Source organism: Bradyrhizobium sp. A11 (genome assembly GCF_042077125.1).
In the GTDB taxonomy this organism is placed as follows: Bacteria; Pseudomonadota; Alphaproteobacteria; order Rhizobiales; family Xanthobacteraceae; genus Bradyrhizobium; species Bradyrhizobium japonicum_B.
In genome coordinates this window covers 6737646-6793397 of the sequence record NZ_CP149509.1, presented here as the reverse complement: position 1 = coordinate 6793397, position 55752 = coordinate 6737646, and the positions used below count along the sequence as shown (strand labels likewise).

56 protein-coding genes (1 of these 56 cut by a window edge) are annotated in these 55752 nt (G+C 65.2%); 23 read left to right on the top strand and 33 right to left on the bottom strand.

All coding sequences use genetic code 11. The features are described from left to right. Positions 1 to 202 precede the first annotated feature (202 nt). The 6 genes from typA to WI560_RS31905 form a co-directional block, all read right to left on the bottom strand. Positions 203 to 2029 carry a translational GTPase TypA gene (typA, locus tag WI560_RS31930; RefSeq protein WP_257179208.1) on the bottom strand — a complete coding sequence of 609 codons (1827 nt, stop codon included), beginning with the start codon at positions 2027 to 2029 and terminating at the stop codon, positions 203 to 205. Between the two features lie 238 nt (positions 2030 to 2267). Beyond that, positions 2268 to 2549, bottom strand: a complete 282-nt coding sequence (locus tag WI560_RS31925) for a hypothetical protein (RefSeq protein ID WP_375306333.1) — start codon at positions 2547 to 2549, stop codon at positions 2268 to 2270. Continuing rightward, positions 2546 to 2707 (bottom strand): hypothetical protein, encoded by a 162-nt coding sequence (locus WI560_RS31920; RefSeq protein WP_375306332.1) that lies wholly within the window; start codon positions 2705 to 2707, stop codon positions 2546 to 2548. Before WI560_RS31920 ends, WI560_RS31925 begins: the two co-directional genes overlap by 4 nt. A gap of 56 nt (positions 2708 to 2763) precedes the next feature. Beyond that, the gene (locus WI560_RS31915; protein WP_375306331.1) at positions 2764 to 4209 is read right to left on the bottom strand and encodes a radical SAM protein; all 1446 of its coding nucleotides are present in this window, start codon (positions 4207 to 4209) and stop codon (positions 2764 to 2766) included. Continuing rightward, positions 4206 to 4922, bottom strand: a complete 717-nt coding sequence (locus WI560_RS31910) for a prolipoprotein diacylglyceryl transferase (protein ID WP_375306330.1) — start codon at positions 4920 to 4922, stop codon at positions 4206 to 4208. The genes WI560_RS31915 and WI560_RS31910 overlap by 4 nt, the downstream gene beginning before the upstream one ends. Positions 4923 to 4993: 71 nt before the next feature. Next, positions 4994 to 5758 carry a Crp/Fnr family transcriptional regulator gene (locus WI560_RS31905; RefSeq protein WP_375306329.1) on the bottom strand — a complete coding sequence of 255 codons (765 nt, stop codon included), beginning with the start codon at positions 5756 to 5758 and terminating at the stop codon, positions 4994 to 4996. 181 nt (positions 5759 to 5939) lie between these two features. Between WI560_RS31905 and WI560_RS31900 the strand changes: the two genes are divergently transcribed. Beyond that, positions 5940 to 6323, top strand: a complete 384-nt coding sequence (locus tag WI560_RS31900; protein ID WP_375308961.1) for a response regulator — start codon at positions 5940 to 5942, stop codon at positions 6321 to 6323. Between the two features lie 23 nt (positions 6324 to 6346). Here the strand turns inward: WI560_RS31900 and WI560_RS31895 are convergent, their stop codons facing one another. After that, positions 6347 to 7888 (bottom strand): alkaline phosphatase D family protein, encoded by a 1542-nt coding sequence (locus tag WI560_RS31895; protein WP_375306328.1) that lies wholly within the window; start codon positions 7886 to 7888, stop codon positions 6347 to 6349. 151 nt (positions 7889 to 8039) lie between these two features. Beyond that, entirely contained in the window at positions 8040 to 9485 is a 1446-nt protein-coding gene (locus WI560_RS31890) for a TAXI family TRAP transporter solute-binding subunit (protein WP_375306327.1), read from the bottom strand. Positions 9486 to 9638: 153 nt separating this feature from the next. On the opposite strand from WI560_RS31890, the gene WI560_RS31885 reads away from it, so the two are divergent. Then, a complete protein-coding gene (locus tag WI560_RS31885; RefSeq protein WP_375306326.1) occupies positions 9639 to 9929 on the top strand; it encodes a 4a-hydroxytetrahydrobiopterin dehydratase in 291 nt (96 codons plus the stop codon). Between the two features lie 101 nt (positions 9930 to 10030). After that, positions 10031 to 10414 carry a YkvA family protein gene (locus WI560_RS31880; protein WP_375306325.1) on the top strand — a complete coding sequence of 128 codons (384 nt, stop codon included), beginning with the start codon at positions 10031 to 10033 and terminating at the stop codon, positions 10412 to 10414. Between the two features lie 159 nt (positions 10415 to 10573). Here the strand turns inward: WI560_RS31880 and WI560_RS31875 are convergent, their stop codons facing one another. Beyond that, the gene (locus WI560_RS31875) at positions 10574 to 11548 is read right to left on the bottom strand and encodes an NADPH:quinone oxidoreductase family protein (RefSeq protein WP_157336083.1); all 975 of its coding nucleotides are present in this window, start codon (positions 11546 to 11548) and stop codon (positions 10574 to 10576) included. A 221-nt stretch (positions 11549 to 11769) separates the two neighbouring features. On the opposite strand from WI560_RS31875, the gene WI560_RS31870 reads away from it, so the two are divergent. The 7 genes from WI560_RS31870 to WI560_RS31840 all read left to right on the top strand — a co-directional run bounded on the left by WI560_RS31870 (position 11770) and on the right by WI560_RS31840 (position 19809). Then, positions 11770 to 12609 (top strand): SDR family oxidoreductase, encoded by an 840-nt coding sequence (locus WI560_RS31870; RefSeq protein WP_375306324.1) that lies wholly within the window; start codon positions 11770 to 11772, stop codon positions 12607 to 12609. A gap of 107 nt (positions 12610 to 12716) precedes the next feature. Further along, positions 12717 to 13382 carry an invasion associated locus B family protein gene (locus WI560_RS31865; protein ID WP_375306323.1) on the top strand — a complete coding sequence of 222 codons (666 nt, stop codon included), beginning with the start codon at positions 12717 to 12719 and terminating at the stop codon, positions 13380 to 13382. Between the two features lie 193 nt (positions 13383 to 13575). Next, complete coding sequence (gene rlmN / locus WI560_RS31860; protein ID WP_375306322.1) at positions 13576 to 14778, top strand: 23S rRNA (adenine(2503)-C(2))-methyltransferase RlmN; 1203 nt, start codon at positions 13576 to 13578, stop codon at positions 14776 to 14778. A gap of 127 nt (positions 14779 to 14905) precedes the next feature. After that, complete coding sequence (locus WI560_RS31855) at positions 14906 to 15400, top strand: hypothetical protein (protein ID WP_375306321.1); 495 nt, start codon at positions 14906 to 14908, stop codon at positions 15398 to 15400. A gap of 212 nt (positions 15401 to 15612) precedes the next feature. Further along, entirely contained in the window at positions 15613 to 16389 is a 777-nt protein-coding gene (locus WI560_RS31850) for a phosphatase PAP2 family protein (RefSeq protein WP_375306320.1), read from the top strand. 94 nt (positions 16390 to 16483) lie between these two features. Beyond that, positions 16484 to 17821 (top strand): argininosuccinate synthase, encoded by a 1338-nt coding sequence (gene argG / locus WI560_RS31845; RefSeq protein ID WP_135165784.1) that lies wholly within the window; start codon positions 16484 to 16486, stop codon positions 17819 to 17821. A gap of 230 nt (positions 17822 to 18051) precedes the next feature. Continuing rightward, positions 18052 to 19809 carry an alkaline phosphatase gene (locus WI560_RS31840; RefSeq protein WP_375306319.1) on the top strand — a complete coding sequence of 586 codons (1758 nt, stop codon included), beginning with the start codon at positions 18052 to 18054 and terminating at the stop codon, positions 19807 to 19809. Positions 19810 to 20105: 296 nt separating this feature from the next. Here the strand turns inward: WI560_RS31840 and WI560_RS31835 are convergent, their stop codons facing one another. The 11 genes from WI560_RS31835 to sdhC form a co-directional block, all read right to left on the bottom strand. Next, a complete protein-coding gene (locus tag WI560_RS31835) occupies positions 20106 to 22361 on the bottom strand; it encodes an OmpA family protein (protein WP_375306318.1) in 2256 nt (751 codons plus the stop codon). 185 nt (positions 22362 to 22546) lie between these two features. Beyond that, positions 22547 to 22789, bottom strand: a complete 243-nt coding sequence (locus WI560_RS31830) for a hypothetical protein (RefSeq protein ID WP_028133340.1) — start codon at positions 22787 to 22789, stop codon at positions 22547 to 22549. Next, on the bottom strand, positions 22789 to 23274 hold the full coding sequence (locus WI560_RS31825) for a pyridoxamine 5'-phosphate oxidase family protein (protein ID WP_375306317.1): 486 nt from the start codon (positions 23272 to 23274) through the stop codon (positions 22789 to 22791). Before WI560_RS31825 ends, WI560_RS31830 begins: the two co-directional genes overlap by 1 nt. Before the next feature lie 65 nt (positions 23275 to 23339). Then, positions 23340 to 23726: a VOC family protein gene (locus WI560_RS31820; protein WP_257179229.1), complete on the bottom strand. Its 387-nt coding sequence runs from the start codon at positions 23724 to 23726 to the stop codon at positions 23340 to 23342. Positions 23727 to 23751: 25 nt separating this feature from the next. Next, positions 23752 to 24576: an FkbM family methyltransferase gene (locus WI560_RS31815; protein ID WP_375306316.1), complete on the bottom strand. Its 825-nt coding sequence runs from the start codon at positions 24574 to 24576 to the stop codon at positions 23752 to 23754. A 261-nt stretch (positions 24577 to 24837) separates the two neighbouring features. After that, complete coding sequence (locus tag WI560_RS31810) at positions 24838 to 26790, bottom strand: ABC transporter ATP-binding protein/permease (protein ID WP_375306315.1); 1953 nt, start codon at positions 26788 to 26790, stop codon at positions 24838 to 24840. A 54-nt stretch (positions 26791 to 26844) separates the two neighbouring features. Then, on the bottom strand, positions 26845 to 29016 hold the full coding sequence (locus WI560_RS31805; RefSeq protein WP_375306314.1) for an ATP-binding protein: 2172 nt from the start codon (positions 29014 to 29016) through the stop codon (positions 26845 to 26847). A 188-nt stretch (positions 29017 to 29204) separates the two neighbouring features. Further along, positions 29205 to 29987 (bottom strand): succinate dehydrogenase iron-sulfur subunit, encoded by a 783-nt coding sequence (locus tag WI560_RS31800; protein WP_375306313.1) that lies wholly within the window; start codon positions 29985 to 29987, stop codon positions 29205 to 29207. 24 nt (positions 29988 to 30011) lie between these two features. Beyond that, complete coding sequence (sdhA, locus tag WI560_RS31795) at positions 30012 to 31847, bottom strand: succinate dehydrogenase flavoprotein subunit (protein ID WP_375157998.1); 1836 nt, start codon at positions 31845 to 31847, stop codon at positions 30012 to 30014. A gap of 4 nt (positions 31848 to 31851) precedes the next feature. Further along, the gene (sdhD, locus tag WI560_RS31790) at positions 31852 to 32268 is read right to left on the bottom strand and encodes a succinate dehydrogenase, hydrophobic membrane anchor protein (RefSeq protein ID WP_257179235.1); all 417 of its coding nucleotides are present in this window, start codon (positions 32266 to 32268) and stop codon (positions 31852 to 31854) included. After that, positions 32265 to 32663 (bottom strand): succinate dehydrogenase, cytochrome b556 subunit, encoded by a 399-nt coding sequence (gene sdhC / locus WI560_RS31785; RefSeq protein ID WP_375306312.1) that lies wholly within the window; start codon positions 32661 to 32663, stop codon positions 32265 to 32267. The genes sdhD and sdhC overlap by 4 nt, the downstream gene beginning before the upstream one ends. 477 nt (positions 32664 to 33140) lie before the next feature. On the opposite strand from sdhC, the gene WI560_RS31780 reads away from it, so the two are divergent. Beyond that, the gene (locus WI560_RS31780) at positions 33141 to 34001 is read left to right on the top strand and encodes a sulfite exporter TauE/SafE family protein (RefSeq protein WP_375306311.1); all 861 of its coding nucleotides are present in this window, start codon (positions 33141 to 33143) and stop codon (positions 33999 to 34001) included. 146 nt (positions 34002 to 34147) lie between these two features. On the opposite strand, the gene WI560_RS31775 is transcribed toward WI560_RS31780, so the two are convergent. Then, entirely contained in the window at positions 34148 to 35677 is a 1530-nt protein-coding gene (locus WI560_RS31775) for a malonyl-CoA synthase (RefSeq protein WP_375306310.1), read from the bottom strand. Positions 35678 to 35792: 115 nt separating this feature from the next. On the opposite strand from WI560_RS31775, the gene WI560_RS31770 reads away from it, so the two are divergent. The 5 genes from WI560_RS31770 (at position 35793) to WI560_RS31750 (ending at position 39050) form a co-directional block, all read left to right on the top strand. Next, the gene (locus WI560_RS31770; RefSeq protein ID WP_257197499.1) at positions 35793 to 36554 is read left to right on the top strand and encodes an SDR family oxidoreductase; all 762 of its coding nucleotides are present in this window, start codon (positions 35793 to 35795) and stop codon (positions 36552 to 36554) included. Positions 36555 to 36634: 80 nt separating this feature from the next. After that, complete coding sequence (locus WI560_RS31765; protein ID WP_375306309.1) at positions 36635 to 36778, top strand: hypothetical protein; 144 nt, start codon at positions 36635 to 36637, stop codon at positions 36776 to 36778. A 111-nt stretch (positions 36779 to 36889) separates the two neighbouring features. Further along, positions 36890 to 37444, top strand: a complete 555-nt coding sequence (locus tag WI560_RS31760) for a fasciclin domain-containing protein (protein WP_375157994.1) — start codon at positions 36890 to 36892, stop codon at positions 37442 to 37444. 183 nt (positions 37445 to 37627) lie between these two features. Then, on the top strand, positions 37628 to 38257 hold the full coding sequence (locus tag WI560_RS31755) for a cytochrome b/b6 domain-containing protein (RefSeq protein ID WP_257179240.1): 630 nt from the start codon (positions 37628 to 37630) through the stop codon (positions 38255 to 38257). A gap of 10 nt (positions 38258 to 38267) precedes the next feature. Beyond that, on the top strand, positions 38268 to 39050 hold the full coding sequence (locus WI560_RS31750; protein WP_375306308.1) for a molybdopterin-dependent oxidoreductase: 783 nt from the start codon (positions 38268 to 38270) through the stop codon (positions 39048 to 39050). A 96-nt stretch (positions 39051 to 39146) separates the two neighbouring features. On the opposite strand, the gene WI560_RS31745 is transcribed toward WI560_RS31750, so the two are convergent. Next, positions 39147 to 40343: a YbfB/YjiJ family MFS transporter gene (locus WI560_RS31745; RefSeq protein WP_375306307.1), complete on the bottom strand. Its 1197-nt coding sequence runs from the start codon at positions 40341 to 40343 to the stop codon at positions 39147 to 39149. Positions 40344 to 40574: 231 nt separating this feature from the next. On the opposite strand from WI560_RS31745, the gene leuB reads away from it, so the two are divergent. Next, a complete protein-coding gene (leuB, locus tag WI560_RS31740) occupies positions 40575 to 41687 on the top strand; it encodes a 3-isopropylmalate dehydrogenase (protein WP_375306306.1) in 1113 nt (370 codons plus the stop codon). A 179-nt stretch (positions 41688 to 41866) separates the two neighbouring features. Here leuB and WI560_RS31735 read toward each other — a convergent pair whose 3' ends face one another. Continuing rightward, entirely contained in the window at positions 41867 to 42256 is a 390-nt protein-coding gene (locus WI560_RS31735) for a hypothetical protein (RefSeq protein WP_375306305.1), read from the bottom strand. A gap of 169 nt (positions 42257 to 42425) precedes the next feature. Further along, a complete protein-coding gene (locus WI560_RS31730; RefSeq protein WP_375306304.1) occupies positions 42426 to 43211 on the bottom strand; it encodes a hypothetical protein in 786 nt (261 codons plus the stop codon). Positions 43212 to 43326: 115 nt separating this feature from the next. Here WI560_RS31730 and WI560_RS31725 point away from each other — a divergent pair, with 115 nt between their 5' ends. Continuing rightward, the gene (locus tag WI560_RS31725; protein ID WP_375306303.1) at positions 43327 to 44361 is read left to right on the top strand and encodes an aspartate-semialdehyde dehydrogenase; all 1035 of its coding nucleotides are present in this window, start codon (positions 43327 to 43329) and stop codon (positions 44359 to 44361) included. Between the two features lie 111 nt (positions 44362 to 44472). Here the strand turns inward: WI560_RS31725 and WI560_RS31720 are convergent, their stop codons facing one another. Beyond that, entirely contained in the window at positions 44473 to 45114 is a 642-nt protein-coding gene (locus WI560_RS31720; RefSeq protein ID WP_257179247.1) for a carbonic anhydrase, read from the bottom strand. A gap of 111 nt (positions 45115 to 45225) precedes the next feature. Here WI560_RS31720 and WI560_RS31715 point away from each other — a divergent pair, with 111 nt between their 5' ends. Continuing rightward, positions 45226 to 46107, top strand: coding sequence for a CoA ester lyase (locus WI560_RS31715; RefSeq protein ID WP_028133316.1), 882 nt, complete (start codon positions 45226 to 45228; stop codon positions 46105 to 46107). Between the two features lie 38 nt (positions 46108 to 46145). Here the strand turns inward: WI560_RS31715 and WI560_RS31710 are convergent, their stop codons facing one another. Continuing rightward, entirely contained in the window at positions 46146 to 47045 is a 900-nt protein-coding gene (locus WI560_RS31710; protein ID WP_375306302.1) for a helix-turn-helix domain-containing protein, read from the bottom strand. Between WI560_RS31710 and WI560_RS31705 the strand changes: the two genes are divergently transcribed. The 3 genes from WI560_RS31705 (at position 46986) to WI560_RS31695 (ending at position 50911) form a co-directional block, all read left to right on the top strand. Next, positions 46986 to 47132 (top strand): hypothetical protein, encoded by a 147-nt coding sequence (locus tag WI560_RS31705; RefSeq protein ID WP_375308978.1) that lies wholly within the window; start codon positions 46986 to 46988, stop codon positions 47130 to 47132. The genes WI560_RS31710 and WI560_RS31705 overlap by 60 nt on opposite strands. Positions 47133 to 47593: 461 nt before the next feature. Next, a complete protein-coding gene (locus WI560_RS31700) occupies positions 47594 to 49270 on the top strand; it encodes a PAS domain-containing protein (protein ID WP_375306301.1) in 1677 nt (558 codons plus the stop codon). Positions 49271 to 49429: 159 nt separating this feature from the next. Continuing rightward, complete coding sequence (locus WI560_RS31695) at positions 49430 to 50911, top strand: tetratricopeptide repeat protein (protein ID WP_375306300.1); 1482 nt, start codon at positions 49430 to 49432, stop codon at positions 50909 to 50911. Positions 50912 to 50929: 18 nt separating this feature from the next. On the opposite strand, the gene WI560_RS31690 is transcribed toward WI560_RS31695, so the two are convergent. From WI560_RS31690 to WI560_RS31675, 4 genes are all read right to left on the bottom strand, one after another. Then, positions 50930 to 51349, bottom strand: coding sequence for a hypothetical protein (locus WI560_RS31690; protein WP_375306299.1), 420 nt, complete (start codon positions 51347 to 51349; stop codon positions 50930 to 50932). A gap of 225 nt (positions 51350 to 51574) precedes the next feature. Next, entirely contained in the window at positions 51575 to 52360 is a 786-nt protein-coding gene (locus WI560_RS31685) for a hypothetical protein (protein ID WP_375306298.1), read from the bottom strand. 80 nt (positions 52361 to 52440) lie between these two features. Continuing rightward, a complete protein-coding gene (leuD, locus tag WI560_RS31680) occupies positions 52441 to 53046 on the bottom strand; it encodes a 3-isopropylmalate dehydratase small subunit (protein WP_027573022.1) in 606 nt (201 codons plus the stop codon). 169 nt (positions 53047 to 53215) lie between these two features. Further along, on the bottom strand, positions 53216 to 53614 hold the full coding sequence (locus tag WI560_RS31675) for a metallopeptidase family protein (RefSeq protein ID WP_375306297.1): 399 nt from the start codon (positions 53612 to 53614) through the stop codon (positions 53216 to 53218). 155 nt (positions 53615 to 53769) lie between these two features. On the opposite strand from WI560_RS31675, the gene WI560_RS31670 reads away from it, so the two are divergent. Further along, positions 53770 to 54051, top strand: a complete 282-nt coding sequence (locus WI560_RS31670; RefSeq protein ID WP_375306296.1) for a hypothetical protein — start codon at positions 53770 to 53772, stop codon at positions 54049 to 54051. Positions 54052 to 54344: 293 nt separating this feature from the next. Here the strand turns inward: WI560_RS31670 and WI560_RS31665 are convergent, their stop codons facing one another. The 3 genes from WI560_RS31665 to leuC all read right to left on the bottom strand — a co-directional run. Then, positions 54345 to 54638: a DUF1330 domain-containing protein gene (locus tag WI560_RS31665; RefSeq protein ID WP_375306295.1), complete on the bottom strand. Its 294-nt coding sequence runs from the start codon at positions 54636 to 54638 to the stop codon at positions 54345 to 54347. An 85-nt stretch (positions 54639 to 54723) separates the two neighbouring features. Then, the gene (locus tag WI560_RS31660) at positions 54724 to 54933 is read right to left on the bottom strand and encodes a hypothetical protein (protein WP_375306294.1); all 210 of its coding nucleotides are present in this window, start codon (positions 54931 to 54933) and stop codon (positions 54724 to 54726) included. A 95-nt stretch (positions 54934 to 55028) separates the two neighbouring features. Beyond that, positions 55029 to 55752 carry the 3' portion of a 3-isopropylmalate dehydratase large subunit gene (leuC, locus tag WI560_RS31655; RefSeq protein ID WP_257178901.1) on the bottom strand. The gene runs 683 nt beyond the window's last position, so only the last 724 of its 1407 coding nucleotides appear in the window; its start codon lies beyond the right edge, outside the window; it ends in the stop codon at positions 55029 to 55031.

The following is a 55752-nucleotide window of genomic DNA, read 5'->3' as shown; positions in this document are numbered from 1 at the left end:
GGGCGGGCTCTAGCACGTTCGGGAAGGGTGCTGAAGCCAGCCAAATACGCAGCTGTCGTGTCCCGGACGCGCTGCAGCGCTTGCGCTGCTGCGCAGAGCCGGGACCCAAGGTGATGCGCAGGTGGGTAGGAGTATCTGGGCCCCGGCCCAGCGGCGCATCACTGGCGTGCTGCGCTGCGTCCGGGGCACGAGAGCGGCAGTCTTACGCCACCGCTTCCTTGGCCTTCTCGGCGCGCTTGCGCTCGTTCGGGTCGAGATGCTTCTTGCGCAGGCGGATCGACTTCGGGGTGACCTCGACCAGCTCGTCGTCCTCGATATAGGCGAGCGCCTTCTCCAGCGTCATGCGGATCGGCGGGGTCAGGCGCACGGCTTCGTCCTTCGAGGTCGTGCGGATGTTGGTGAGTTGCTTGCCCTTGAGCACGTTGATCTCGAGATCGTTGTCCCGGGTGTGCTCGCCGACGATCATGCCCTTGTAGACCTTCCAGCCCGGCTCGATCATCATCGGGCCGCGATCTTCCAGCTTGAACATGGCGTAAGCCACCGCTTCGCCCTGGTCGTTGGAGATCAGCACGCCGTTGCGGCGGCCCTGGATTTCGCCTTTGTACGGCGCGTAGCCGTGGAACAGGCGGTTCATGATCGCGGTGCCGCGGGTATCGGTGAGCAATTCGCCCTGGTAGCCGATCAGGCCGCGGGTCGGCGCGTAGAACACCAGGCGCTGACGGTTGCCGCCCGACGGCTTCATCTCGATCAGCTCGGACTTGCGCTCGCTCATCTTCTGCACGACGACGCCCGAATGCTCCTCGTCGACGTCGATCACGACCTCCTCGATCGGCTCCAGGGTGGCGCCGGTGGCCTCGTCCTTCTGGAACACGACGCGCGGGCGCGACACCGAGAGCTCGAAGCCCTCGCGGCGCATGGTCTCGATCAGGATCGCGAGCTGCAATTCGCCGCGGCCCGAGACTTCCATCGCGTCCTTGTCCGCGGCTTCGACCACGCGCAGCGCGACGTTGCCTTCGGCCTCGCGCAGCAGGCGGTCGCGGATCATGCGGCTCGTCACCTTGTCGCCTTCGGTGCCGGCGAGCGGGGAGTTGTTGACGATGAAGGACATCGACACGGTCGGCGGATCGATCGGCTGCGCCGGCAGCGGCACCTCGACGGTCGGATCGCAGAAAGTGTCGGCGACGGTGCCCTTGGTCAGGCCGGCAATGGCGACGATATCGCCGGCTTCGGCTTCATCGAGCGGCGTGCGCTCGAGGCCGCGGAAGGCCAGGATCTTGGTGATGCGCCCGGACTCGACCAGCTTGCCGTCGGCGTTCAGCACCTTGACCTGCTGGTTCGGCTTGAGCACGCCGGAAGAGATGCGGCCGGTGATGATGCGGCCGAGATAGGGATTGGCCTCCAGGATGGTGCCGATCATCTTGAACGGACCTTCCTCGACCTTGGGCGGCGCGACGTGGCGCAGGATCAGGTCGAACAGTGGCTCCATGCCCTTGTCCTTCGGACCCTCCGGGCTGTCGGCCATCCAGCCCTGCTTAGCCGACCCGTAGAGGATCGGGAAGTCGAGCTGCTCCTCGCTGGCATCGAGCGCCGCAAACAGGTCGAACACCTCGTTGATGACTTCCGTCGGGCGCGCGTCGGGGCGGTCGACCTTGTTGATGACGACGATCGGCTTCAGGCCGACCTTGAGCGCCTTGGAGACCACGAACTTGGTCTGCGGCAGCGGGCCTTCGGCGGCGTCGACTAGCACCAGGGCGCCGTCCACCATGTTGAGGATGCGCTCGACCTCGCCGCCGAAATCGGCGTGGCCGGGGGTATCGACGATATTGATCCGGGTGTCCTTCCACTGCACCGAGGCGGCCTTGGCCAGGATGGTGATGCCGCGCTCGCGCTCCAGATCGTTGGAATCCATGGCGCGATCCGTCACCTTCTGGTTCTCGCGGAACGTGCCGGACTGCTGGAGGAGTTTGTCGACCAGGGTCGTCTTGCCGTGGTCGACGTGGGCGATGATGGCAACGTTACGAAGATTCATGAGTGAGCTTCTTTGCGGTCGAACAATGGGTTAAGCGCGATCTCGCCGGTCAGACCGGGACCTCTTCTCGAAACAACGCTGGAAGACTGGAAACGGGGCGCTTTCCGCCCAAAAAGGAAGCCCGGCCATCTTGACCGGGCGCCCTGCGCGTTGCGGCGCAATATATGCAAAAACCGTCAAAAAACAATGCGTTCTTTGGGCCTTGGTTGACTGAATTTTGTCCGGGAATCTCCGGGGCTTAGCGATCGTTGCGGGCCGGCGGGGCCTTTCGCCCCATGATGGCCGCCCAGATCAGGACGACGCCGCCAATGCCGATGACCAGCCCCAAGAACACCAGCGACGCCATGTCGGAGGGGATCCGGCCACCGTCGACCACCGCCATTCCGCCGAACAGGAGCGCGCACAGCCCCGGCAACAGCATGAAGATCCCGGCGATCGCCATCAACGCGGTCAGGCAGCCACTGCGCGGTTGCTGGATCTGTGGAGGCACTGCCGGTGGGGTGGGGCTGGAATCGCTCATGATCTCTTTCTCGCTGCCCTGATCAGCATCACGCCGGCAAAGGCCGCCAGCAGTGCAAGGACGAGGATGGGGATGACACGGCTATCGAGATGGGACGGCGAGTCGACGACGAAAATCAAGGCGCAGATGCCGGGCAGCAGCAGGATCACCCCGAACATGACCATGAACGCGGTGACGCATCCGCTCCGCGAGGATGGAGGTGAAGGTGTCTCGCTCAACGAGGCATTTCCTCACGCTGCCCGGCTTCCCGATAGGTTTCGCCGCCCAGCGCCGCGCGGATGCCGTCGATCTTGCCGTTGCGATAAAACAGATTGTAGGTGTCGAACGGGATGATCGCGCCCTGCTCCGTCACGAAATGGATGCAGCTGCGCTTGACGTTGCCGACGCAGAAATTGAATCGATCGAGAAACTGCACGATGGTGACGCGGAAGACGTTCTCGTAGGAGAGCCCGTCCGGCACCTGAAAGCTCGGCAGGCAGCACAGGAGTTCGCAGACGCGCTCGCTCGTGTTCAAAGGCCCCGACGACAGCGAGAACAGATCGACGAATTTTTCCCGCAGCACCGGATATTTCTCCGGGCTGATGGTGTTGGGCATCACGGCGACCAGCTGTTCCTGCGGGATCAGCGAAGTCAGCGGCAGCACCTTCTCGCCGTTGCGCAGGCCATAGCCGATCGAGATGCTCTCGGGATTGCAGGGCAGCGGGATCATGTCCTTGTCGCCGAACACGCCGGTCTCGATCACGCGCTTACGGATCTCCGACAGCATGATGCGGTCGGTCTTGCCATCGAAATTGTCGTTGCGCCCGGCGTCCTGCACCGGCTGCAGCGTGACGCCGCGCACGCATTTCCAGGTGAGGGCGTGGCGGACGATGTCGCCGATCTCGGCATCGTTGACGCCGCGCTTGATGGTCGCGACCAGCGTGGTCGACACGCCGTAATGCTCGAGATTCTCCAGCGCCTGCTGACGAATCCTGCGCAAATCCGCGCCGCGCAGATCGACCAGCGCGTCGCGCTGCAGCGAATCGAACTGGAGATAGACCTCCAGCCCGCGCTTGTTCTCGGCCAGCCGCGCCACGAAATCCTTGTCGCGCGCGATGCGCAGGCCGTTGGTGTTGATCATGACGTGGCGGATCGGGCGGGCGCGCACCGCGTCCAGGATCTCGAAGAAGTGAGGATGCAGCGTCGGCTCGCCGCCGGAGATCTGCACGAGATCGGGCTCGCCCTCGCTTGCGACCAGCGCGTCCAGCATCTTCTCCACGGTTGCGAGCGGGGTGAATTTGGTTCGTGCCGGCGAGGATTCCGCGAAGCAGACCGGGCAGGTCAGGTTGCAGTGCTCGGTGATCTCGATCAGCGCCAGGCAGGAATGCTGCTCGTGGTCGGAACAGAGCCCGCAATCGTAGGGACAGCCGAATTCGGTGCGCTGCTGGAATTGCAGCGGCCGGTCGCCGGGCTTGATGAAATCCTTGCACAAGCGCCAATAGGCGGCATCGGTCGACACCAGCGTGGACTGGACGCCGTGCTCCCTGCAGCGCTTTTCGTACCAGACCTCGTTGTCCAGAATCTGGATCTTGGCCGGCACCAGCTTCAGGCAGGTTTCGCAGAGAGATTGGGTCTGGCCCCAGAAAATATAGGGACGCGACTTACGCAACGGCGCGTTCATGCAAGTAACTCACTTTGCAAGCGTCTCGCTTTGGACGCCGTCGCCAGCATGACGCCGGCGTAGAGCAGGATGGACAGCGACAGCAGGTGAAACAGGGTGAAGGGGCCGATCAGCGTGCCGTAGGGCTTGAGGAATTCCCACAGGAAGCGCTGCCCTCCATAATAGGCGAGCGCCAGGTAGAAACCATTGGTGATCGTGAACGCGTTCCGGTTCAAGACCGCCAGCACATAGACGAGCGCGAACACGGCCATGGCGGCGCTCTCGTAGAGCTGGACGGGATGGCGCAGAACGCCGTCGCCGAAATCATGGCCGAAAGGCAGCGTGGTCGGCGTGCCATAGGTGAAGTCGTCGAGGCCTGCGAAATAGCAGCCGAGCCGGCCGATCGCGATGCCGACGGCCAGCGGCAGCGCGAACCGCGCGCCGGTGCGCAAGGTGATGCCGGCGGTCCATTTGTAGAGCTCGATCGCCACGATGCCGCCGGCCAGCGCGCCCTCGACCGAGCGCGCAATGCCGCTCTGACCCGACAGCCACAGATTGGCGGAGCCGAACAGATAGGCGCCGAGGCCCGCGCCGAACACCAGAGCGGCGATGTAGGGCAGCGCCGAGGATTGCGCCGGAAACCGCAAACCCCGTCGCGCCAGCCCGTAGGCGGCCGCGGCCGCCCCCAGCCACGCCAAGACGTCGAAGATGGTGTGAAGCAAAGCCCCGCTCATGCCGGGGATACTAGCCAGGTTCCGGCCGCGCGGGATAGTGCGCCCGCGCGTCTGTGCCGGGGAAGAACTCGCTATCCCGCCTCCCGCTCCTCGGTCGGGTAGACGCCGCGCAGCACCTCTTCGAAGTGCATCTTCACCGCGTCGTTGCAGAGGCAGGCGCGAAGCTTCAGGCCGTCGCGGCTGCGAACCAGGATCGATCCGCGCCGCGTGTCGAGAATCCGTTCTGCCTTGAACGACTGAAGCACGCGGCTGGCATAGGAGCGGCCGACGCCGAGCAGCGTCGCGAGCTGCTCGTGGGTCAGCGGCACGCTGCTCTCGTCGCCGGTCCGCTCCATCGCCGCCAGGATCCATTTGGCGGTCCGCTGCTCGATCGAATGGATCGCGTTGCAGGCGGTCGACTGGAAGATCTGAGCCAGCATGCAATCGGCATAGCGGGCAAAGATGTTGCGCAGCGACGCCGAGCGCAGCTTGGCCGCTTCCAGCTTGGCGACATGAACGCGCGCGAACGGCCCGCCGAATTTCACGCAGATCCGGGTATAGGCCGGCAGGTAGCCCTCGCTGACGATACCGCCCACCGCGCCTTCGCGGCCGACCAGAATGGTTTCGACGTCGCGGCCGTCCTCGTTCGGAACGAGAAAGGTCGCGAGCGACGGTCCGCAGGGAAAGTGGACGACCTGGACGTCATCGCCGGGATTGTAGAGCAGCTCGCTTGCCGCGCAGTCCTCGACGGAGATGTGAGGTGCGAGCAGAGCGTAGTCGGCTTGGCTCAAACGCCGCAGCAGATTGTTGGCCGGCCGGCTTTCGACCTCGATCGTCTTGTTGATGCGCGCGTCCATCGTGAACCCCCTTCTCCTCCCAATCTTAGCGAGTTCCGTCGCGTTCCTGCGTGCACAAGTGAACAGACTGGAGAACGGCGATGTGGTGGGTTTCGTTCCGGGAACCCACCGATGCGCTACAGGCAGGCATCGTGTCGCGGCAGTCCTGATCCAAAACCCCCTCCACCTCCAAGATCTGATCATGGCACTCCTAGTTCCCGATGGCACAGGCCGGCCGGCCGACGTCCTGATTGTCGAAGACGACCCCATCATCGCGATCGATTTCGAGGATCGGCTGCTTGGATTTGGCGTCGCCGTTGTGCGGACCGTCGGGTCGGTGGCTCAGGCGCTGGGCGCCATTGTCGAGCGTGCGCCCGACTTCGCGCTGCTCGATGTCGAGCTGATCCGCGAGACCAGCTTTGCGGTCGCCGAACGGCTTCTCGCCCTGAATATCCCGTTCGTGTTCGTCACCGGCTATGGCGCCGAGGCGCGCATTCCGCCGGAATTCTCCGGTCAGCCACGGTTGCAGAAACCGTGTTCGAGCGATGCGCTGGAGGCGGCGTTGCGCACGCGCGACGCCGATTAGACCCGTTTTGAGGGCTCTAGCCGTCAGCTCTGCTTCGGATCGAGCGTCGTCGACCACAGCGCGACATCGGTGCGGTCGCGCAACGTCACAATCATCTGGCCGGAGGTCCCGTCGATCTTGACGTGACCGAAGAACTGCATGCCCGCCGAGGGCGGCAGGTTCTGGCTGTCCTTGCCCGGCGCCTTGACGAAGCGCACCTCGGGTCCAAAGGTGTTGTCGAGCGCGTTCGGACCGAACGTGCCGGCATGTAGCGGCCCCGACACGAATTCCCAGAACGGCTCGAAATCCTGGAACTGCGCCTTGTTCGGATCGTAATAATGCGCGGCGGCGTAGTGCACGTCGGCGGTCAGCCACACCGTGTTGCTGATCGGCGCCATCTTGATGAAGCGCAGGATGTCGGCGATCTCGAGCTCGCGGCCACGCACCGGACCGTCGCCTTGCGCGACGGCTTCCGAGCCGCCCTTCGAGGTGTCCGATACGATCAGGCCCAGCGGCATGTCGGAGGCGATCACCTTCCAGGTCGCGCGCGAATTGAGCAGGCCGCGCTTGAGCCAGGCGATCTGGTCCGGGCCGAGGAAATAGCTGGCGGGGCCGTAAGCGGTTTCGAGATTGGGGCCGTTCGCGCCGCGATAGCTGCGCTCGTCGAGCATGAACACGTCGAGATGCGGGCCGTAGGAGATCTGGCGATAGACCCGGCCGGGCTCATGGATGCTTTCGCGCAGCGGATACATCTCGTGGAAGGCGCGCGCCCCGCGCGCGGCGAGCAGCGCGATGTCGCGCTCCTTGTAGACCGCCGGCAGCTCTTTCGAGGGCGACCAATTGTTGGTCACTTCGTGATCGTCCCACTGCACGAAGATCGGCACCTCGGCATTGAAGGCGCGCAGATTGTCGTCGGTGAAATTGTATTTGTGCGCGGCGCGGTACTCGTCCAGCGTCTCGGCGACCTTGGCCTTCTCGGGGATGGTGACGTTCTTCCAGATCTTGCCGTCGGCCAGCTTCACCTCGGATGCAATCGGGCCGTCGGCGTAGATTGTGTCGCCGGAATGCAGGAAGAAGTCCGGCCGGTGCTTGCGCATCGTCGCGAAGGTAACCATGCCACCGTCGTCGGGGTTGATGCCCCAGCCCTGGCCGGCGACGTCTCCGCCCCAGACGAAGCTGACGTCGCGGCGGTCGGCCGGCGCGGTGCGGAAGCGGCCGACGACCGTCTCGCCCTCGACCGCGCTGTGCGCGAGATCGCGGAAGCGGACGCGGTAAAAGATGTCCTGGCCGCCCGGCAGGTTCTCGATCAGCATCTTTGCGGTGAAGTCGCTTTCGGGGAGCGCCGCGATCGGCGGCAGCGCGCGGGCATCCCTGAATGTGTCAGTCGTCGCCACCTCGACCAGCATCTGCGCCGGCCGGTCGGTGCGCGCCCACACCACGCCGCCATCGACCGTGACGTCGCCTGACTGTACGCCGTGAGTGACCAGCGGCCGGTCGGCCGCGCGCGACAGGTAAGGCATCGCGATGGTGCCGAGCGCACCCGCGCCGGTGGCGAGGAAGCGGCGACGGGAGAATTTGATGTTCATGGCTGGCTCGCGGATCTCTCGCTGTCATTCCGGAGCGCGCGAAGCGCGAATCCGGAATCTCGTCATTCCGGGTCTGGTCCTTCGGACCATCCCGGAATGACGGCAAACCAATATCGAGGCAATGTGACGCAGCAACTACGCGCGCCGGAGCTCAGGCGTTGCCTGCGGCCCGGAACTGCGTGCCCGCGCGCTGCAGGTTCGGCGGCAGGCTGAACAGCACCGCCTTGCGGTCCGCGACGGCGGAGTGGAACTGATCCAGCGCGATGTTGAAGGCGGTAAGCGAGCCCTCCTCGATCGCGCCGTGATCGAAGCAGCGCAGCGTGTCGCGCAGAATCTCGTCGGCCTCGGCCTGCATCCGGTCGAGCTCTTCGGTCGTCTCGCATTTGCGCGCGGTCGCGATCATGTCGAGCAGTCGTTCGCGCAGATGGCTGTTGTTGTCGCGCTCGTCCTTCTTCAGATAGCCGGCGAACCAGGCGCCGATCGAGCCCATGGCGGACAACGCCATCAGGCTCCACCAGATGTAATCGCTGTATTTGTCGAGGAAGGTCTTTTCCTCGCCGTCGACGAAGGCGGCGGCGCCGGGATGCACCGGGATCACCGCATCCTTGTCGGTATCGGGTGTTTCGATCTTCGCCGCGAGCGGGAATTCGGTCACCAATTGCTGGCGCACGGCGAACAGCTGGCGCGTGAACGCCGCGATGGTGGTTTCGGACACGCCTTTGCGCGCCACGATGTGATGCGAGAAGCTGATGGTCTTGACCTCGTCCTCCGGGCGGGCAGGCGAGCCGCCATAGGTGCCGGCGGGGATGTCGGACGCTTCGTAGATCGGGTGGTTCTGTGCGATCGCATCCGCTGAATCGATCGCGATGAAGCTGGGCGCGCCGAAATCCTTGGTGGAGGCTGCGATCGCATCCGCCGTGATCTTGCTGTTGACGGGGCCCGCCGCGAGATAGACATCGGCCTTCTGAGCCTTGATCGCCTCGGCCACCTCGTTGGCGGGGAATTGCACGATCTCGACCTTGGCGGGATCGACGCCGTATTGCTGCAGGATCACCTTGAGCAGATTGACGTTGGCCTGGGTGCGGCCGACCACGCCAACGCGATGGCCGGCGAGCTGCGAGATCTTGGTGATCTTCGCGCCCCGCTTCTTGCCTTTGCCCGGGACGGACCACAGCACCACGACGTTCTTGCGCAGGGTGGCGACCGCTTGCGCGTTCTTGGGCACATCGAGCTCGCCGCGCACGATGGCGAGATCGACCTTGCCTTCCGCGAGCGCATGGGCGCTGGCGGTGGCGCCGTCGGTCTGGATCGGCCGCAGCCGCACCTGGCCCTTGCTCTGACTGAAGGCCTGCGTCAGCGTCTGCACGACCTTGACGTCATCGCTGTTGGCGGGGCCGACCGCGATCTTCAGCGTCACCGGCCGCATCGCAAAGTAATAGCCACCGGCGAGCGCGCCGACGATCGCAAGCACGAATGCGAGAGACACCAGGGCCGTCTTCCGCGCCGCGGATCGCGGCGAAGGCGGAGGGGACGCTTCGGCCAGGTCCAATCCCCCGGTCATCGATCTCCCAAACAGGCGCTTGAGGCTCAGTTTCATCTTGGCCGGCGATCTACGCCCGCCATTGTAGCAAATTTCTTGTCCGGCGGGGTTACATCTCCGTCATGGTTAGCGGATGGCCGAAATCCCCGTATGAACCCGGGCCTTACGCAAGGTGTTAGGGTAAAGTTCCCCTGAAGGACGGAGATGACCATGGCAGAACGGCTCTCGGCGGAGGCGCGCAAGCAGGCGCTCGACGGACTTCCGGGCTGGACCGAGGTTCAGGGTCGGGATGCCATCGGGAAGACCTTTATCTTCAAGGATTTCAACGAGGCGTTCGGTTTCATGACCCGCGCCGCGCTGGTCGCCGAGAAGATGGATCACCACCCCGAATGGCACAACGTCTACAAGACGGTGGAGGTGGTGCTGTCGACCCACGACGCCGGCGGCGTCACGGCGCTCGACGTCGCGTTGGCCAAGGCGATGAATGCGATCGCGGGCTGAGACCTTGCCGACGTCTTGCAGGGACAGCCGACATCCCCATCTTGTGATCAGCCAGGATGCGGCGGTCCGCCGCCTTGGGCTGAACGGGGAGTTTGTCGAACATGGCTGCCGAACACAGCGTCGGTTTCGAGCCGGCCGATCGGCTCGCGGAAGATCGCGAAGGCGTGCGCCGCCGCTTCTGGCGCAAGCTGAAGCGTGTCGCCGCGCATCTGCCCTTCGCCGAAGACCTGCTTGCGGCTTATTACTGCGCGTTCGACCGGCAGACCCCGCGCCACGTCCAGGCCTCGCTGCTCGGTGCGATCGCCTATTTCGTCCTGCCGTTCGACTTCGTCGCCGACGTGATGCCGATCCTCGGCTTCGCCGATGACGCCGCCGTGCTCGCCACCGCCATCCGCATGGTCGCTGGCCATATCACGAATGAGCATCGCGAAGCCGCCCGTGCCGCGCTGAAGCGTGGGGTGAGTGAGGCGGGGGAAGTCGCGTAATAGCTTGCGCTACAAGCACACTGTCATGCCCCGGCTTGACCGGGGCATCCAGTACGCTGCGGCCTGTCAATTCAATCGCAACTGTCTGTGGAATACTGGGTCGCCCGGTCAAAGCCGGGCGACGACAGTGAGCGTATGGCGAGTGCGCTCCTCGCATCCTCACGGATGCAGGATCACCTTGCCCATGGCCTGGCGTCCCGCCAGCACCTTCAGCGCGTCCGCGGTCTGGGCCAGCGGGAAGGTGCGATCGACATGCGATGAAATCTTTCCTTCCGCCGTCCACTTCACGAGCTTTTCGAGGTTGGCGCGGTTCTTGGCCGGGTTGAGCCGGGTCCAGGCGCCCCAGAACACGCCGCGGATGTCGCAGCCCTTCAGCAGCGCGAGATTCAGCGGCATCTTCGGGATGTCGCCGGCGGCAAAGCCGATGACGAGGAAGCGGCCTTCCCAAGCGATCGAGCGCAGCGCCTGCTCGGCATAAGCGCCGCCCACGGGATCGAAGATGATGTCGACGCCCTTGCCGCCGGTGAGCTTGCGCAGGCCTTCCTTCAGATCCTCCTTGGCGTAGTTCAGCGTCAGCTCGGCGCCATGCGCCTTGGCGAATTCCAGCTTCTCGTCCGACGAGGCGCAGGCGATCACTTTCAATCCCATCAGCTTGCCGAGCTCGCAGGCGGCTAGGCCGGTGCCGCCGGCCGCACCCAGCACCGCGAGCGTCTCGCCCGGCTTCGGGCTGGCGCGATCCTCCAGCGCATGCAGCGCGGTGCCGTAGATGATGATGATGCCGGCCGCGCGGTCGTAGTCGAGATTGTCCGGGATCTTCACGATGGATGCCGCCGGCAGCGCGATCTTCTCGCGCGCGCCGTTGTGGCCGCAGGAGGCGACGACGCGATCGCCGACTTTCAGATCGGTGACGCCAGGACCGATGCTCTCGATCACGCCCGCGACTTCCGCGGCCGGCGAGAACGGGAACGGCGGCTTGATCTGGTACTTGCCCTGAATCATCAGGATGTCGAAGAAGTTCAGCGCCGCGGCCTTGATCGCGATCACCGCTTCGCCGGGGCCCGCCACCGGATCCGGCACCTCGGCGAGCACGAGGTCGTCGGGCTGGCAATATTGCGAGCAGAGGATGGCTTTCATGGCGGCACCTGGGGGCGTTTCGAGTGGAATTATAGTTGGGCCGTTTCTGCCGGATTTAGACACGGGGGACAATCCGGATTCTTTGTCTGAGGCGCCGCCTCGGCCTATCCTCGTGATTGCGAGCAAAGCGCAGCAATCCAGGCAATTTCCGCGGCGCGGACTCTGGATTGCTCGCTGCGTTCGCAATGACGGCGTATGTGGACACAGCGAGGATTCAAACGATGTTTGAAACAGGCCTGCTCAGGGACAAGCGCATCCTCGTCACCGGCGGCGGCTCGGGTCTTGGCGCCGCGATGGGACGCCGATTTCTGACGCTCGGCGCCGAGCTCGTCATTTGCGGCCGCAAGCTTGACCGGCTGGAAGCGACGGCCGCGGAGATGCGCGCGCAGAGCGGTGGCAAGGTCACGACGATCGCCTGCGATATCCGCGACGGTGTCGCGGTCGACGCCATGATGGACCGGATCTGGCGCGATGCGCCGCTCGATATCCTCGTCAACAACGCTGCCGCGACGTTCATCGCACAGAGCGAGCATCTCTCGTTCCGGGCGGCCGATGCGATCCTGGCGCCGACGCTGCATGGCGCGATGTACTGCACGCTCGCGGCCGGCAGGCGCTGGATCGAGGACAAGCATCGCGGCGTCGTGCTCTCGATTCTCTCGACCTCGACCGTCACCGGCCGCGCCTTCACGGTACCGTCGGCGATGGCGAAATCGGCGCTGCTGGCGATGACCAGGAGCCTTGCGGTGGAATGGGGGCCGAAAGGCATCCGCACCGTCGCCATTGCGCCGGGTCCGTTCCCGACCGCGGGTGCCTCTGGGCAGCTCCGCCCCGAAGGCCGAGACGAAGGCTGGACCTCGCGCAATCCGCTGGGCCGCACCGGAGAGCATGGCGAGCTTGCCGATCTCGCCAGTTTCCTGGTCTCGGATCGTGCCGCCTACATCAACGGCGAGATGGTCGTCATCGACGGTGGCGCGCATTTGCGCAGTTCCGGCGCCGAGGATTTGCTTCTCTGGACCGAGGCGCAATGGGCCGCCCAGCGCGCCGCGCGATCCAAAGGCTGATACTGCTAACTGCCTTCCCAAATTGGGCTTTCCCGGCTATCCCTGCCACGGGGACAAAGCGCGGCCGGGCCATCTTCCAGTCACAATATTGAGGGAACCACTCCAGCATGTGGCGGGTGCTGATTTTAGCTTTGATGACTGGCGTGGCGGCCGGGGGAATCGCTGTCTCCGCGCAGGCGCAGACGGCGCAACCGACGCCGAAATCCGCGCCAAACCCAAGAGAAGCACCGAAACCGGCGGCGCCGGCGGCCCCGACCAATGCGAAGTCGGCCGCAAAGCCGGAGAGCAAACCGGCGGCCCCGCCCGCTTCGGTTGCAGGGGGCGCGGAGCCGACCCTGATCGGTCAGTTCGGCACCTGGGGGGCCTATTCGGCGACGCCCAACGGCAAGAAGGTGTGCTTCGCGCTGGCCAAGCCGTCCTCGTCGAAGACCAATCCGCCGAATCGGCCGCGCGATCCCGCCTATGCCTTCGTCTCGACCCGGCCGGCCGAGAAGGTGAACAACGAAGTCTCGGTGATGATCGGCTACGCGTTGAAGCCGGGCTCGGAATCGACCGTCGAGGTCGGCGGCGCCGCTTTCGCCATGTACACGCAGGGCGACGGCCTCTGGATCAAGAACGCGGCCGAGGAGGAGCGGATGGTCGAAGCCATGCGCAAATCCGCCGAGCTCGTGGTCAAGGGTGTCTCGGCCAAGGGCACCGAGACGACCGATACGTTCTCGCTGAAGGGTCTCGCCCAGGCGCTCGACAAGATCGCGCAGGATTGCAAGCGGTAAGAGCGCAGGCGTTAAGGCTGCGGGCGAGAAGGTCGCAATCGGACGGTCCGGTTGCTATATAGAGCCGGTTCCACAATTTCAGTCGTCATGGCCGGGCTTGTCCCGGCCATCCACGTGCTAACTCAGGCGACAAGAACGTGGATGCCCGGGACAAGCCCGGGCATGACGAGACAGCAACTACTTTGGGCAACCGATGCAACCGACGACCGAGCCGCACAACGCAATCCCAGTGGAGAAGACGCCACTCGAAACCTATGTGCCGCCGGCAAAGCCGTCGCTGATCGGCCTGTCGCGCACCGAGCTTGCCGATCGGCTCGGCGAGATCGGGGTCGCGCCTGCGCAGCGCAAGATGCGGGTGCAGCAGCTGTGGCACTGGCTCTATTTCCGCGGCGCCCAGAGCTTCGACGACATGACCTCGATCTCCAAGGGCATCCGCGCCGAGCTCGCGCAGCATTTCACGGTCGACCGTCCCGAGGTCGTGGCCGAGCAGATCTCCAACGACGGCACCCGCAAATGGCTGTTGCGGCTGCCGAGCGGCGACAACCTCCAGAAGGCGCATGAAGTCGAGTGCGTCTACATCCCCGAGACCGATCGCGGCACGCTTTGCGTCTCCTCGCAGGTCGGCTGCACGCTGAATTGCTCGTTCTGCCACACCGGCACGCAGCGGCTGGTGCGCAATCTCACCGCCGGCGAGATCGTCGGACAGGTCATGGTCGCGCGCGACCGCCTCAACGATTGGGCCGATCGCGAGGACGGCACGCGCCGCGTCACCAACATCGTGATGATGGGCATGGGCGAGCCGCTCTACAATTTCGACGCGGTGCGCGATGCACTTCTGATCGTCGGCGACAATGAAGGCATCGGCATCTCGCGCCGCCGTATCACGCTGTCGACCTCGGGCGTGGTGCCGAACATCGTGCGTGCCGGCGAGGAGATCGGAGTCATGCTCGCGATCTCGCTGCATGCGGTGCGCGACGAGCTGCGCAACGAGCTGGTGCCGCTCAACCGCAAGTACCCGATCAAGGAGCTCTTGCAGGCCTGCCGCGACTATCCCGGTGCCTCCAACGCCCGCCGCATCACCTTCGAATATGTGATGCTCAAGGGCGTCAACGATTCGCTCGACGACGCGAAATTGCTGGTGAAGCTGCTCAAGGGCATCCCCGCCAAGATCAACCTGATCCCGTTCAATCCCTGGCCCGGTACCGCCTATGAGTGCTCGGACTGGGACCAGATCGAAAAGTTCTCCGAATACATCTTCAACGCCGGCTATTCCTCGCCGGTGCGCACCCCGCGCGGCCGCGACATCCTTGCCGCCTGCGGCCAGCTGAAGTCGGAGACCGAGAAGCTCAGCGCGCGCGAACGCCAGGCGCTCCGCGCCATGGCGATGACGGATTGAGGATGCGTGCCCGCGCTCCCGCATCCCCGTCATTGCGAGCGAAGCGAAGCAATCCAGAGCCTTTCCGCCGCGGCAGTCTGGATTGCTTCGTCGCTACGCTCCTCGCAATGACGGTGAGGGTGGCGCAATGTCCCTGATCGGCCGCCTCATCGTCATCTTCATCGGCTTTCTCGCCGCCTGCTTCGTCGGCGGCATGATCGTGGTCGTCGCGCTGCTGTTTCCGGAGTTCGCCGATCTCGGCGCCGGTCCCGTCGACCAGGGCACGATCGACATCCTGCTCGGCTTCGGCTTCGTCTTCGTCTCGGGCTTTGCGCTGGTGCCGGCGGCGGTGATCGTCGCCATCACCGAGGCGCTCTATATCCGCAGCGCGCTGGCCTACGCCGTCGGCGGCGGCCTCGTCGGGCTCGCCTGCTATCTCGGCCTCGTCCCGTTCCACCCCGACACGTTCCAGTTCGAGGGCATCGTGCGGCGTCACCTGGAGATCATGACCGGTGCAGGCATCGTCGCCGGCATGGTCTACTGGCTGATCGCCGGCCGCAACGCCGGCGCCTGGCGCAACCCGCCGCCCGCCCGCATGCCGCCACCGCCGCTGCCGTCGCAATCGCGGCCGGATGCGCGGTGAGTTCTTACCCTCCCCTGGAGGGGGAGGGTCGATCGCGCATAGCGCGAGCGGGGTGGGGTGACAGACTATCCGCGATAGCGGTGCGCGTGGCTTCACCCCACCTCGGCTCGCATTGCGCTTCGCTACATGCGAACCGATCCTACCCCTCCAGGGGAGGATGGGTACTTTCTCCGGGGTTTTCATCTCCTCCCCACTCCGCTAAACCGCGCGCCATGAACCGTACCGGACTCTTCATCGGCCTCGCGCTGTGGCTCGTGATCGGCGTCGTTTTCGGGCTCTATCCCGAGCTCGATCTCAAGCTCGCGTCGCTGTTCTTCGATCCCGCGACCAAGACGTTTCCGCTCAAGCTGAACGGCTGGGCCAGCTTCGCGCGTGACGCTGCGATGTGGGTCGCGTGGGCCTTCGTGCTGCCGTCCATCGTGGCGCTCGTGGTCAAGATGATCCGGCCGGACCGGCCGCTGATGGTGCGGGGGCGCACGATCATCTTCCTGCTGGTGACGATGACGATGTCCGCCGGCATTCTCACCAACCTCACCTTCAAGACCTATTGGGGCCGGCCGCGCCCGGTGGTGGTGACGGAGTTCGCGGGCGACCAGCAATTCGTGCCGTGGTGGGATCCGCGCGGCGGCTGCGCCCGCAATTGCTCGTTCTTCTCGGGCGAAGGCGCGACCGCGTTCTGGACGCTGGCGCCGGCCGCGCTGGCGCCGCCGCCGTGGCGGCCGCTCGCCTATGCCGCCGCCGTAATGTTCGGCGCCTTGACGAGCGGGCTGCGCATGGCCTTCGGTGGCCACTTCTTCACCGACGTGGCCATCGCCGGCCTCGTCACCTTCGTCGTGATCTGGTTCGCCTACGCGCTGATTTACCGCTGGCCGCGGACGCGGTTTTCCGACGAGGCGGTCGATGCCGCCCTGACCCGGCTCAACATGCCGGCCTACCGGCTCCGCCAGCGCCTGTTCGGCCGCAAGACCGGCCCCGAACCGTCGCTTTGACCCATTAAATGCGTGCCGATCCCTGCGAAATTTGATATTCGCGCGGTCAAGTTCGAACCCTCCATCCGCCCTTTGAGACCCGATTGGAAGCCCCATGACCACGATCCTGAAAAGCCTGCCCAAGGGTGAGAAAGTCGGCATCGCTTTTTCGGGTGGCCTCGACACCTCCGCGGCGCTGCTCTGGATGAAACAGAAGGGCGCGCGCTGCTACGCCTACACCGCCAATCTCGGCCAGCCGGATGAAGCCGATTACAACGAGATCCCGCGCAAGGCGATGGAGTTCGGCGCCGAGAAGGCGCGCCTCGTCGACTGCCGCACGCAGCTCGTCCACGAGGGCATCGCCGCGATCCAGTCCGGCGCCTTCCACATCTCGACCGGCGGCATCACCTATTTCAACACCACGCCGCTGGGGCGCGCGGTGACCGGCACCATGCTGGTCGCGGCGATGAAGGAAGACGGCGTCAACATCTGGGGCGACGGCTCGACCTTCAAGGGCAACGACATCGAGCGCTTCTACCGCTACGGCCTGCTCACCAATCCCGGCCTGAAGATCTACAAGCCCTGGCTCGACCAGCAGTTCATCGACGAGCTCGGCGGCCGCGCCGAGATGTCGGCGTTCATGACCGCGCAGGGTTTTGCCTACAAGATGAGCGCCGAGAAGGCGTATTCCACCGACAGCAATCTGCTCGGCGCCACGCACGAGGCCAAGGATCTCGAAAGCCTCGACAGCGGCATCAAGATCGTCAACCCGATCATGGGCGTGCCGTTCTGGCGCGACGATTGCGCCGTGAAGGCGGAGACGGTCGTGGTGCGTTTCGAGGAAGGCCAGCCCACGGCGCTGAACGGCCAGACCTTCGCCGATCCCGTCGCGCTGTTCCTGGAAGCCAACGCCATCGGCGGCCGTCACGGTCTCGGTATGAGCGACCAGATCGAGAACCGCATCATCGAAGCCAAGAGCCGCGGCATCTACGAGGCGCCGGGCATGGCGCTGCTGCACATCGCCTATGAGCGCCTCGTCACCGGCATCCACAACGAGGACACCATCGAGCAATACCGCATCAGCGGCATGCGCCTGGGCCGCCTGCTCTATCAGGGCCGCTGGTTCGACTCCCAGGCATTGATGCTGCGCGAGACCGCGCAGCGCTGGGTCGCGCGCGCCGTCACCGGCGAGGTCACGCTCGAATTGCGCCGCGGCAACGACTATTCGATCCTCAACACCGAGAGCCCGAACCTCACCTATGCGCCTGAAAGGCTCAGCATGGAGAAGGTCGAGGATGCCGCGTTCACGCCCGCCGACCGCATCGGCCAGCTCACCATGCGCAACCTCGACATCGCCGACACCCGCACCAAGCTCGGCCTCTATTCGAAGACCGGCCTGCTCTCCGGCAGCGAAGGCTCGCAGATCTTCCGGCTCGAGAGCGACAAGGGTTGAGACTCTCACTGTCGTAGGCGGGCAAAGTCGCAGGGTAGGCAAAGTCGTAGGGTGGGCAAAGGCGCGCCAGCGCCGTGCCCACCATCTCTCTCGGTCGAAAAAATACGTGGGCACGCTCCGCTTTGCCCACCTTACGATTGCTCGCAGCTCGGATGGAGCCAACGAGCTTAATGAGGGTGTCACTCTCGATCGTTACGCTTCCTATCGAAACGGATTGCGGAGCATTGCGCATGGTCAGGACATCGGTACTCGCTTCTCTCATCGTGCTCTGTTGGACATCGTCACTGTCGGCACAGACGATCTATCCGATCGATCGCGCCGAGGTTCTGGCCGGAGCGCGATTCGACTTCAAGGTCGAATTCCCCGGACTGGTTGATCCGGCCAAGTTGAAGATCACGGTGAACGGTGCGGATTATGCGACCGCGTTCGGCCGCGTCGGCACCTTCATCGACCGCGAGGACGGCAAGGATCAGTCGGCCCTGGTCCTGCGCGACGTGACGCTGCCCAAGCCGGGCAGCGTCACCGTGGACGTGAGCGACGGCACGCGCCAGCGCAGCGTCACATGGACGGTCTACGACACCGGTCCGCGCAAGGCGAAGAACGTCATCCTGTTCATCGGCGATGGCATGTCGCCGGCGCATCGTGTTGCGGCGCGAATCCTGTCCAAGGGAATTTCGGAGGGCAAGAGCCGCGGCAAGCTCGCCATCGACGACATGCCCCATATGGCGCTGGTGGCGACCGCAGGCTCGGATTCGATCATCACCGATTCCGCGAACTCGGCCAGCGCCTATGCGACCGGGCACAAGAGCGCCGTCAACGCCATGGGTGTCTATGCGGATCGCAGTGCAAGCCCGTTCGACGATCCCCGGGTCGAGACCATCACCAGCCTCGCCAAACGGCGGCTCGGCATGGCGATCGGTGTCGTCACCAACACCGAGGTCGAAGACGCGACGCCGGCGGCGATGGTCGCGCATACGCGCCGGCGCGCCGCCTATGACGAGATCGTCGAGCAGTTCTTCGCGGCGAAACCGGATGTGCTGATGGGCGGAGGTAGTGCGAACTTCATGCCGAAGTCGGCCGCAGGCTCGAAACGCAAGGACGAGACCGATTACATCGCGAAGTTCCGCGATGCAGGTTATCAGGTGGCGACCACCGCGGGTGAACTCGGTGCTCTCTCGGCAAAGCCGGAGACCGGCAAGCTGCTCGGCCTGTTCGCCACGGGAAACATGGACGGTGCGCTGGACCGCAAGTTCCTGAAGGGCGGCGGCGTCAGGAAATTCCCCGAGCAGCCCGACCTGACCGAGCAGGTGCAGGCCGCGCTCAAGCTGTTGTCGCGGAACGAGGCCGGTTTCTTCCTGATGGTCGAATCCGGCATGATCGACAAATACGCGCATCTGCTCGACATGGAGCGGGCCGTCTACGACACGATCATGCTCGACAACGCGGTACGCCAGACGCGCGAATGGGCGCAGGCGCGCGGCGACGACACCCTCATCCTGGTGGCGGCTGACCACAATCATCCCAACAGTCTCGTCGGCACGGTGAATGACGACATGGGCACGACGCCCAACGTGGCGCTACGCGAGCGCGTCGGCGTCTACGATAAAGCCGGATTTCCCAACTATCCGGCTCCTGATGCGGAAGGTTATCCGGCGCGCGTCGACGTGAGCCGGCGGCTCGCCATCTTCTCGGCCAGCCTGCCGGATCACTACGAGACGTTCCGCCCGAAGCTCGACAATCCCAATGAGCCGACCGTCAAGGCCGGCGGTGACGGGACCTTCAAGGCCAACGACAAATATAGGGACGTCCCAGGCGCCGTGCTCCGGCCCGGCAATCTGTCGGCGATGATCGGCGCCAGCGTGCACTCGGGCGAGGACGTTATCCTGACAGCGACCGGTCCAGGCAGTGAGCGCGTGCACGGCTCGATGGACAACACCGAGGTCTTTCGTGTCATGGTCGACGCGCTGGGATTGGCTGCGGGGCAATGATGATGAGGTCGTAGGGTCGGCAAAAGGCGCGCTAGCGCCGTGCCCACCTTTCCGCCGTGACGAATCAAGGTCGTGGGCACGCTGTGCTCACTCTACGAGGTCATTGAGATTCCCGTGTCCCGGACGCGAAGCGGTGCGTCGCAGAGCCGGGACCCGGATCTCAAATCAATTGCACCGGCAGTTCATGGGCCCCGGACGCAGCGCATCACTGCGTGCTGTGCTGCGTCCGGGGCACCAGAGCCCTCAAACAAGAATGGCCGGGATCGCTCCCGGCCATTTTGCATTTGTGTTTGCCGTTACCGCGGCGGCGCGGTGCCGGGCGGAGGCGGCGGCAGCGAGGCCTGGCCGCCGTTGAGCAGCGGCGTGATGTTGCGGATCGTGACGCGACGGTTGATCGCGCTCGGCCCCTGCGTCTGCTCCTTCAGGTACTGCTCGCCGTAGCCTTGCGACGTCAGGTTCTCGGCGGGCACACCGAACTGCTGCGTCAGCAGCTCGGCCGCGGCTTGCGCACGACGGTCCGACAGCGACAGATTGTCGACCTCGTTGCCGACCGCGTCGGTGTGTCCCTCGATCAGGAAGACCTCGCGCGGATTGCGCTGGATCGCCTGGTTGAGGCCGTCGGCGATCACCTGCAGCCGGGCCGCCTGGTCCGGCGGGATGGTCCACGATCCCGTCTCGAAGATGATCGTGTTGACGTCGATGCTCGGCATCTGCATGCGAACATTCGGGCTGTAGCGGATCTCGTCGAGCGAATAACGCCGATCGATCCGCTGCACCGGCGGCGCCACCATGGTCTGGTAGATGACATCAGGTGACGCTTCCTGGGCGTCGACGATGTAGCGATCGTAGGGAATGTTCACGACCGGCGGAGGCACGTCGACATAGAAGCCGCCGACCGCCCGCGGATCGCGGTAGGTGTTGTCGATGATGATGAGCTCGTGTCCGCGGGGATCCCTGCGGATGCGCCGCATCAGCCGGCCATCGGCGCCGACGATGGTGATGATCTCGCTGCCGTCAGGACGAATCACGACCGTGCGGGTTTCCCCGCCGACCGTGTCGGTGCGGATGTCGCGAGCGCCATAGCGGAAGCGATAGAGATCGTTGCCGCGGACATAGGCCTGGCCGCCCGGATCGCGGATGATGATGCGGTCCGGCTCGGTGTAGACGGTGCGGCCGCCTTCGATGGTCTCGCGTCGCTGGTTGTGGAGGTCGGCGATGGTGGCGCCGATCACGGCGCCGGCCACCACGCCTGCACCGATCGCGAGCGGCGTCAGGTCACGCTGCGGCGGACGCGGCGCCGGCGGCAAGGGCGCTGAGACCGTCGGCGCAGCCCGGAAGGCCGGTGCAACCGTCGGCGGCCTGTATTGTGCCCTGTCCGGCGGCGGCGCTGCGGCCGCCGAACCGGGGACGACCGATGGCGCTGCGACGCCGGCGGGAGGTGCCGGCGGCCGCGGCGGGGCGCCAGCCTGTGGTGCGGCGGGCGGAGTTCCGGCAGCCGGCGCACCAGCAGGAGGCGTTGCGCCTTGTTGGCCGGGGGTCGGCGTTGCAGTCGGCGCCGGGGTCGCGCCGGGCGCGGGTGTCGATGCTGCACCCGGGCGCCCGGGCGGGGGCGTCGGCGTAGCACCTGGAGAAGGCGTCGCTGTCGGCGTGGGCGTGGCACCGGGAACTGGTGATCCTGCCGGCGGAGGCGCGCCGGGACGACCGGGCGGCGGCGTGCCGGGGCGGCCAGCCGGCGCCGCGCCAGGCGTGCTGCCCGGAGCCGGCGTCGCGGTCGGCGCCGGTGTTGTCGTCGGCGCGGGTGTTGTGGTCGGAGCAGGAGTGGCAGCCGGGGCTGGCGCTCCCGGTCGTGCGGCCGGCGCTGCCGGCGCGGGGGAAGGTGTCGCCGTCGGTGCCGGCGCAGGACGGCCCTGAGGAGCTGCTGCGGGAGGCGGAGCCGGGGGAGTCGGAGCGGGGCGCGCGCCGGACGGTGCCGGAGGCGGCGGCGTGGGCGCCGCAGCCGGGGGCGGCGATGGCTGTTTCGGTGCGGCAGCAGGCGGCGGTGGCGGCGGGGGAGCCGGGCGTGCCGCAGGCGGCGGTGTCGGGGCATGCTGCTGCGGAGCCGCGGCCGGGGGTGGCGACGGCTGTTTCGGTGCGGCAGCAGGCGGTGGCGGCGGAGGTGGAGCCGGGCGAGCTGCAGGCGGCGGGGCAGGTGGCGGCGGCGGAGCCGGGCGTGCCGCAGGCGGCGGAGGTGGCGGCGGCGGGGCCGGACGGGCCGCAGGTGGCGGGGGAGGCGGTGGTGGCGCGGCCGGGCGCGGCGGTGCGGCCGCGGGCGGCGGTGGAGCGGGCGGAGGTGCAGCCGCGGGCGGTGCGGCGGGCCGCGGGGGCGCGGCAGGCGGTGCCGCTGCTGGCGGTCCCTTCGGCGGCTGCTTCGGTTTTCCGTCAGGGCCCGTGTCTTGCGGCTGGGCCTGCGCGAGCAGGAGCGGCGGCGCACTTTGCGCCTGCGATGCAGAGCTTGCGAATTGCATCGCGGTCAGAGCCGTCGTCGCAAGCAGCACGAAACGAAGATTGGTCATGGTGGCGAACTTCCCCGGAAGGTTCTTTGACGAAGTGTGTTTGATGAACGGCTACGCGTTAGGCCGGATTGTGGCGGGCGAAGCGGTCGCGGCCCGATTTATTTCTGCACGGAAATCGACTCATTATGATGACGTTCATTGCGCATTCAGACGCAGGTTGCAATCGCCACACATGCGATGCCGCCTCATGCGCGATCCTGCGGTGAACTTGCATCCGTCGCAGGATTGGGCGTGAGCGGGCCGTTCGGCCCGCGCGATGGAATCTCTTCAGGCATGCGGCCGGGCAATTCGTCGGGCCGCGGGGATTCGCCGGGCTCGCGCACCGGCGGCGCGATTTCGGGCTCCGGATTGCCGGGCGGAATTCCCGGCGGCGGCTCGGTCGGCGTGCCCGGTGTCGAGGGTGGAATCTCGGGCGGCTCGATCGGCATCACATCGTGACCTTGCGGTTCTCTCCGACGTCGGGCCGCGTGTTCGTCACCGCCGCCGCAGCCATCTTCACATAGGAGATCACAGTGCCCGGCGAATCCCAGAACTCGGCGTCGTCGGGCGTCACCTTGAGCACGCGGATGTTGGGGTCCTCGGCACTGTCCCACCATGCTTTCGCCGGCGTCGAGAACAGCTCCTTGATCTTCGCACGATCGTTGGAGACGACGGCCGTACCGGTCAGCGAGACATATTTCTGACTGCCGGCATCCGCGAACGACAGGTTGATCGAGGGATTGCGTGCGATCTCCTCGTCCTTGTGGCGACGTGCGTCGGTGAGGAAGAAAATCGTGTTCGCCTCGCGGTCGAGATAAGCGCTCATCGGCCGCGCGCGCAACTTGTCGCCGTCGCGCGTCACCAGCATCGCAAACCCGATCTTTTTCATCAGATCCCAGGCGCGATCGACGTCGCGGTCATTGTCGTTGGCCATGTCGTGCTCCTTGTTGCAAGCAACGATAACGGCTCGCGAGATACGAGGTTCCGGCAGGAACCTGGCTATTCCGGCGCGTGGCAGACCGCCTCGATGTTGTGCCCGTCGGGATCGAGCACGAAGGCGCCATAATAGCTCGGATGGTAATGCGGGCGGATGCCGGGCGGGCCATTGTCGCGTCCGCCGGCTGCGATCGCCGCCTTGTAGAACGCGTCGACCGTGGCGCGGTCGTCAGCACGAATGGCGATATGCACGGGCTTGTTCATGGCGCCTTCCGCGCCGAACCAGAAGTCCGGCTTGCCGTCGGCGCCGAAGCCCGCGGCCGCAGCGTGCCCGGTCTGCTCGGCCGTCACTTCCATGATCAGGCCGTAGCCGAGCGGCGCCAGCGCCTTGGTGTAGAACGCCTTCGCGCGCTCGTAGTCGGAGACGGAAAAACCCAAATGGTCGATCATCGCTAGCTCCGTTGTTCGTTTCTCGTCAGCGCGACAGGAACGTATTGCTTCGTGTCTTGCGCACGATCGCAAAGCCGCGCGCGACCATGTCGGCGATACAATCCTGCTGCCATTCGTCTTGCGACAGGTGCTCGATCACCACCGCGCGCGGCCACAGCGACGGCGGCGCGTCGCGGAAGAAGCCGATCAGCACGCGGTCTTCAAAGCCCTCGACGTCGATCTTGAGCGAATCGATCCGGGTGACGCCGGCCTCGTCGAGGATGCGCGTCAGCCGCAGCGACGGCACCTTGATCGCGTCGGCGCCGGCGGTGCCGGTGACGACATGGGTGGCGCCGAGATTGCCGCCGCCGCTCTCGATCATCAACTCGCCGTCGCTGTCGCCGGCCGCCGCCTGCACCAGGCGCACCTGCGCAGCCTTCGATGCGGCCTGGTTAAAGGAGAGCCGTCCAAACGTCAGCGGATGCGGCTCGATCGCGATCACCTTGCCCGTGCTGCCGACCTGTCGCGCCATCACCAATGCAAACGTGCCGACATTGGCGCCGACGTCGACGAAGGTGCCGCCCGAAGGGGTGTGCTGGCGCAGGAAATCGAGCTCGTCGAGATTGTAGTCGGGATTGAACAAGGCGCCGCGTTCGGTCGCGCTGCCCTGGTGATAGAGCCGGAACGAGGCGCCCTGATATTGCACGTCGACGGGGCCGCTCCGCAGCAGGTTGACCAGCCGCGACATCCACGGGCGGAATGCACCGCGCTTCAGGCCTGACTGCGTCGCGAGGCGGATGATCGCGGCCTGCGCCGCGTTCGGCGCAAACGCGCCGAACGGCGCGGACGAAGGAATGTTGTCGGGCGTCAAGCAGCAGATCCTCATTGCAGGCGGCGCATGCATAGCCGGTTTTGAGGAGGACTCCAACGCTCGATGCGAGGTGTCGTCCCGAGGCGCAAAGCGCGCCACAAACTCGGTGTCGTCCTCGCGAAGGCGGGGACCCATAACCCCAGGAAACAGTTTGACGCGAGACGCCCCACTCCGAGTCTTCGCCAAATTTCTCGCTGTGGGTATGGGTCCCGGATCGGCGCGCGATTCGGGCGCGCTTGTCCGGGACGACGAGAGAGAGCACTACGCCGCCTTCTTCGGCGCCTTGCGCTGCCGCAGGAATCGGCCGAGCAGCCGGCGCTTGCCCTTGCGCGGGATCAGGGCGATGTCGCTGACGAGCTTGGCGCCGCCCTTGCGCCGCTCCAGCACGATCTTGCGGCTGTGGAAGGCTTCCAGCTCGGCGCGATGCGCGACGCTGACGATGGTCGCCTTCGGCAGCTCGTCGGTGACCATCTTCATCATCTTGTCCTGGCTCTTTTCGTCGAGCGCCGAGGTCGCCTCGTCGAGCACGACGATGTCGGGGTTGTGCAGCAGGAGCCGCGCGAAGGCGAGGCGCTGCTTCTCGCCGCCCGACAGCGTCTGGTCCCAGGGACCTTCCTCCTCGATCTTCTCCTTGAGATGATCGAGCCCGACCTTGTGCAGGGCGTCGCCGATCTCGTCCACGGTCCAGTGGTCGGCGGCGCCGGGATAGGCGACCGCGCGGCGCAGCGATCCCGAGGGCACGTAAGGCCGCTGCGGCAGCATGAACAGCCGCCGGTCGGGATGGAAATTCACGCTGCCGCCGCCCCAGGGCCAGAGGCCGGCGATGGCACGCACCAGCGTGCTCTTGCCGGTGCCGGATTCGCCGGCCACCAGTAGCCGCTCGCCGGGCTCGATCACCACTTCGGTCTCGCCGACCACCGCGGTGCCGTCATCGAGCGTAACCGAGAGATCCTTCATCTCCAGCATGGCGTCGTTGCGCGTCTCGCCGCGCTTGATGCGGCCGAGCCCATCGCCCTGCTCGGCGCGCTCGAGGCCGTCGAGCGACATCATCAGCGAGGCGATGCGGCGCGCGCAGGCATTCCAGTCGGCGAGGCGCGGATAATTGTCGACCAGCCAGCCGAACGCGCTCTGCACGATGGTGAAGGCCGAGGCCGCCTGCATCACCTGCCCCAGTGTCATGCTGCCGTCGAGGAATTTCGGCGCGCAGAGCAGGAGAGGGACCACGGGCGCAACGAGGCTCGAGCCCTGCGACACCAGCGTGGTGCGCATATGCTGGCCCGCGAGCCGCGCCCATTGCCGGATCACGCTGGTGAAGTTGCGGTCGATGCCGTCGCGCTCCTCCTCCTCGCCGCCGAGCAGCGCGATGCTTTCGCCGTTCTCGCGCACGCGCGTCAGCGTGTAGCGGAAATCGGCTTCGGCCTGGTTCTTGTCCTCGGACACTTGCACGAAGCGGCGGCCGATCACCAGGATCGAGCTCGAGGCGATTGCGGCATAGAGCATCGCGGCGATCACGAGGAAGCCTGGGATGGTGATGCTCGTGCCGCCGAGCGTGACGGTGAGCGCGCCGCCGATGGTCCAGAGCACGACGATGAAGGTCGCCGCCGACAGCAGCGCCGAGGTGACGCCGGCGAGGAAATCGACCGGGGAGTCGGTGGCGATGCGCAGATCTTCCGCGATCCGGTATTCGGGGTTTTGGTGATCGCCGCCGACCAGGTTGAGCTGGTAGTAGCGTCCGTTGGCGAGCCACCGCGTCAGCACGCTCGCCGTCAGCCAGGCCCGCCAGCGCCGCTGGATGCCCATCCGCGCGAACACCTGCGCGACGCCGAGCACGATGCTGCCGATCGCGAGCGGAAAGAACACCGCGGTGAGATGGAAGACGGATCCCGCATCGCGCTTCTCGATCGCATCGAAGATCGCGCGGTTCCAGACATTAATGCCGTACTGAAAGCCGACGGTGAGAACGATCAAGAGGCCGAGGCCGATCGAGAACGGCCAAGCGAGGCGATCGCCGCTGCGTCCCCAGAAGCCGCGCGCACTGATCCAGAACCGCGTCAGCAGATAATCCTTGCGGGCCTGCTCGGCCTCCTCGGGGGAGAGCTCCGGATCGGGCTCGAGCAGCTCCGGCGGCGGCGGTTCGACCTCGTCGCCGTTCTCGCCCTTGATTCCGACGATCGGCGGCTTGTGCTGTTCGCGCTTGGCGGCCGGCTTGTTCATGCGCGGACAACGCGAGACAAATCAACCGGTTCCCTCAGGTTCCCCGTGGGCGGTCTATTCAGCGGCGCCGTCCCTTACGCGCCGGATCCGGGCCGCACGATGCAGAACGCGCGACAATTCCTCGATCGAATAGGGCTTCTGCACCAGATCGAAGCCGGCCGCGCCCTCTTGCGACAGAGCCTGGCTGTAGCCCGTGGTCAGCACGACCGGCACGTCGATGCCGCGGTCGCAGATGGCCTGCGCCAGATCGAGCCCGGTCATTCCGGGCATCACCACGTCCGAGAACACGACGTCGAAACGGTCCGCATCCAGGACGAGCTCCGCGAGTGCATCGGTTGCATTGTCGACCAGCGTGATGCTGTAGCCGAGCTCGGTGAGGCCATCGGCGGCAAAATTGGCCAGCTCGATATTGTCCTCGACCACCAGCACCGACATGCCGCTGCCGGCCACCGCCGGCGCCGTGTTGGGCGCCTGCCGCTGCGGCAGCAGCTCGGGTGGCACCCGCGGCAGATAGAGCGAGAAGGTGCTGCCGTGTCCCACCTCGCTCGTGACCGTCACCTCGCCGCCGGATTGCCGGGCGAAGCCGAACACCTGGGACAGGCCAAGGCCGGTGCCGTGACCGACCTGCTTGGTGGTGAAGAACGGCTCGAAGATGCGCCCCAATCGGGCGGCGGGAATGCCGATGCCTGTGTCGCTGACGGTCACGCTGACGAAGCCATGGTTGGCCGAGCTCTGGCTGCCCAAATTCTGGCCGCCCAGGTTCTGGCCGGTCAGCGTGTCCGGAATGGCGGTCGTCGGCTCGACCTTGAAGGTGATCCTGCCCTTGCCCTGCATGGCGTCGCGCGCGTTGGTCGCCATGTTGATCAGCGCCGTCTCGAACTGGCCGGCATCGGCACGGACGAGACAGGGCTCGGCGGGCAGGCGCATGGCGATCTCGATGGCCGGTCCCAGCAGAGGCGCCAGCATGTCGCGCAGCGACTGCATCCGTTCGCCGACGTCGAACACCTCCGGCTTCAGGGTCTGACGCCGCGCAAAGGCGAGCAGCTGCGAGGTCAGCTTGGCCGCGCGGGCCACCGCATCCGCAATGGCCGTGATGTAGCGCTGGCGCCGCTCCTCCGTCAGCTGCGGCCGGTTCAGCAGGTCGACGGAGGCGCGGATCACCGTCAGCAGATTGTTGAAATCGTGCGCGACGCCGCCGGTGAGCTGTCCGAGCGCCTCCAGGCGCTGGCTGTGCTTGAGCGCCTCCTCGGCCTCGCGCCGCTTGGCGGCTTCGGCCTGAATTTGCTGGGTGCGCCGCAAGGCCAGCGCCAGCAGCAAAAACAGCAGCGCGGTGGCGGGAAGGCCGAACACCAGATGCTGGCCGATCGTGGCCAGCCAGCGCGCGCGGATCGCCGAGGTCTCGAGCCCGGCGCTGACATAGATCGGGTATTCCGCGACGCGCCGGTAGCCTATCCGACGCTCGATTCCGTCGGACGGCCAAGCGATGGTGATCAGGCCGTGCTCGGGGCGCGCCGCGATCTCCCGGCCGACCGGTCCGCTCGGATCGAGCCTGACGTCGCGGTCGAGCCGCGGGACATGCGTGAGCATCGCGCCGTCGGTGCGGCCCATCGCGAAGAAGCTGCCGGGATCCGATCCGATGCGGGCGTAGAAGCTCTCGAAATATTCCGGCAGGACCGAGGCCTGGATCACCCCGATGAAACGGCCGTCGTCGGAATCGCGGCGGCGGCTCACCCCGAAGAAGCGCGCGCCCTGATAGGGCGGACGCGGCGTCAGCGCCACGCCGATGAACGTGCCGATGGCCTGGTCGACATGAGCGTAGAAATAGTCGCGGTCTGCAAAGCTCAGCTCCGGCGGCGGCGAGACGAGGCTGTTGACCAGCGCCTTTCCGTCCGCGTCGAAGATCCAGGCCGATTTCAGCTGCGGCAGCGCGTCGGTCAGCCGCTTCAGGCGGCGGTGCAGCGCCGGCTCGCGCGCGCGGATGGTGTCGTCGGACAGGCCGCGAACCACCTCGTCGAGCTCGGCCAGGCTGCGATCGATGGTCTCGAACACCTTGAGCGCGTGCTCATGCGCGACGTCGAGCGTGCGCTCGATCTCCCGGTCGGCGATGTCCCTGGTCGAGCTGTAGGAGATGCTGGCCGCGATCACGAACAGCGCAACCGGCAGCGCCAGGGATGCCGCCATCATCCACTGCAACAGCCTCAGCGAGTTGCGTTGCGCCCTCTGCACAGTCGCTCCGTCCCTGACGGCAGCTTAACTGAATCTCGCGCGAGGAAGGAAGCAGCGAATGCGGGAACCGGTGGTTGTGGTCCCAAAAATCTGCACGCGCGGCGGATTGGAGAAGATTCTCCTCGAATTGACCGCGATCTCGGAACGTCCCGGCCGTTCGGCCGGAACGCGAAGCATGAACGTCGTTTTCAGACCTGGCGCTCGACCATCTTGAGCTTGAGCTCGGCGATGGCTTCGGCGGGGTTGAGGCCTTTCGGGCAGGCCTTGGCGCAGTTCATGATGGTGTGGCAGCGGTAGAGCCGGAACGGATCCTCGAGATTGTCGAGCCGCTCGCCGGTCGCCTCGTCCCGCGAATCGGACACCCAGCGGTTGGCCTGGAGCAGCGCGGCGGGGCCGAGATAGCGTTCGCTGTTCCACCAATAGCTCGGGCACGAGGTCGAGCAGCAGGCGCAGAGGATGCATTCGTAGAGGCCGTCGAGCTTCTCGCGGTCCTCGTGGCTCTGGCGCCATTCCTTCTGCGGCGTCGGCGAGGTCGTCTTCAGCCACGGCTCGACCGAGGCGTATTGCGCGTAGAAATTGGTGAGGTCGGGGACGAGGTCCTTCACCACCGGCTGGTGCGGCAGCGGATTGACCTTCACCGCGCCGTCCTTGACGTCGTGCATCGAGCGGGTGCAGGCCAGCGTGTTCTGGCCGTCGATGTTCATGGCGCAGGAGCCGCAGACGCCTTCGCGGCAGGAGCGGCGGAAGGTCAGTGACGGGTCGATGTGGTTCTTGATCCAGATCAGGCCGTCCAGCACCATCGGACCGCAATCGTTGGTGTCGACGTAATAGGTGTCGACGCTCGGATTCTTGCCGTCGTCCGGATTCCAGCGATAGACACGAAATTCGCGAAGCTCGGTCGCGCCCGGGGGCTTCGGCCAGGTCTTGCCGCCGGTGATCTTGGAGTTCTTCGGAAGTGCGAATTCAACCATTTCGATAAGGCCTTCGCTGTTCGCTCAGTACACACGCGCCTTCGGCGGGATGTACTGCACGTCGTTGGTCATGGTGTAGTCGTGAACCGGACGGTAGTCGATCTTGACCTTGCCGGCATCGTCGAGCCAGGCCAGCGTGTGCTTCATCCAGTTCTTGTCGTCGCGCTCGGAGAAGTCCTCGCGGGCATGCGCGCCGCGGCTCTCGGTGCGGTTGGCGGCCGAGTTCATCGTCACCACCGCCTGCGCGATCAGGTTGTCGAACTCCAGCGTCTCGACGAGGTCGGAATTCCACACCAGCGAGCGATCGGACACCGCGATGTCGGTGATGCCGCTGTGGACCTTCGCGATCAGGTTCTGGCCTTCGCTCAGCACTTCGCCGGTGCGGAACACCGCGCAATTGTTCTGCATCACGTGCTGCATGCCTTCGCGCAGCTTCGCGGTCGGGGTGCCGCCGGAGGCGTAGCGGTAATGATCGAGACGGCTGAGCGCCTTCTCCGCCGAGTTCGCCGGCAGTTCCGGTTGCTCGGCGTTGGGCGTCAGCTTCGCGGCGCAGCGCAGCGCCGCGGCGCGGCCGAACACGACGAGGTCGATCAGCGAGTTGGAGCCGAGCCGGTTGGCGCCGTGCACGGAGACGCAGGCGGCTTCGCCCAGCGCCATCAGGCCGGGAACCACGGCATTGTCGTCGCCGTCCCGCTTGGTCAGCACTTCGCCGTGGTAGTTGGTGGGAATGCCGCCCATGTTGTAGTGCGTGGTCGGCACGATCGGGATCGGCTCGCGCGTCACGTCGACATTGGCGAAGATCTTTGCGGACTCGGAGATGCCGGGCAGCCGCTCGGCCAGCACGGCGGGATCGAGATGGTCGAGATGCAGGAAGATGTGGTCCTTCTTCTTGCCGACGCCGCGTCCCTCGCGGATCTCGATGGTCATCGCGCGCGAGACGACATCGCGCGAGGCGAGGTCCTTGGCCGACGGCGCGTAGCGCTCCATGAAGCGCTCGCCCTCGGAATTGACGAGGTAGCCGCCTTCGCCGCGCGCGCCCTCGGTGACGAGGCAGCCGGCGCCGTAGATGCCGGTCGGGTGGAACTGGACGAACTCCATGTCCTGGAGCGGCAGGCCGGCACGCAGCACCATGCCGCCACCGTCGCCGGTGCAGGTATGGGCCGAGGTGCAGGAGGCGTAGACGCGGCCATAGCCGCCGGTGGCCAGGATCGTGGTCTGGGCGCGGAAGCGATGCAGCGTGCCGTCGTCGAGCTTGAGCGCGATCACGCCGCGGCAGGCGCCCTGGTCGTCCATGATCAGGTCGATGGCGAAGAACTCGATGAAGAACTCGGCCGCATGGCGCAGCGACTGGCCGTACATCGTGTGCAGCATGGCGTGGCCGGTACGGTCGGCGGCGGCGCAGGTGCGCTGCGCCTGGCCCTTGCCGAAGTCCATGGTCATGCCGCCGAACGGACGCTGATAGATCTTGCCGTCCTCGGTGCGCGAGAACGGCACGCCCCAATGCTCGAGCTCGTAGACCGCCGCGGGCGCGTTGCGCACCATGTATTCGATCGCGTCCTGGTCCCCCAGCCAGTCCGACCCCTTCACGGTGTCGTACATGTGCCAGCGCCAGTCGTCCTTGTGCATGTTGCCGAGCGAGGCGGAGATGCCGCCTTGCGCCGCGACGGTGTGCGAGCGGGTCGGAAACACCTTGGTGATGCAGGCCGTGCGCAGGCCGGCCTCGCTGCAGCCGACGACGGCGCGCAGGCCCGCGCCGCCGGCGCCGACCACGACGACGTCGTAGGTGTGGTCTTCGATCGGATAGGCTTTGCCGTTGGTGGCGGGAGCGCCGTTGCCCGAGCCATTCGTTGTATTGGCCATGGGTTTACACTCCGGAGGAAAGTTTCAGGATCGCGTAGGTCGAGGCGAGCGCCACGGCGACCGAGAAGAAGTTGTTGAGCATGATCGAGATGAGCTTCAGCTTCTCGTTATGAACGTAGTCCTCGATCACCACCTGCATGCCGATCTTCATGTGCCAGGTGCTGGCGAAGATGAACAGCAGCAGGATCACCGCGACGGGAATCGAGCTGAGGATCTGCGCCGCGCCGACCTGGTTGCGGCCGAGCAGCATCATGATGATCACCAGCACCGGGATCATCAGCAGCGTCATGGCGACGCCGGTGATGCGCTGGCGCCAGAAATCGGAGGTGCCGGAATGCGCAGCGCCGAGATTGCGGACGCGGCCGAGCGGGGTCCGCATCGAGGGCCGCTTCGGAGAGCCGTGGGATTCGTCGAAGCTCATCGTCCGCCTCCGATCGCATAGGCGATGATCCAGACCAGCACGGTCAGCGCGATGCCGCCGATCAGCGCGCCCCAGGTCAGCGCCTCCCGCTCATTGGCCTTGAAGCCGTAGCCGAGGTCCCAGACGAAATGCCTGATGCCGCTGAGCATGTGGTGCATCAGCGCCCAAGTGTAGCCGAACACGATCAGCCGGCCGATGATGCTGCCGGCGAAGGCCTGGACATGGGCATAGGCGGCCGGGCCGGAGGCCGCCGCGACCAGCCACCAGACCAGCAGCAGCGTTCCGACGTAAAGGGCGATGCCGGTGGCGCGATGGACGATGGACAGGGCCATCGTCAGCGTCCATCGGTAGGTTTGGATGTGGGGCGAGAGCGGTCGTTCGATCCGTGCGGTCATGGGCTTTGATGTTGTATTGCGGCCCAACAGGGGGCGCGCGGGGATCGGAAAGGTCGGCTCTATTTACGGAGTCGATCTGGCCCGCGCAATCACCAAATCGCCATAAATCGAACCTTCGTTCAGCTCTAGAGCCTTGATGATGCAGGGCCAATCAGGGCCTTGGTATACCAGCGCATGCGTCCGCCAACGAAATAATGAATATAAATCCACTTGTTGTGGGCGGTGCGAGGTTCGTTGAAATTGCTATTGGAACGCATCTAATCGGCCCTGCCGTTCAAACCCGGGCGGCCCGGGCGCTGCCCGCAGGCGCATGCCATTCTGCGTCCTCCGCGCGATCGGTTCTTGGATATGCGCGCCCTGCATTCCACCCCAGCCGGCAAGCCCGGCGTGTCGACCGCGGGAATCAGATCGCCTAATGCTCCCGGATGCAGCCTCTGAACCGAGCCGCTGCGACCAGGTCGCCGGGGCAGGTCAGGAGTGACTGCAGGTCTCGATATCAAGGAGCTTGGCGAGCTCGCGGTGTTGCTGGTCGCAACCGGCGCGCTTTCGGGATTCCTGGCCGGCGTGTTCGGCATCGGCGGCGGCGCGATCCTGGTGCCGGTGTTCTACGAATGCTTCCGCATCGCCGGCGTGCCGCTCGAGGTGCGCATGCCGCTCTGCGTCGGCACCTCGCTCGCGGTAATCATCCCGACCTCGATCCGTTCGTTCCAGGCGCATTACAGGCGCGGCGCCGTCGACATGACGATCCTGCGCAGGTGGTGGCTGCCGATCGTGATCGGCGTCGTCGCCGGCGCCGTGATCGCGCGCTCCGCGCCGGAGCGCCTGTTCAAGATCGTTTTCGTTGCCGTCGCCTATTCCGCGGCGGCGCGCCTCATCTTTGCGCGCGAAGGCTGGAGGTTCGGCGAGGATCTGCCGGAGGGGCCGTTGATGCGTGCCTATGGCTTTTGCGTCGGCATTCTCTCGACGCTGATGGGCATCGGCGGCGGGCTGTTCTCGAACCTGCTGATGACGTTTTACGGCCGCCCGATCCATCAGGCGGTTGCGACCTCATCGGCGCTCGCGGTGCTGATCTCGATTCCCGGCGCGATCGGCTACATCTATGCGGGCTGGCCGGCGGCCGCGACCTATCCGGCCGTCGCAGCCCTGCAAGTTCCTTTCGCGCTCGGTTACGTCTCGCTGATCGGCGCCGTCTTGGTGATGCCGATGAGCCTCGTCACCGCGCCGCTGGGCGTGAGGGCGGCGCATGCGATGTCGAAGCGCAGGCTGGAAGTGGCGTTCGGATGCTATCTGCTCATCGTCGGCAGCCGGTTCGTGCTGAGCTTGTTGGGCGGACAGTAGCCGCCACAACCCCCGTCATTGCGAGCGAAGCGAAGCAATCCAGAATCCTTCCGCGGAGGCAATCTGGATTGCTTCGTCGCACCAGCGCAAAATTGCTTCGCAATTTTGTCGCGGGCTCCTCGCAATGACGGCGAGAGAGCGTGCCCTCATTTCTTCGCGTAGATATCCTTGTAGGTCTCGCGCAAGATGTTCTTCTGCACCTTACCCATGGTGTTGCGCGGCAGCTCGTCGACGACGAAGACGCGCTTGGGCATCTTGAACTTGGCGAGGCGTCCGTCCAGTCCCTTCAGGACCGCGGCTTCGTCGATGCTGGCGCCGGGCTGGCGCACCAGGACCGCGGTGACGCCCTCGCCGAAATCGGCATGCGGCACGCCGATCACGGCGGACTCGATCACGCCGGGCATGGCGTCGATCTCGCTCTCGATCTCCTTTGGGTAGACGTTGAAGCCGCCGGAGATGACGAGATCCTTGCCGCGGCCGAGAATGTGGACGTAGCCCTTGGCGTCGATCTTGCCGAGATCGCCGGTGATGAAGAAGCCGTCGGGGCGGAATTCGGCCTTGGTCTTCTCCGGCATGCGCCAATAACCCTTGAAGACGTTCGGTCCCTTCACCTCGATCATGCCGATCTCGTCATGCGGCAATTCCTTCCCCGTTTCGGGGTCGGTGACGCGCACCGAGACGCCCGGCAAAGGAAAGCCGACCGCGCCGGGCACCCGCTCGCCGTCATAGGGGTTCGACGTGTTCATGTTGGTCTCGGTCATGCCATAGCGCTCGAGCACCGCGTGCCCGGTGCGCGCCGACCATTCGCGATGGGTCTCGGCCAGCAGCGGCGCCGAGCCCGAGATGAACAGCCGCATGTGCTTGGTGGTCTCGTGCGACAGCGCCGGATTTTGCAGCAACCGCGTGTAGAAGGTCGGCACGCCCATCAGCACCGTGGCGCGCGCCATCAGCTTGATGATGAGGTCCGGATCAAGCTTCGGCAGGAAGATCATCGACGCCCGCGCGAACAGCGTCACGTTGGTCGCCACGAACAGCCCATGGGTGTGATAGATCGGCAGCGCGTGGATCAAGACGTCCTTGTCGGTGAAGCGCCAATAGTCGACGAGCGAGAGCGAGTTCGAGGCGAGATTGTCGTGGCTCAGCATCGCGCCCTTGGAGCGGCCGGTCGTGCCCGAGGTGTAGAGGATCGCGGCGAGGTCGTCGTTCGCCCGCGGCACCGTGGTGAAGTCGCTGCCGGCCTTGTCGGCAGCCTCGGTCAGCGAGCCCTTGCCATCGGGCCCGAGCGTCTCGACCCCAGCGTTCACCTTGGCGGCGATCGGGGCGAGGCCTTCGGCCTTGGCGGGATCGCACACCACCAGCGACGGTTCGGCATCGCCGATGAAATAGTCGAGCTCGTTCAGCGTATAGGCGGTGTTGAGCGGCAGATAGACCGCGCCGGCCCGCACCGTGCCGAGATACAGCACGATGTTGGCGACGGATTTTTCGACCTGCACCGCGACGCGGTCCCCCGGCTTCACCCCGCGCGCGACCAGCACGTTCGCCATCTGCCCCGCCCGCGCGATCAGTTCGCCATAGCTGATGTGGCCCCCGTCATGCGTCTCGATCGCGAGGCGCTTGGGATCGTCGAGGCCGTCGAACAGGCGGGAAAACAGGTTGGCGTTAGCTGCTGGGTTCATGCAAGATTTCCTCGACCGCAGGGACTTGTACGACAAGGCTTGTTGGACAAGGCCGGTCAAAACCGAGGGCTGGATTAGCAAAAACCGCCCCGCAGAAGCAACGGAGACAGTTTGCATGACCAGAGTTGGGAAACGCGTGGCCTGGGTCACGGGCGGTGGCAGCGGGATCGGAGAGGCCGGCGCGGCGGCGCTGGCTGCCGACGGCTGGATAGTGGTGGTCTCGGGCCGCCGGCAGTCGGCCCTGGATGCCGTGGTGGCCAAGATCATCGAGGCGGGTGGAGCCGCGGAGGCCATTGCACTCGATGTCTCCGACGCGGCCGAAGCCCAGAAGGCGGCCGACCGGATCGTCGCCAGGCACGGCCGCATCGACCTGCTCGTCAACAATGCCGGCATCAATGTTCCCAAGCGCAGCTGGAAGGACATGGAGCTGGAGGGCTGGGACAAGCTGGTCCAGGTCAACCTCAACGGCGTGCTCTATTGCATGCGCGCCGTGCTGCCGACGATGCGCAAGCAGCAGGACGGCGCGATCATCAACGTCTCGTCCTGGGCCGGACGTCACGTCTCGAAGATGCCGGGCCCGGCCTACACCACCACCAAGCACGCGGTGCTGGCACTGACCCATTCCTTCAACATGGACGAATGCGTCAACGGCCTGCGCGCCTGCTGCCTGATGCCGGGCGAGGTCGCGACCCCGATCCTCGAGCTGCGCCCGGTGGTGCCGAGCAAGGAGGAGCAGGCGAAGATGCTGCAACCGGAAGACCTCGGCCGCACCATCGCATTCATCGCGAGCATGCCGGCGCGCGTTTGCATCAACGAAGTGCTGATCAGCCCGACGCACAATCGCGGCTTCATCCAGACGCCGAACAACCGGGATTGAGGCGGGTACTGTCTCAACGGGCGCACTGTCGTAGGGTGGGCAAAGCGAAGCGTGCCCACCACTCGTAATTTCGGAGAGAGATGGTGGGCACGGCGCTCGGCGCCTTTGCCCCCTACGGCATCGTCTGCTTGGCGTATGTCGCGCGCCGCACGAACATTCCTGCCGATAGTTTCACGCATCACAAAGAATTTTTCCCCGAAACCGCGACCCAAACCCTCCCGTAGTTCGGTGCAACGACGGCGCTGCTGCATCACCCCTCGACTGTCGCAGCTTCCGTTGTTGCCCCAACTCGAACGCCGGCCATCGCCGGCACCAATTCAATCGGGAGACTCTCCATGTCGAAGCGCATTGCCTATCTCGCTGCCGCCGCCTTCAGCGCCCTGGCCATCACCGCGACCGTCGTCGCGCCCGTGAGCGCCGAGGAGAAGACCGTCATGGTCGGCGGCGCCGCGATGTTCCCCTCGAAGAACATCGTCCAGAACGCGGTCAACTCGAAGGATCACACCACGCTGGTGGCGGCGGTGAAGGCCGCGGGCCTGGTGCCGACGCTGGAAGGCAAGGGCCCGTTCACGGTGTTCGCGCCGACCAACGCCGCCTTCAGCAAGCTGCCGGCCGGCACCGTCGACAACCTTGTCAAGCCCGAGAACAAGGCGACGCTGACCAAGATCCTCACCTATCACGTCGTGCCGGGCAAGCTCGCGGCCGCCGACCTCTCTGACGGCAAGAAGCTGAAGACTGCAGAGGGCGAGGAGCTGACGGTCAAGAAGATGGACGGCAAGGTCTGGATCGTCGATGCCAAGGGCGGCACCTCGATGGTGACGATCTCCAACGTCAACCAGTCGAACGGCGTCATCCATGTGGTCGACACCGTGCTGATGCCGGCGACGTAACACCAGACGATCCTGTTTCATCCCTGAACAGGATGGTTTCAGACCGCGAGCCGGGGATATCCGGCTCGCTTTTTTGTGACCACAATAGCCCGGCGGCATCGATTCGATGGCCGGCAGGGCGTAACGAAAAGCGAAATACCGGCGTATAATTGCTGTCGCACGGACGTTCAGGACGGAACCATCATGGCGAGCCTCACAGTCACCGACGAGCAGGTCGGAGCCACCCCGGCCAAAGTGATCCAGCCGGCCTGGGTCCGGGTCATGCATTGGATCAACGCCCTTGCCATGATCCTGATGATCCTGTCGGGCTGGCAGATCTACAACGCCTCGCCGCTGTTCGACTTCCGCTTCCCGCGCGAATACACGCTCGGCGGCTGGCTCGGCGGCGGCCTGCTCTGGCATTTCGCGGCGATGTGGCTGCTGATGATCAACGGCCTCGCCTACCTCGTCACCGGCTTCGTTACCGGCCGCTTCCGCAAGAAACTGTTCCCGATCACGGCGTCAGGGGTGCTCCGCGACGTCAGGGCCGCCCTGACCTTCAAGCTCGGCCACGACGATCTCACGGTCTACAATTATGTGCAGCGGCTGCTCTATGCCGGCATCATCGTGGTCGGCGTGCTGATCGTGCTGTCGGGCCTTGCGATATGGAAGCCGGTGCAGCTCTATTACCTCGTGATGCTGTTCGGCGACTATCCTGCCGCGCGCTATGTCCACTTCTTCTGCATGGCCGCGATCTGCGCGTTCCTGGTCGTTCACGTCTTGCTCGCGCTGCTCGTGCCGAAGAGCCTGCGCGCGATGATCATCGGCCGCTGAGGAGGAGACTATGGCGAAGCGCCCGTTCCTGATTCCAGGCGTCGACAGGCGGCTCCTCATCAAGGATTCCCTCAAGACCATGCCTGACGTCACCCGCCGCCGCTTCATCGCGGGCGGCGCCAGCCTGGGCGCGCTGACGCTGCTCACCGGCTGCGACGTGATCGACTCGTCCTCGGCCGAGACCATGCTGGCGAAGGTCTCGAAGTTCAACGACGCCGTGCAGGCCTGGATGTTCAATCCCGACGCGCTGGCGCCGACCTTCCCCGAGAGCGCGATCACCAAGCCGTTCCCGTTCAACGCCTATTACGATCTCGACGACGCGCCCGATATCGATGCCGCCGACTGGAAGCTCGAGGTGCGCGGCCTCGTCGACAACAAGAAGTCATGGACGCTGGACGAACTCCACAAGCTGCCGCAGGTCACGCAAATCACCCGTCACATCTGCGTCGAGGGCTGGAGTGCGATCGGCAGCTGGACCGGCACGCCCATGCGCGACTTCCTGAAATTGATCGGCGCCGACACGCGCGCGAAATACGTCTGGTTCCAGTGCGCCGACAAGGACGGCTACAATTCGCCGCTCGACATGCGCAGCGCCCTGCATCCGCAGACCCAGATGACGTTCAAATATGCGAGTGAGATATTGCCGCGGGCCTACGGCTTTCCCATGAAGATCCGCGTGCCGACCAAGCTCGGCTTCAAGAACCCGAAATACGTGGTCTCGATGGAAGTCACCAACGATTACAAAGGCGGCTATTGGGAAGACCAGGGCTACAATTCGTTCAGCGGGAGCTAGCCCCGCTGCCGTAGGGTGGGCAAAGGCGCGAGAGCGCCGTGCCCACGATCTCTCCCGATCGCGAAAAATGCGTGGGCACGCTTTGCTTTGCCTACCCTACGGCACCGGCTGTTTGGCCACCTTCCGCTGGCACAGCGCCGCCACGGCGCCCAGCGCCAGCAACGCCGCCGATACATTGAGCGCGTAGCTCAGGCTTCCCAGCGCATCCGTGATCGCGCCGACAACGATCGGGCCCAGCGTCTGGCCGACGCCGAACGAGATCGTCATCGCCGCGATCGCGGTCGGCCACACCTCTGGCGGATAGTTGAAGCGCACGAACGCGGTGGTCGAACCGACCACGGCGAAGAAGGCGACGCCGAACACGATCGCCGAGACCGCAAGCCATGCCGGCGAATGTCCGAGCATCGGCAGGGCGGCACCCAATGCGTTGGTGCCGAGGATGATGGCGGTGGCAAGCCCGCCGCGATCGAGCGCCAGCACGCCGCGCCAGGCCCAGGGCGTGACGAAGGCGCTGAGGCCAATGAGGCCCCAGAATCCCGCCTGCGCCGCGGCCCCGCCGCCGCCGTCGCGCACATAGGCGATCATGAAGGTCATGTAGGCGATGTAGCCGGCGCCGAACAGGAAATAGCTGGCGAGGTAGATCAGCACGGGCAGGATCGCGAACGAGGCCTGACCGCCGTCCGAGAAGCGGACATCGCTCTCGATCCGGATCAGGAACAGCGGGATCGTCATCGCGACTGACAGCAGCGTCAGCGCCCACCACACGATCCACCACGAGCCCGGCCCGAAATATTGCAGCGTGAACGGGGCGATCAGCCCCGAGGACAGAATGCCGATGCCGGGCCCGGCATAGAACAGGCTGAGCAGGAAATTGGCCCGCGCGGGCTGCGTCTGGGCAATGGTGGCAGCGAGCGCGCCGCCGGCGACGAAGCCGGCCGCGGCCCCGAGCCCCAGCACCAGACGCGCCAGGCTCAGCGCGACGAAATTCTCTGTCAGCGCGCAGGTCGCGAGCGCGACGACGCAGGCGAGGGTTCCGCCGCGGATGGCCGCCGCCCAACCGACGCGCTGGATCAGGCGGGACGCTGCAAGCGCGCCCACGAGATAGCCGACGGCGTTGATGGTGTTCATGAATCCGGCCGCCGAGTAGGACCAGCCGAGGTCCTCCCGCATGTCGGGCAGTACCAGCGCATAGGCAAAGCGGCCGATGCCGAGCCCGACGGTGGCGGCCAGCGACAGCGTCAGGATCAGCCGCGCGGGATGCGCGTAGGGCGGGGCGCGGTCGGGTGCGTGCAAGGGGGGTACTCCGGCGTATCGCAGTGTGGCAGGCCCCGCCCGCCTTGCACAGCCGCACCCCGGCAATGGTGTCTTGCCAAGCGCGCAACGCCGCTCTAGCACTCCGGCCGAAATTCACGAGATGCCGTCATGCCCGGCCTTGTGCCGGGCATCCACGTTCTTCTGCACTCGAGGCAAGGACGTGGATGGCCGGGACAAGCCCGGCCATGACGAAACGGAGGAAGACCGACCATGGCGACCCACAAACTGCTGCTGCTCCCCGGCGACGGTATCGGCCCCGAGGTGATGGGCGAGGTGAAGCGGCTGATCGACTGGCTCAATTCGGCCGGGATCGCCAGCTTCGAGACCGACACCGGCCTCGTCGGCGGCTCCGCCTATGACGCGCACAAGGTGTCGATCTCCGAGGGCGACATGGCCAAGGCCAAGGACGCCGACGCCGTGATCTTCGGCGCGGTCGGCGGTCCCAAGTGGGATGCCGTGCCGTACGAGGTGCGCCCCGAAGCCGGCCTGCTTCGCCTGCGCAAGGATCTGGCGCTATTCGCCAACCTCCGCCCCGCGGTGTGCTATCCGGCGCTGGCCGATGCCTCCAGCCTGAAGCGTGAGGCGGTCGAGGGCCTCGACATCATGATCGTGCGCGAGCTCACCGGCGGCGTCTATTTCGGCGAGCCCAAGACCATCACCGATCTCGGCAACGGCCAGAAGCGCGCCATCGATACCCAGGTCTACGACACCTATGAGATCGAGCGCATCGGCCGCGTCGCCTTCGAGCTTGCCAGGAAGCGCAAGAACAAGGTGACGTCGATGGAGAAGCGCAACGTCATGAAGTCGGGCGTGCTCTGGAACGAGGTCATGACGGCCGTCCACAAGCGCGAATATCCTGATGTCACGCTCGAGCACCAGCTCGCCGATTCCGGCGGCATGATGCTGGTGAAGTGGCCGAAGCAGTTCGACGTCATCGTCACCGACAATTTGTTCGGCGACATGCTGTCCGACATCGCAGCGATGCTGACGGGCTCGCTCGGCATGCTGCCCTCGGCTTCGCTCGGCGAAGTGGATGTGAAGACCAAGAAGCGCAAGGCGCTGTACGAGCCCGTGCACGGCTCGGCGCCTGACATCGCAGGCCAAGGCCTCGCCAATCCCATTGCGATGATCTCGTCCTTCGGCATGGCGCTGCGCTATTCCTTCGACATGGGCGCACTCGCCGACAAGGTCGATCAGGCAATCGCCGCCGTGCTGGCCAGCGGCCTGCGCACCGCCGACATCAAGTCGGAGGGCACCACGGCCGCGTCCACCACGCAGATGGGCGAAGCGATCCTGAAGGAATTGCAGAAGCTGCACGCGTAAGCGGGCGCAGCTCTCGTAAGGTGGGCAAAGCGCAAGCGTGCCCACCACTTCTTTCCCATAGCAAAGAGATCGTGGGCACGGCGCGCAAGGAGCGCGCCTTTGCCCACCCTACGGCACCTTCCCAAACAAAAATGGCCGGGCTCTCGCCCGGCCATTTTGATTCGAGAAGGATCCGTCGCTCAGTACAGCGGGAAATTCTGCGGATAGCCGCCGACATCCTGCGGCGGCGAAAGCGGCTGGCGGTCGATCGGGCGGTTGAGATTCTCGCGGGCGAAGGACGGATAGCCCACGGCCGGCGGGAAGGCGTAGTCGGTGTACTTGCGGTCGCCCGGATTGACCTCGGTGCCGCCATCGAGCCAGGAGCGCTTGCTGACATAGATGCGGGTGCGGCCCTGCTGGTAGACCGCGTTGGGTCCACCAGGGCCGTAATAGGGCCGGCCGCGCTCGTCATAGCGCTTGGTCTTGTTGTCGGCCGAGGCCGGCGTCGCCAGGAACACGGCAGAGGACATGGCAATCACGGCGCCCGCAGCAAACAAGGTCGCCAATTTGGCAGAGAATTTCGAGCTCATCACGTCCCCTTCAAGCGGCGCACCGCCAGTCGATTTCACCCCATACTAGCCCGGCCGGGGTCAGCGCAACTAGGTCTATTGGGTCACACCGGCGCGGAATAATCGTGGGCGCCGGCAAAAGTTGCATCAATACCAGCCACTTGCTCAGCTCACTTGGACTTGATGCCGCTCAAAGCGCCCCGCGCAATTGCGCATTCGCGGTGCCCAGCAGCCAGTCTGGCGAGCCCTGGAGGTCGCAAGCCCGGCGCTTCAGCTCGGCCTGGGCGAACAGGCCCGCCAGCTTCGGCTCGTTGCCGGAGGTCAACAGCGTCAGCCGGTTCAGCGTGCAGGCGATGGCGGCGCGCTGGGCGGGCAGGGTGTCGCCCTGGCAGGAGAAGCCGGAGATCTGCAAGGCGGGCTCCTCGCTGCGCTTGAGGTAGCCGAGGCATGATGGCGTCGTGCCGGTCGGCCGGAACAGCGCCACGGGACCGAATTTCGTCTCGATCAGGCCGGCCTGCTCGAGCGGGGTCGCCGCGTCCAACCCCATTTGGACGGCAAGGTCCAATGTTGCCGGACGGGTCACGTCGAATTCGCCGCCCTCCCGATAAATCTCGAGCTCGGCCAGCACCTTGTCCGCCGCGCCGGTCCAGCGCATGACGTCGCGGCGGCCTCCTTCGGGATGTCGAAGGATGGTGTAAGAGCCTGTTTTCTCTGACGAATCAAGCCGGCTGAGGGCGAAGGCCGGCTGCGAGCGGTCGGCCACGCTCCAGCTGAGTTTCGGCGCCAGCTCGTCGTCGCGCAGATCGGGCAGCTGGCCGAGCGCTGCAAGGCCAAGGATGGCAAAGAGCGCGAGCGCCCCCACATAAGCGATCAGCCGCGCCAGCGTGCCGACGACCTCGTCGGCGAAGGCCGCCAATGCCAGATGGAGGCTGGTCCGGGTCGAGATTGCGGCCGTGCTGGCCTCGGGCGACTGCATCCACGTCCCTAAGGCATGGTCCACGTTGTCTTGAGGCCGGTTCTCGCATAGAAGCGCTGCTCTTCCTGTTTAAGCGTCAGCTTCAGGAACGGGCTTTTTCACCGGAGAGTGAACGATGGGTTACAAAGTCGCAATCGTCGGCGCGACCGGCAATGTCGGACGGGAAATGCTCAACATCCTGGATGAGCGCAAATTCCCCGCGGACGAGGTCGTGGCCCTGGCCTCACGCCGCAGCATGGGCGTCGAGGTCTCCTATGGCGACCGCACCCTGAAGGTCAAAGCGCTCGAGCATTACGACTTCTCCGACGTCGACATCTGCCTGATGTCGGCGGGCGGCGCGGTGTCGAAGGAATGGTCGCCGAAGATCGGCGCCGCCGGCGCTGTGGTGATCGACAATTCCTCGGCCTGGCGCATGGATCCGGACGTGCCGCTGATCGTGCCCGAGGTCAACGCGGCCGCGACCGAAGGCTTCAAGAAGAAGAACATCATCGCCAACCCGAACTGCTCGACCGCGCAGCTCGTTGTGGCGCTCAAGCCCCTGCACGACAAGGCGACCATCAAGCGCGTCGTGGTCTCGACCTATCAATCGGTCTCGGGCGCCGGCAAGGACGCGATGGACGAATTGTTCTCGCAGACCAAGGCCGTCTACACCAATGACGAGCTGGTCACGAAGAAATTCCCCAAGCGCATCGCCTTCAACGTCATCCCCCACATCGACGTCTTCATGGAGGACGGCTACACCAAGGAAGAGTGGAAGATGATGGCGGAGACCAAGAAGATCCTTGATCCCAAGATCAAGCTCACCGCCACCTGCGTGCGCGTGCCGGTGTTCGTCGGCCATTCCGAGGCCGTCAACATCGAGTTCGAGAATCCGATCAGCGCCGACGAAGCCCGCGAGATCCTGCGCAAGGCGCCCGGCTGCCTCGTCATCGACAAGCAGGAGCCCGGCGGCTACGCCACGCCGTATGAAGCCGCCGGCGAGGACGCGACCTATATCAGCCGCATCCGCGAGGACGCGACGGTGGAGAACGGCCTCGTGCTGTGGTGCGTGTCCGACAACTTACGCAAGGGCGCGGCCCTCAACGCGATCCAGATCGCGGAAGTGCTGATCAACCGCAAGCTGATCAGCGCGAAGAAGAAGGCGGCCTGACGCTGCCGATAGGGTGGGCAAAGGCGCGCTCTTCGCGCGCCGTGCCCACCATCTCTTTGCTATAGGAAAGAATTGGTGGGCACGCTTCGCTTTGCCCACCTCACGACGGCGTCACTCGCCATTCGCGTTCTTGAATTCCTTCGCGACCTTGTCCAGCACGAACAGCGATCCCTCCGCGACGCCGAAATAGGCGCCGTGGGTCTGCATCTGGCCTGATTCCACGGCCTTGCGCACGAACGGGAAGGTCATCAGGTTTTCCAGGCTGCGGAACACTGCGGCCTTCTCGATCCGCTCGACGAACTGCGCCATGGTTTCGTGGTCGCGCTGCTCCACCACCTCGCCGGGCTTGATGAACATCTGCATCCATTTGCCGATGAAGTCGCCCGGCGTCAGCGGCTCGATCTTGTCGACGAAGGCGCGGATGCCGCCGCATTGCGCGTGGCCGAGGATGACGATGTGCTTCACCTTCAACACCGTCACGGCATATTCCAGCGCCGCCGAGACGCCATGGGCGGCGCCGTCGGGCTGATACACCGGCACCAGGTTGGCGATGTTGCGGACGACGAACAATTCGCCCGGCCCGACGTCGAAGATCACCTCGGGCGAGACGCGGCTGTCGCAGCAGCCGATCACCATCACTTCCGGGAACTGCCCCTTTACCGACAGCTCGCGATAGCGGCTCTGCTCGGTCGGCAGCCGCTGGGTGGCGAAGGCCTTGTAGCCTTCCAGCAAATGCTTCGGGAATGTCATCATGGCCTATGCCTAATCATATACCGCTGGGGCGAACAAGCCTTTCGAATGAGCAGGCCAGATGCTATCGGCTCCGGCCACAATAGGTTCGAGGAAACCGGAAGGAACGCACGCATGACCCGCCCGCGCCGCAGCCATCTGTTCATGCCCGGCTCCAATCCCCGCGCGCTGGAAAAGGCGCGCCACCTCGCCGCCGACGGCCTGATCCTGGACCTGGAAGATTCCGTTGCCCCCGATGCCAAGGCGGTGGCGCGCGACGGCATTGCCGCCGCGATCGCAGCCAAGGGCTTTGGCAAGCGCGAGATCCTGATCCGGACCAACGGCCTCGATACGCCCTGGTGGGCCGACGACGTCGCCATGGCCGCCAAGGCCTCGCCTGACGGCATCCTGGTTCCAAAAGTTTCAAGCATCGAGGATCTCGACACCATCGGCCTCCGCCTCACCGAGCTTGGCGCCGCGCCGACGGTGAAGGTCTGGGCCATGATCGAAACCGCGCGCGCCGTGCTGCATGCGGAGGAACTGGCCGAGGCCGGGCGCGATCCGTCGCGGCGTCTCTCCGGCTTCGTGTTCGGCCCCAACGACATCTCGCGCGAGACGCGGATCAGGATGCTGCCCGGCCGCGCCGCGATGCTTCCGATGATCACCCATTGCATCCTGGCGACGCGCGCTCACGGCCTCGAGATCCTCGATGGCCCCTACAGCGACATCGCCAACCCCGACGGCTTCGCCACCGAATGCGCGCAAGCCCGCGATCTCGGCTTCGACGGCAAGACCCTGATCCATCCTTCGCAGATCGACGCCTGCAACGCGATCTTCACCCCGCCCGAGGAGGAGGTTGCGCGCGCGCGAAAAATCATCGCCGCGTTCGAGCTGCCGGAGAATGCCTCGCGCGGCGCGATCCGCCTCGATGGCGCGATGGTGGAGCGCCTGCACGCCGACATGGCCAGGCGCACGATCGCCATCGCGGACGCGATCGCCGCGATGGGGAAGGGTTGAGGCGGCTTTGCTGCGAATTCAGCGGCAGCGTCGTCGAGTCACTGCCGTCTTCTCGCGTTCCTCAGAGTTTCGGATGGCAGCTCACCGACGGCTTGCCGATATTCCGAGGCGAAGCGGCCGAGATTCTGGAAGCCGCATCTGTACGCCACGGCAACGACGCTGGTCTGCTCGTCGGGCCGCCGCAACAGCTCCGCGGCCCGCTGGATCCTGAAACGCCTCGCGCACTGGCCGGGTGATCCCCGTCCGGCATCGGAGAACTCGCGGAAAATCGTCCGCATGCTGACATTGGCAATCCTCGCGAGCTTCTCCAGGTCGAGAGGCTCGTCCCAATGCGCCTCGATATAGGATTCCACGATGTCGACGACGGACCGGTTGGCGCCTGGTGCGGGGCGCAGCAGCCGGCCGGTAAAATTGTGCTGGTGCGCCAGAAGGACCCGGACCATCAGCGCCCGCTCGAGCTCGGCGATGGCGATGGGCGAGTAATCCCGTCCGAATTTTTCCAGCTCCTCGGCAAACCTGAAGACGTCCTGACGCACCTGCGTCATTGCCGCCGGATCCGCTTCGTCTTCCGTGAAACGCAGTGTCGCGTCGCTGCTGTCGCCGAGCATTCCCTTCAGCAAACGCTCGAGTGCGCCGGCCTCCATTCTCAGCACCAGCTGGCGGTAGCCCGGCGCAAAGTCGAGATCCAGCCTGGCCTCGCCGGAGATGATCGGACTCGAGGCTGAGATCGGCTGGCTCTTCCCTTTGGTCCTGAAAGTCGCGGCACCCTGAATGGAGAAGAACTGGCGGAGAATCGAGGATTCGGGAAAGGACAGCGACGCTGCACCTTCATAGGCACAGAAGGCGATGCCGATCGATTGCAAGCGGGCAAAGTTGGCATGGATGCCGAACTCACCGCCATGCTTTTCGAAGCGGTCGGCGCCATACGTGGCGAACAAGCGGTCGCGTGCGAACTCGCTGTCGCGGGACTGAAGCAATGGATACCGGTTGAGAAAAGAAACGGAGCCCAAATCAGAAACCTCTGACGAGAGAAATTAGTGCATCGCCATTCGGGCGCTACCAATTGGAAATTGCATCAAGGGCGCCAGGCGCAGCTTGAGTCTTCTCGGAGCGTGCATCTGAATCGGCTGCGACAAATTGTCTGGACACGCACATAGCGGATCGCGGCAGCGAAGGATGGTTGATTGATGCCGATCGTTGCCGAATTCCGATAGCGATCTTAGGCCGGCGTTCGCAGTTCAAGGCCTTGGCGTGTCAGCAAGGCTCCGGATGTCTCCAGCCGGTTAATCGCACTGGCAGAATCCGGCCATTGTGTCTTCGATCGGACAAATACTCTGATAATTCGATTCGTATACCTCGTGCATGTGCGGGGTTACGAAGCGGACGAACGATTGGTCCTCACGAAATTCCGAGCCAGACCAATGAACATTGCAACGGTTTGCAAGCGCACGCGCTGCAAACGAGCATCAATCTCGGAGCTATCAAAATGTTCGGCCGTATATCCCGCCCCGATGCCCAAGCCCGGATTGACGCAATCGGCCGTTCGCAGGCCATGATCGAATTCAACCTTGATGGCACGATCGTCACGGCCAACAAGAACTTCCTCGACGCCCTCGGCTATCGGCTCGACGAGATCCAGGGCAAGCATCATTCCATGTTCGTGCCGGCCGACCAGCGCGACAGCGCCGAGTACAAGGCGTTCTGGGCGGCATTGAACCGTGGCGAGTATCAGGCGCGGGAATTCAAGCGGATCGCGAAGGATGGCCGTGAGGTCTGGATCGAGGCATCCTACAATCCGGTGCTCGACGGCAACGGCAAGACGGTGATGGTCGCCAAGATTGCGACCGACATCACCGCGAAGAAGATCCGCAGCATGACGGATGCCTCGAAGATCGCCGCCATCGGCCGCGCCCAGGCCGTGATCGAGTTCAGGCTCGACGGCACCATCGTCACGGCCAACGAGAATTTCTGCAAGGCGCTCGGCTATTCGTTGTCCGAGATCGAGGGCAAGCACCACGGCATGTTCGTCGCCGAGGCCGAGCGCAACGGCGCCGCCTATCGCGAGTTCTGGGCCAAGCTCAACCGCGGCGAATACCAGTCCGGCGAGTTCAAGCGCATCGGCAAGGGCGGCCGCGAAATCTGGATCCTCGCCTCCTACAACCCGCTGCTCGACGAGAACGGCAAGCCCTTCGGCGTCGTCAAGTTCGCGACCGACGTGACGGCGGAGAAGCTGAAGAACGCCGATCTCGCCGGCCAGATCGCGGCGATCGACAAGGCCCAGGCCGTGATCGAGTTCAACATGGACGGCACGATCGTCACCGCGAATGCCAACTTCCTCGGCGCGCTCGGCTATTCGCTGGCCGAGATCAAGGGCCACCATCACAGCATGTTCGTCGAGCCCAGCGAGCGCGACAGCAGCGCCTATCGCGAGTTCTGGGCGGCGCTCAATCGCGGCGAATACCAGGCCGCCGAATACAAGCGGATCGGCAAGGGCGGCAAGGAGGTCTACATCCAGGCCTCCTACAATCCGATCATGGATCTCAACGGCAAGCCGTTCAAGGTCGTCAAATACGCCACCGACGTCACCAGGCAGGTGCTGGTCCGCATGGGCAACGAGCGCGTGCGCGGCATGATGGAATCGGTCGCGGCGGGTTCCGAGGAGCTCAACGCCTCGGTGCGGGAGATCTCCGAGGCGATGACCAAATCGCGCGAGACCGCGATGAGCGCGGTGGATCAGGTCGCCACCGCGGACGCGCAGGCGCAGCGCCTCACGGAAGCCGCGCAGGCGATGAGCGGTATCGTCGAGCTGATCAACAACATCACCGGACAGATCAACCTGCTCGCGCTCAACGCCACGATCGAATCGGCACGCGCGGGCGAAGCCGGCCGCGGCTTCGCGGTGGTCGCTTCGGAGGTCAAGAGCCTCGCCAACCAGGCCAAGCAGGCCACCGACAAGATCGGCGCGGAGATCGGCAGCCTCAACGGCATTTCCGGCGACGTCGTCAGCGCGCTCGGCGCGATCAAGCAGGCCATCAACAATGTCAGCGAATATGTGACGTCGACGGCCGCGGCGATCGAGGAGCAGAGCACCGTGACGAACGAGATGTCGACCAGCATGCAGCGCGCTGCGGCGGAAGCGGCGGCGATGGCAGCGCGGGCTTGATCAAGCCGCCACGGATATCTAGGATGCAGGTTGCGGCCGCCGATGCCTGGTGCGGCCGCATTCCTGTGATTTAGATCACACAATCCGGGAGGTTGCTTCGGTAAATTTGCGTCGCTTAAATAACGCTCCCAGTCCTCGATATCGCGCGTGGGCTTTCATATGCTTCGCAAATTACTTTATTGCCTTGCACTTCTTGTTCTCGCCGGGCCTGCAGCCGCCAATGATCGCGCCAAAGGCGAGGCGAACGCTGCGATTGCCACGGCTTCTGAGGCGATACGGCGAGATTCCCAGGACGCGAACGCGTATTACAACCGCGGAAACGCTTATGCCGCCAACGGCGATGCCGACCGTGCCATAGCCGACTACACCGCGACGATCCGGCTCGATCCGGCGCACGCCAATGCCTATTACAATCGCGGCAATTCCTACAGCAGCAAGGGCGATACGGAGCGTGCGATCGCGGACTATTCGGCGACGATCCGGCTCGATCCGGGCTACGCGAACGCTTATTACAACCGGGGCAATGCCTACAGCAACAAGGGCAACACCGATCGCGCCATCGCCGATTATACCGAAGCTGTGCGCCTGCAGCCGGCCAATGCGAACGCGTATTTCAACCGCGGCAACGCCTATGGCCGCAAGGGCGAGACCGACCGGGCCATCGCGGACTACACCGAAGCGATCCGCGCGGATTCCACCTATGCGAACGCCTATCTCAACCGCGGACTGGCCTACGAGAAGCGCGGCGATTTCGCCAGGGCGAGGGCCGACTTCAACGCCACGCTTGGCCTAACCCATACCGCCACGAGATGGGCTCTCGACAAGGCACGGGAGCGGCTTGCCGTCCTGCCTTCGCCGCGACCGGCAACGATCTTGGTGGAGAAGACCGGCGTCGCTCCGCTTGTCGCGGTGCCCGGGGCTGCGAACACTGATCGCCGCATCGCTCTCGTCATCGGCAACTCCGCCTATGAAAACGTCGCCGCCCTGCCAAACCCCGTGCGCGATGCAAGCCTCGTCGCCGACGTGCTGAAGCTCACCGGCTTCGAAGCCGTCACTCTGCTGACCGATCTGCGCAAGGATGCCCTGGTGAATGCCTTGCGCGAGTTCGCGGCACGTGCGGAGACAGCGGACTGGGCCGTGGTGTATTATGCCGGACACGGCATGGAGGTCGGCGGCATCAATTATCTCATTCCGACGGATGCGAAGATCGCGGCGGATCGCGAAATCGCGTTTGAAGCCGTGCCGGTCGATCAGGTTCTCAATGCTGCGGAGCGCGCCAGGAAGCTGCGCCTCGTCATCCTCGATGCCTGCCGGGATAATCCGTTCGCAGCCCAGATGAAGCGCACGATGACGGTCGCGTCGCGTTCGGTGTCGCGGGGTCTCGCCCCCGTCGAGCCGGAGGCGGGCACGTTGGTGGTCTATGCCGCCAAGGATGGCGAGACCGCGCTCGACGGCGACGGGAGCAACAGTCCGTTCGCTGTCGCCTTCGTCAAGAACGTTCCGACGCCGGGTCTCGAAGTCCGCAGGCTGTTCGACTTCGTTCGCGACGACGTCATGGAAGCAACCGGCCGCAGGCAAAAGCCGTTCAGCTACGGCTCGATCTCCGGCCGGCAGGACTTCTATTTCGTCGCCGGCAAATAAACTCCTACGCGACGCGCCTCAGCGCGGCGCCACGTCGGTGCGCTCGAGCGACTCCAGGGTCGAGGCATTGGCGCAATAGTCGTGGTAATGCTCCGCGGCGGTGCCGTCGGCGAGATCGCGGTCGCATTGTCCCTTGTGGTTGCACAGCGAGCACACTCGCTCCAGATCGCGGAGTAGCAGCGGTTGCGCGCGGCCGAGGCCTTCGGCGCTGATGCCGAGCTGCTCCAGCATCTTGGGCAGCTCGTCGGCAGAATGCTTGCCGTGGCGGACCAGCTCCTCCAGATCGTCGGGCGCGATCCGCAAGTCGTTCGCGATCCGGTCGAAATCGGCGCGATCGAGCTGACGCATCTCGCTGATCTCGCGGCGGTGCTTCAACCAGTCGGCAAAGGACTCGATGAGATCCTGGACGATGGGATAAGGCCTGCTTGCGGTGCTCATGGAAAGCTCCTTCGGACGGCGGAATTGGAGCGACTTAAGCACAATGTTGCAGGGGCGCGTTGCGCTGGATCAAACTGGGGGTGGTGAAAAGCGGTCTCGTGTCCCGGACGCGCTGCAGCGTGCAACGCTGCTGCGCAGAGCCGGGACCCATCTCACCGCTGTGCTGGGCCCCGGCTCTGCAGCGCACCGCTGAAGAAGCGTTGCGCTGCGTCCGGGGCACGAGAGCTACGCAAACCGCTCCGTCGCCCAGGCATACAGGCTGCCCGGAATCGGCTTTTCGCCGCCGCGGCCCTTGGGCGAGATGTGCAGGCCGATGATGTCAGGGTTGGTGACGAGGCCGAGATAGCTGGAGGGATCGAAGAACAGTTTCGGCTCGGCATGCACGGCGTAGAACGATTGCTTCGGCAGCGCGGATCCGAGCTCGCCGGTGCGGCGCGCCAGCGCGGTCAGTGCCGCGGGTCCGTAGATCGCGACGCGGATGTCCGCGAGGCGATTCGAGCCGCCGCGCAGGCGGCGCATCATGAAGGTGATGCGATGGCGCACGGAGAGCCAGTCCGGCGTCAGCTCCTCCTGCTGCATCAGCTCCTCGAAGGCGGCGACGATGCCGTGCCCGGGCGGCAGATAGACCACGGAATTGCCGAGCTGGCGCGGCCGCTCCCAGGCGAAGTAGGGTCTTGCCGGATCGATCTCGACCGGCTTGAGCAGCAGCACGTCGGCATCGAGCCAGAGGCCGAGGCCCTTCGCCATCAGCTTCATGCGGAAGAAGTCGCTGAACTGCAGAATGGTCCAGTCGCGCCAGCTGCCGTCCGGCTGCGGCGGCCGCAAACGTTCGGAGAATGCGTGCGGCAGGATCGCCTCGGCCTCCGCATTGGCGACGCCCGCCGGCAGGCCGGGAATGGGATCAAAGCTGTAGACCGTGACCTTGTGGCCGGCAGCCAGCTGCGAGCGCAGGCAGGTCTGGCGCAGCGCGTCCATCGGGCCATGCCAGAAGGTGACGATCTCGGGGAGCATGGGCAAAGCCATACAGGATGACGAGGGCAAAGAAAAAGCCCCGGCGCTGACCGCACCGGGGCTCGAAGCAGAGAGCGATCTCAGGCCCAGGCGCGTTCGCGCTTGAGCTTGTCCTCGTAAGAGTCGATCGAGGCCTTCTTCTCCATGGTGAGGCCGATGTCGTCGAGGCCGTTGATCAGGCAGTGCTTGCGGAACGGGTCGATCTCGAACTTGACCTTGCCGCCATCGGGGCCGCGGATCTCCTGGTTCGGCAGGTCGATCGTCAGCGTCGCGTTGGCGCCGCGCTCGGCGTCGTCGAACAGCTTGTCGAGGTCTTCCTGGCTGACGCGGATCGGCAGGATGCCGTTCTTGAAGCAGTTGTTGTAGAAGATGTCGCCGAACGAGGTCGAGATCACGCAGCGGATGCCGAAGTCGAGCAGCGCCCATGGCGCGTGCTCGCGGCTCGATCCGCAGCCGAAATTGTCGCCGGCGACCAGCACCTTCGCGTTGCGATAGGCGGGCTGGTTGAGCACGAAGTCCGGGTTCTCGCTGCCGTCGTCCTTGTAGCGCTGCTCGGAGAAGAGCCCCTTGCCAAGGCCGGTACGCTTGATGGTCTTGAGGTACTGCTTCGGAATGATCATGTCGGTGTCGACATTGATGATCTTCAGCGGCGCCGCGACGCCTTCCAGCGTGGTGAACTTGTCCATGGTTGCGCTTTCCCGCAGGTGGTCAGGGAGCCGCTATTTATCGTGTCCGGGGCCTGAATCCTAGGCCGAATTGGGCAGGGCTGCCTTACCTCTCCCGCTTGCGGCGTTTGGATCTGGTGCGGCGTCGGGATTTCACCTCTCCCCGCTGGGGAGAGGTGGAGACCATCACTTACTCCGCCCGCGCCTCGATCGCCTCCATATCGTCGTCCGACAGACCAAAATGGTGGCCGATCTCGTGGATCAGGACGTGGCGGACGATGTGGCCGAGGCTTTCGTCGTGCTCGGCCCAATAATCCAGGATCGGCCGGCGGTAGAGCCAGACCATGTTGGGCAGCCGCGCCACGTCGCCGAGGCTCTGCTGCGGCAGGCCGACGCCCTGGAACAGGCCGAGCAGGTCGAACTCGCTCTCGCAGTCCATCTCGTCCAGGACCTCCTCGGTCGGGAAGTCGTCGACGCGGATGATCACGCCTTTGCACAGGGCGCGAAACTCCGCCGGCAGGCCCTCGAAGATTTCGTGCGCCGTCACTTCCATCTCGGCCAGCGAGGGCGCTTTCAATTCCGTCCACATGGGCTTGTCTTAGCGCGGGTTTCTTGGCGATGCATCCCGCTTTATAAGCGCGGCGAGGTTGACGGGCGCCGCCAAAACGGGGAGCGTGGGGCTCGAGCGAGACGGTTCAGGTGGGCGAGAAAATGCGAGCAAAAACAGCGCTGACGCTACTGTGCATGGGGTTGTTTTCGCAGTTTTGCGTCGGCGCGGAGGCGCAGACGGCGGCCCCCGGTGTCAGGCTGGCGCAGGCAGCTACGCCGGACGACATCCCGCCGCCGCGCAAGCGGCCGCCGGCGCGCCTGCGCGTCACGCCCTATTACGCGCCTGACGGCGTCTATCCGCGCTACAATCCCGGTCCCGACGCGGTCCGCGTCTGCAACGCGACCTATGTGCAGGAATTTCGGCCGAGCGGCACGGTGATCGTGCCGCGTGTGAGCTGCCACTGGCGCCGCGGCTGAGGCGGCGCGCAGCCCGGTGGGGTGGTCCATGGCGAAATGGGTTGCGTTATCCGTTGCTGTCGCACTCGCCGCCGGCCTGACGCATGCTTTCGCTGCGCCAGCGATAACGATCCCGGAGGCCTCGGCGGGGATCGCCGTTTTCGATGCGCGGCGGCCTTCGCGAACCCAACCCAACGTGCGGCCTCTCGTGCGCCGCGATCCCCGCTATTATGCGCGGCCCGTCCACTACCGTCCCTATCCCTACGGCGTGCCCGCACCCTTCGTGTTCGGCTACGGCCCGTTCTGGTGAGTTGCTAGCCGGCGAATCCCTGCACCAGCAGCACGGTCGCCTGCGCGCCGGCCTTGCGGTCGCGCGAAATCTCCTCGTAGTCGGGTGAGTTCGAGAAGGCGAGGAAGGCGGCCTCGTCCGGAAACGACATCATGACGAGCTTGTCGTGCGGCCACGCACCTTCGAGCACGCGCGGATGCTCATCGGCGGCGAGCAGCCGTCCATTGAACTTCCTGAACACATCGAAGAAACGCGCCTGGTAGCGCTCATAGGCCGCGCGGTCGGTCATCTTCAGCTGCGCGATCGCATAGACGGTCATCTCCAAAACCCCTCTCGTCGCGGCACCCCGTTCTTGGAGCGCGCGCATGAAGATCGTGGATGACCGGAATACGCCCGGAACGCCGCTACAGCCAGTCCTTCAGCTTCCACGACGCGGCTTTCCACCGCATCAGATTGTCCAGCTTCCACTGCTTGAACATCGCCGGCGGCCAGCGGCTCAGCCGCGAGGTCTCTTCGATCTCGGGCTTCGCGACGATGCGCAAGGGCGCCGCGCGGCGGCGGTGCTGGCGCGTGGCCTCACTGATCAGGTCGACATATTCCGGCTTGTTGGCCATTGGTACGCGTCCTCGCGAAATCATCGCGAGGACGAGAGTGTCAGGCGATCGATTAAAGGCGGTTTGCCGCGATCGCTACAATTTGCAGAGCTGGCTTAGCGCCAGTCCCTGATATCGACGAAGTGACCGGCGATTGCCGCCGCCGCCGCCATCGCCGGCGAGACGAGGTGCGTGCGGCCCTTGAAGCCCTGGCGGCCCTCGAAATTGCGGTTCGAGGTCGAGGCGCAGCGCTCTTCCGGGGCCAGCTTGTCCGGGTTCATGGCGAGGCACATCGAGCAGCCCGGCTCGCGCCATTCGAAACCGGCCTTGATGAAGATCTTGTCGAGACCCTCGGCTTCGGCCTGCTCCTTCACGATGCCGGAGCCCGGCACGACCATGGCGTTGACATGCCCGGAGACGTGCTTGCCTTCCGCGATCTTGGCGGCAGCGCGCAGATCCTCGATGCGGCCATTGGTGCAGGAGCCGATGAAGATGCGATCGACCTTGATGTCGGTGATCTTCGTTCCCGCGGTGAGGCCCATGTATTTCAGCGCGCGATGCTTGGAGAGACGCTTGGCTTCGTCCGCGATCTTGTCGGGGTCCGGCACGATGCCGGTCACGGAGACGACGTCCTCAGGCGAAGTGCCCCAGGTCACGATCGGGGGCAGCTTGGCAGCGTCGAGACGCAGCTCGTTGTCGAAATGGGCGCCGTCGTCGGAGCGCAGCTTCTCCCAATAGCGCATGGCCGCATCCCAGTCCGCGCCCTTCGGGGCCTTCGGGCGGCCGCGCAGGAAGTCGAACGCCTTCTGGTCGGGCGCGACGAGACCGGCGCGGGCGCCG

Coding starts and splice junctions, on each gene's coding strand:
- WI560_RS31730 (WP_375306304.1), bottom strand. CDS start 43,211: ATGCAGTCGCCCGAGGCCAGCACGGCCGCAATCTCGACCCGGACCAGC.
- WI560_RS31755 (WP_257179240.1), top strand. CDS start 37,628: ATGGCGAGCCTCACAGTCACCGACGAGCAGGTCGGAGCCACCCCGGCC.
- WI560_RS31880 (WP_375306325.1), top strand. CDS start 10,031: ATGGCTGCCGAACACAGCGTCGGTTTCGAGCCGGCCGATCGGCTCGCG.
- WI560_RS31900 (WP_375308961.1), top strand. CDS start 5,940: ATGGCACTCCTAGTTCCCGATGGCACAGGCCGGCCGGCCGACGTCCTG.
- WI560_RS31820 (WP_257179229.1), bottom strand. CDS start 23,726: ATGATCGACCATTTGGGTTTTTCCGTCTCCGACTACGAGCGCGCGAAG.
- WI560_RS31875 (WP_157336083.1), bottom strand. CDS start 11,548: ATGAAAGCCATCCTCTGCTCGCAATATTGCCAGCCCGACGACCTCGTG.
- typA (WP_257179208.1), bottom strand. CDS start 2,029: ATGAATCTTCGTAACGTTGCCATCATCGCCCACGTCGACCACGGCAAG.
- WI560_RS31840 (WP_375306319.1), top strand. CDS start 18,052: ATGGTCAGGACATCGGTACTCGCTTCTCTCATCGTGCTCTGTTGGACA.
- WI560_RS31765 (WP_375306309.1), top strand. CDS start 36,635: ATGGTGGGCACGGCGCTCGGCGCCTTTGCCCCCTACGGCATCGTCTGC.
- sdhC (WP_375306312.1), bottom strand. CDS start 32,663: ATGACCGCACGGATCGAACGACCGCTCTCGCCCCACATCCAAACCTAC.
- WI560_RS31685 (WP_375306298.1), bottom strand. CDS start 52,360: ATGCTCCCCGAGATCGTCACCTTCTGGCATGGCCCGATGGACGCGCTG.
- WI560_RS31735 (WP_375306305.1), bottom strand. CDS start 42,256: ATGAGCTCGAAATTCTCTGCCAAATTGGCGACCTTGTTTGCTGCGGGC.
- WI560_RS31855 (WP_375306321.1), top strand. CDS start 14,906: ATGTCCCTGATCGGCCGCCTCATCGTCATCTTCATCGGCTTTCTCGCC.
- rlmN (WP_375306322.1), top strand. CDS start 13,576: ATGCAACCGACGACCGAGCCGCACAACGCAATCCCAGTGGAGAAGACG.
- argG (WP_135165784.1), top strand. CDS start 16,484: ATGACCACGATCCTGAAAAGCCTGCCCAAGGGTGAGAAAGTCGGCATC.
- WI560_RS31715 (WP_028133316.1), top strand. CDS start 45,226: ATGACCCGCCCGCGCCGCAGCCATCTGTTCATGCCCGGCTCCAATCCC.
- WI560_RS31770 (WP_257197499.1), top strand. CDS start 35,793: ATGACCAGAGTTGGGAAACGCGTGGCCTGGGTCACGGGCGGTGGCAGC.
- WI560_RS31890 (WP_375306327.1), bottom strand. CDS start 9,485: ATGAAACTGAGCCTCAAGCGCCTGTTTGGGAGATCGATGACCGGGGGA.
- WI560_RS31700 (WP_375306301.1), top strand. CDS start 47,594: ATGTTCGGCCGTATATCCCGCCCCGATGCCCAAGCCCGGATTGACGCA.
- WI560_RS31760 (WP_375157994.1), top strand. CDS start 36,890: ATGTCGAAGCGCATTGCCTATCTCGCTGCCGCCGCCTTCAGCGCCCTG.
- WI560_RS31865 (WP_375306323.1), top strand. CDS start 12,717: ATGTGGCGGGTGCTGATTTTAGCTTTGATGACTGGCGTGGCGGCCGGG.
- sdhA (WP_375157998.1), bottom strand. CDS start 31,847: ATGGCCAATACAACGAATGGCTCGGGCAACGGCGCTCCCGCCACCAAC.
- WI560_RS31825 (WP_375306317.1), bottom strand. CDS start 23,274: ATGGCCAACGACAATGACCGCGACGTCGATCGCGCCTGGGATCTGATG.
- leuD (WP_027573022.1), bottom strand. CDS start 53,046: ATGGACAAGTTCACCACGCTGGAAGGCGTCGCGGCGCCGCTGAAGATC.
- leuB (WP_375306306.1), top strand. CDS start 40,575: ATGGCGACCCACAAACTGCTGCTGCTCCCCGGCGACGGTATCGGCCCC.
- WI560_RS31725 (WP_375306303.1), top strand. CDS start 43,327: ATGGGTTACAAAGTCGCAATCGTCGGCGCGACCGGCAATGTCGGACGG.
- WI560_RS31905 (WP_375306329.1), bottom strand. CDS start 5,758: ATGGACGCGCGCATCAACAAGACGATCGAGGTCGAAAGCCGGCCGGCC.
- WI560_RS31695 (WP_375306300.1), top strand. CDS start 49,430: ATGCTTCGCAAATTACTTTATTGCCTTGCACTTCTTGTTCTCGCCGGG.
- WI560_RS31775 (WP_375306310.1), bottom strand. CDS start 35,677: ATGAACCCAGCAGCTAACGCCAACCTGTTTTCCCGCCTGTTCGACGGC.
- WI560_RS31705 (WP_375308978.1), top strand. CDS start 46,986: ATGGATGCCGAACTCACCGCCATGCTTTTCGAAGCGGTCGGCGCCATA.
- WI560_RS31925 (WP_375306333.1), bottom strand. CDS start 2,549: ATGAGCGATTCCAGCCCCACCCCACCGGCAGTGCCTCCACAGATCCAG.
- WI560_RS31870 (WP_375306324.1), top strand. CDS start 11,770: ATGTTTGAAACAGGCCTGCTCAGGGACAAGCGCATCCTCGTCACCGGC.
- WI560_RS31910 (WP_375306330.1), bottom strand. CDS start 4,922: ATGAGCGGGGCTTTGCTTCACACCATCTTCGACGTCTTGGCGTGGCTG.
- WI560_RS31670 (WP_375306296.1), top strand. CDS start 53,770: ATGGGGTTGTTTTCGCAGTTTTGCGTCGGCGCGGAGGCGCAGACGGCG.
- WI560_RS31830 (WP_028133340.1), bottom strand. CDS start 22,789: ATGCCGATCGAGCCGCCCGAGATTCCACCCTCGACACCGGGCACGCCG.
- WI560_RS31895 (WP_375306328.1), bottom strand. CDS start 7,888: ATGAACATCAAATTCTCCCGTCGCCGCTTCCTCGCCACCGGCGCGGGT.
- WI560_RS31800 (WP_375306313.1), bottom strand. CDS start 29,987: ATGGTTGAATTCGCACTTCCGAAGAACTCCAAGATCACCGGCGGCAAG.
- WI560_RS31915 (WP_375306331.1), bottom strand. CDS start 4,209: ATGAACGCGCCGTTGCGTAAGTCGCGTCCCTATATTTTCTGGGGCCAG.
- WI560_RS31920 (WP_375306332.1), bottom strand. CDS start 2,707: ATGTTCGGGGTGATCCTGCTGCTGCCCGGCATCTGCGCCTTGATTTTC.
- WI560_RS31675 (WP_375306297.1), bottom strand. CDS start 53,614: ATGTGGACGGAATTGAAAGCGCCCTCGCTGGCCGAGATGGAAGTGACG.
- WI560_RS31850 (WP_375306320.1), top strand. CDS start 15,613: ATGAACCGTACCGGACTCTTCATCGGCCTCGCGCTGTGGCTCGTGATC.
- WI560_RS31690 (WP_375306299.1), bottom strand. CDS start 51,349: ATGAGCACCGCAAGCAGGCCTTATCCCATCGTCCAGGATCTCATCGAG.
- WI560_RS31835 (WP_375306318.1), bottom strand. CDS start 22,361: ATGACCAATCTTCGTTTCGTGCTGCTTGCGACGACGGCTCTGACCGCG.
- WI560_RS31665 (WP_375306295.1), bottom strand. CDS start 54,638: ATGACCGTCTATGCGATCGCGCAGCTGAAGATGACCGACCGCGCGGCC.
- WI560_RS31720 (WP_257179247.1), bottom strand. CDS start 45,114: ATGATGACATTCCCGAAGCATTTGCTGGAAGGCTACAAGGCCTTCGCC.
- WI560_RS31750 (WP_375306308.1), top strand. CDS start 38,268: ATGGCGAAGCGCCCGTTCCTGATTCCAGGCGTCGACAGGCGGCTCCTC.
- WI560_RS31660 (WP_375306294.1), bottom strand. CDS start 54,933: ATGGCCAACAAGCCGGAATATGTCGACCTGATCAGTGAGGCCACGCGC.
- WI560_RS31810 (WP_375306315.1), bottom strand. CDS start 26,790: ATGAACAAGCCGGCCGCCAAGCGCGAACAGCACAAGCCGCCGATCGTC.
- WI560_RS31885 (WP_375306326.1), top strand. CDS start 9,639: ATGGCAGAACGGCTCTCGGCGGAGGCGCGCAAGCAGGCGCTCGACGGA.
- sdhD (WP_257179235.1), bottom strand. CDS start 32,268: ATGAGCTTCGACGAATCCCACGGCTCTCCGAAGCGGCCCTCGATGCGG.